The sequence below is a fragment of the Patescibacteria group bacterium genome, from assembly GCA_034520665.1.
Lineage (GTDB): Bacteria > Patescibacteriota > Patescibacteriia > JAXHNJ01 > JAXHNJ01 > JAXHNJ01.
Window position 1 is genome coordinate 229,394 of sequence record JAXHNJ010000001.1, and the last position, 57,671, is coordinate 287,064.

The window sequence follows — 57,671 nt, forward strand, 5'->3', positions numbered from 1 at the left end:
CACTTCGGTTTCCCAAATGCTCACTACGTTCGCACTTCGCATAAGCCGATACGTTAGGCGATGTTGTGCTGATTTTATCCAGTATATAACCTAAATAAAGAAACATGAATAAATTTATCCTAGTCATTATTATCATCATTATTGGAGTGGGTATTTGGTGGTGGCAACAATCTGCCAATACTGTCATTACGAATACTGGCTGGCTGACATATGAGAATAGAGATTACAATTTTGAACTGCAATATCCAAATGACTGGACCCCTCAAGAGTCGTCTTATGACGATATAAATACTGAAGAAAACAAATGGGAACCCAAATATTGGGAAGATTGGAAGGTGGTAAAAAAGATATCTTTCAACACTAGTGTTGAATTTTTTTATCTTGATGTTTATATCATGGATCAGAGTATTGAAAGTGTGCTAGACAAGGTAGGAAAAAATCATAGCAATTCGCCCTTTCAGCCTTCCTTAGAGGAAATAAAAATTAACGCCAATCAAGCTTATGTTACATCTGTTTGCGATTTGGGTTGTTGTTCTAAAGATGTTTATATTGCCAAAGATGAAAATACTACTATACAAATTGCTAGGGGAGCTGTTTGTAGCGTAGGATCAGAAGAAAATATACAAAAAGCTGAAAACAATACAAATACTTTTGAGCAAATTCTGACTACTTTTAAATTTGCGAAATAAAAATCAGCACAATATCGCCTAACAGCGTATATATGTTATTCCACTTCGCTCCACGGCGCATGATACGCAAACGTTAGATGAAATAATTAAATTCTTTTGGCTATCGCCAAAAATTATTGGAACAAATTTTTATTTTATTTTTTAAGATATGAACAAGAATCAAATTATAACATTATCAGGATATAGCATCATTCATGGAATTATAGATTTGTGCTGTGCGATAGTTGTTTTTAGTACATTGCTATATCATGGTTATGACGCAAGTGATGTTTTTATTTTTGTTGTGGCTTACAATATAATTGCTTTTGGATTACAAGCACCTTTTGGATTGTTAGTGGATAAGTATCAAGTTCCTAAAGAAAGCGCATTTATTGGTTGTACTTTGGTTTTGTCTTCTTTTTTCCTATTCAACATTCCAGCTTTAGTGATAATACTATCTGGACTAGGGAATGCTTTTTTTCATGTTGGCGGAGGAAGCATTAGTTTGAATTTCAATCCACAAAAAGCAACCGCTCCTGGAATTTTTGTTGCGCCGGGTGCGTTAGGACTGACAATTGGAATTTTGATTGGCAAAAGTGGCTCATTTATTTTTTGGCCTTTTGCATTACTACTTATTTCTTCATGTCTATTTATTATTTTTAGTAAAATTCCAGAGATTAATTATCAAAAAATATCAACTAAACCTAAAATAAATTATTTTGAATTGGTAATACTATTGCTCTTGCTATCCGTATCAATAAGAGCATTATATGGTCTGACCGCTGTTTTCGCCTGGAAAGCAAATATTGCCTTGCTGTTTTCTCTAACTATTGCAGTAGTCGCCGGAAAAGCTTTAGGTGGTTTTTTGGCTGATAAATTTGGTTGGATAAAAACTGCTATTTTTGCTCTAATAATTTCCGCTCCCTTGCTTTCTTTTTTTCAAGGATCACCAATACTTGCAATAATAGGTGCATTCTTATTTCAAATTACTATGCCGATAACTTTAACAGCATTATCAAATATGCTTCCAGGCAGATCAGCTACCGCTTTTGGTTTAACAGTTTTGGCCTTAATAATCGGTGCCATTCCCGTTTATTTGGGGGCTAAGTCATTTTTAAGTACTCAATGGATTGCATTAATAATAATCATAATTTCAGCAAGTTCGCTACTTATTAGTTTTAAATTTCTGTATAATTATTTTAAAGGTCAACTCAAAATAAATTTATAATTTAATCATAATAACTATGAAAAAATTAAAAACAGTTCTAACAACCTTTTTCGTCTTTAGTATTTTCTCATTAATGTCCACTCAAAAAGCCTTAGCAGACTTAGTGCCGATAAATTATGGAGATGATACACCTTACGGACCAAACGTTAATTCAAACCCAGAGCCAAACGTTAATTCAAGCCCAGAGCCAAAAACATTTATTGATTTAATTGAGCCGCAACACATTATTATTGGCGGAGCGGTATTGGCTGTAGTAATAATATCTTTTGTAGTACTTTTTAAAATGAGAAAAAAATGAGATTTGAATACTATTCTTTAGCTCTAATTTTCACTCTAGTAATTGAGTTATCTGTAGCTTATATTTTAGGATTTAGGAATAAAAAAAGCATTGTCACGATTATTTCTGCCAATCTTATAACACACCCTTTGCTTTGTTACTTTTTATGGATAAATTCATTTATTTTCATTATTCCTGTTAACTATTTCTCAATTGTTGTTTTAGAAATATTGGTTATATTATTAGAATCAGCATTACTATTCTTCGCATTGAAACAACAATATTTAGATATGCTAAAAGTATCATTTGTCATAAACACAACCTCTTTCCTTGTTGGATTATTATTATTTTAAAATAATTTTTAAATAATAGAAAAATAAAAATAAATTTGCCCAATAATAACTCGCTTACGCTCGTTGAATTTAATTACATTATATTAACAGCATGTATGAGGCTACGGCTTTTTACAAAAGTCACCACCCAAATTGCTCTCTGCGGTCGCAATTTCTCAAATCCCTGACGTTAGGTGAAATAGCCAGAAATCTTTAATTATTTTTAGAATTTCTTTGGCAATTTAATAGGTTGAACATAGCTTGTGATATAATATTATAAATCTTAAAATATAAATTTTTAATCAAAAAAATATGGAATCATTAGAAAAATTTAGTAAAATTGAAAAAGAAAAACCAGAATATACATCAAAAATAAAGTTGTCATTCTTTCGCCATGCGGAAAAAGAAAAGGATAAATCAAAATCTGATTTAAAAATTAGACTAACAGAAGAGGGTAGAAAAAATAGTAAAAAGAAAAGTGATACTCTAAATATCAGGCAATCAGTCGTCTTTGGTAGTCCCCGTGAAAGAGCACAGGAAACAGCTTCTTTTAGAATGTCTGGAAATCAGGAAGAAATAACAGGGGAAGAAACTTTTGAAGAATTAAAAGATAAATTAAATAAGGGATTAAAAGTTGGATCAAAAATTAGCGTAGATAAAAGATTAGATTCTGATTTGGACATGGAAAGTGATTTTGGTAAAATCTCTTTAGAAAATTTTAAAAAGGGTCAATATCTAAAATTTTTAGTTGAGGAAAGCGATAGTTTGGCTAAAGAAAAAGATGATACTAAAGGTTTTACTTATTTGAAAAGTGCTTCAAATGTAGCAAAAATAATTGAAAAATATTTAAGCATTTCTAAACGATGGGATAAACTGGTGCAGGACCCACAAAAAAACTATGATGATACCTTAGAAAGATATTTTGGCACCCACTTAAGTGTTGGCGAGTGTTTTTTGGCTAAAGCAATAGAAGAGACAGAAGGTGAAGAAAAAAGAGATGAGTTTGTCAAAGCTCTCAATAATCAGGGATTTGATTTTAATGAGGGTTTTGAAATAGAAATTTTAAACAGCGAAAACGAACCATCCGTTCATATATCTTTCAAAAAAGAACTTAGCGACAAAGAAGAAGGCAAAGAAGAAGTAAAAAACGTTTTTGAGTTTGATCAAAATCTATCCATAGATACTATAAAAAAAATAGCGGAAAGTAATCAATAAATTGCCAAAAAAATAATAAAGAAAAGAAATTTCTGTCTACGTCACATAACAGCGTGTATCTGGTTCGCCCCTCGGCTCGCAAATTTCCCAAATTTTCTCCGCTACGCTCCGAAAACTTCTCATAAGCCCGATGTTATACGAAATAACTAAATTCTCTTCTGCTATCGTCGAAAAATTATTGGAACAAATTTATTTTTATTTATGAATAATATTGAAAAAAAAATTCCTCTTGAAAATAAGGCTGAAACTATGAGAATACCTGAAATTAATATTAGAGAAGAAAAGGGCGCAACGCTTTTATCAATTTTATTACGAGGCTACAATCAAGATTTTGGTAGCCACGACCATGAATTATCTCAAAGAGTAGATGAATATTTTGAACAAAATCCTCTTGACGAAAAATCAATCAAATTATTAAAAGAAATTAAAGCTCTAGAAGACGACGGCGTTGATGGGGAAACATTATTCAACATTGTTTTAACACACGACGATGAAGACAGGGTTGAATCTTTGCTTGAATTTATTTCTAAACATAAAGAGTGCGTAAAAAAACCTGAGAAACTAAGAAATAATCTTCTGAAAGCAATCAATGATCTAGAAAATAAATTACCAGAAGCATTAAAACAAGATTTTGACAAAGCCACATCTGAAGATATCAAAATACGAGAGCAAAACATAGAAGATTCCAAACAAAGAATAAAAAAATTGATTGATTTTTTTAGGCCACAAACTAATACAACAAAAACTAAAGAAGTAGTCTTGCTCCCTACCGATTTTTTAATGTCTGAAAAATCGGGAGTCGCTTTTAATTTTGGGGATAATCTTTATATTTCTTCACATGTCGATAATCCGCATAATTTAGAGCATGAATTCTTGCATTGCATCATTAACCCGATCGTTGATAAACTAGATAAAAAATTATCAGATGAACAAAAACAAAAAATAAGCAATCTCGCGAGTGATAAACTAAAAGTTGAGCAAGGCTATGGGAAAGAATATTACAGTTTACTTTGCGAAGAATTCATCAGAACTTACAATGATGTTTTTCAACACGGGAAGCAACCGATAGTTTATAATGATTTTGTTCAAAAAATTGAAAGCTTAGATGAAGAACAATTTAATTCTTTACTTTCGAAAAAAGAGAGTCTAAAAAATCGTTGCGCCCAATTGCAGATAAACACATTTGAAGATTTTAAAAACAAAAGTCAAGAATATTTTGACGCTTTTGAAAAAAATGATTTACGAGAAATCATATTTAAATTCTACCAGGATTTCACAAAAGAAAAAGAAAAAAATCCAAATTTAGATTTTGAGGAGTTTGTTTTAAAGGAATTTAATAATAGAATATAAATAAAAATAAATTTGCCCGAATAATGCTCGCTGTCGCTCGCGAATTTAGTTACATCAGCTAACACGGCATATCTGGTTACGGCTTTTACAAAAGTCTCCACCCATACCTCTCGACAAGCTCGGGGCATCAGATATACGCAAACGTTAGGCAAAATTTTTCTTTAAGAAATATTTTATGATAAATATAAAAGAATGTAACGAGCCATTAATTGATATAAAAAAGTTGTGCCCAAATATCAAGATAGACCTGGGCGGGCGGCGAATAAGAAAAGAAAAAACGGCATATCTTCGAAAAACAGTGGCTGAAATGATTTTGCATGCCGAAAAGGAATTGCCCAGAGGTATGACGTTTATTATCGATGACGCATGGAGACCTCAGTATATCCAAGAGGAAATCACACAGTGGTTTATAAAACGTTTCTCTAAAAAATATCCCAGCTGGCCTAAAAATAAAATTGTAAAAGAAGTCGAAAAATATGTTGCTCCTTCAAATGGAAAATATGCCTCTGGGCACATGACAGGTGGTGCAGTAGATTTGAGGTTATTGAAAAATGGCAAAAAAGTTCCGATGAAAAGCTCAAAACTAATATATCAAGAAAATGCAAAATCATTTCAGCCTAAACTTCCACAATATATTCAAAAAAATAGAAATATAATGTTCACCGCTCTAAAAAAAGCTGGTTTGTCTAATTATCCGAAAGAATATTGGCATTGGTCGTATGGCGATATTTGGTGGGCAAAAAAAAACAAAAAGAAAATAGCTATCTATGGTGTGATAAAAAATATTTCTTAAAGTAAAACTCAAGCCACGCTGCGCTCTCGCTCCACTCCGTTACGCTCGGGTCGGACAACAGCGTATATCTGCCTCCGCTACGCTCCAGAAACTTCTGATAAGCCCGATGTTAGGCGAACCTTTGTTTGAATAAAATTTTTATGTCAATATTTTTCAATAATAATAAAGAACAAAAAGAGTATATTAAGGAAAAACTTATTAAAGTATATCCCAAATTCAAAACAGGAGGATATTTTTTTAGGCAATATTTAAAAAATTATATTAATAGCAATTCAATCATTTTAGATGCAGGTTGCGGAAGTGATGGAATAATATCAGAATTTCAGTTTATGCCGAAATTAATTATTGGCGTTGATATAAACAAAAGATTATTAGATAAAAATAAAATCGTAAATAAAAAAATAGTTTCTGATTTAGAACACATCCCGTTAGGCAATAATTCTGTAGATATTGTTATTTCTGAATTTGTCTTAGAGCATTTGCGTAATCCATCTACTGTTTTTAAAGAAATATCTAGAGTTCTGAAACCTAAAGGAATATTTATTTTTATTACCCCAAACATCATAAACCCTATCATGGCTTTAAGTAAAATCTTACCCCATTTTTTTCATACACTATTAAGAATTAAATTATTAAAAAAGGGAAAAGAAACGCATCCTACATATTACAGAGCAAATATTTACTTAAGGTTACTAAAATTAGGAGAAGAAACAGGATTTCATAATTATGAAATTATAAGAGCTGGTAACCCTGAATATTTTGGATTCTGCAAGCCACTCGTGCCAATGTCAATATTTTTTGAAAAACTAATTGACAATAATTTTTTAAATATTTTTAAAATGTACCTTGTTGGTTGTTTTATAAAAAAGTAAAATTTTATTCAATCAAAACTCAAGGGAACGCTGCGTTTTCATTTTAGCCTTTATTTGATAAAATAATAAGGAAGCCAAAATTAACCCTCGCCTAACAAGGGATAAAAAAAATTGCTCGGCTCGCAATTTTTCTAAATTTTCTCCGCTACACTCCAGAAATTTTTCATACACGCAAACATTATATGCCATTCAAAAAATCTTTTTCCTTTTTATAAGGAATTTTGACAGGCTTTTCAAAAAGGGGAATAAATTTGTTTTTTCTTTATTAGAAAGGGGTATATGTTGTTTTCTCCCCGCCAGAGGCGGGCAGGCACCCCTAACCCCCGCCCGCCTCGCTACGCGAAGCGTTGCGGGCAGGCCTCTGCCCAAAATTCAAAACAGAAAAAATCAAATTTTAAGAAAGAAAGCCCATCTAATACTAAGAGGAGGTATATGTTTATATACATTTGTTGACAGAATGTATACAAACATATATACTTTGTATACATTGTAATAAAGATGTAAACAAACCATGAAAAATGCTAAAATTGGCCAAAATATAGAACAAAAAAAGGGCTTTAAAGCTTTTACTCCCAATCCTTTTCCACCAAAGGAAGGTTTTAGTTTTGAGCCAAAAATCTTGAAAAAGAACAATGAAGCCACTAGATTACTCGGCAAGCTTGATGGTATTACTAAATTATTGTCTGATTCGGATTTTTTTCTTCTGATGTATTTGCGAAAAGATGCAGCTTCTTCAAGTCAAATCGAGGGAACTATGGCAACAATGATTGATGCCATTGAGGCGGAAGTAAAAATAAATACAAATATACCTGAAGATGTTGATGATATTTTGCATTATATCAAAGCTCTTAATTATGGGTTGAAGCGGGTAACAACGGATAATTTTCCTATGGCGCTTAGATTTATCCGTGAATTGCATAAACAGTTGATGCACAAAGCTCGGGCAAATCATTTTTCTGATCCCGGCGAATTTCGCAAAAGTCAAAATTGGATTGGTGGCACAAGGCCGGATAATGCCAGATTTGTTCCTCCGGCTGTTCATGATATGCATAATGCACTTAGCGATTTAGAAAAATTTATACATTCAGATGACTCTGTTCCGACTATAATCAAAGCCGGATTAATTCACGCTCAATTCGAAACAATTCACCCATTTTTAGATGGAAACGGAAGAACAGGAAGAATGTTAATCACTTTTTATTTGTGGAAAGAAGGTTATTTAGAAAAACCAATTTTGTTTTTATCGTCTTTTTTTAAAAAACACCAAAAACTGTATTACGAAAAACTATTCGGTTATCACCATGGCAAGGTAAACGATTGGATTGATTTTTTCCTGGATGGCGTTATTGAAATAGCCCATGAAGCTATTGATATAGTAGACAAAATTACTATTCTGAGACAAAAAGATTTGATGAAAATTCAGAAACTTGGAAAGCGCGCCTCCGAAAGTGCGACAATTGTCTTGTCTGAACTTTACGAACAACCAATTGTAAATGTTAAAGTTATCCAAAATTGGACGGGTTTTACCCGCGCCGGTGCGCAAACAGTTATTGATAGATTTATTAAAATGGGAATTTTATCACCAAAAGACAAAGACAAAAAATATGGACAATCCTATATTTATAAAGATTACGTTGAACTTTTTAACAACAGAAATTAAAACAAAAAACAAATTTATGATTATTGAATAAAAAGCCTGTCAAAATGAAATTTAATTAAAAATGATAGGCTTTCAAAAGGAATAAATTTATATATTATATTTAATTTAAAATCTATATTATGAAAAAGAAAACAACAATTACAGTTTTAATAATTGTCATATTAGGATTTATTTTTTTCTTGTTTGGTAAAAAATTAGATCCCAGGGGCGTACCCCAAAATCTTAACCAGGAAGAAAAAAAAGATTGGCTTGCAGAAAAACTCTATGAGTCTATGTATACCAGAAAACCTATTGATATTGGTTACGAGGAACCTTCACAAGAAGATATTCAAAGCAAAAAACAAAAAACCGATTTAACTAAAAAATATCCATCAAAAATAAATGCCTTGTTTGAGTTAGGAACAAATACAGCTACTTTGTTTTATTTTAGTGATGAATTAAAAGATTTAGGAGTTAATACATATTTTGTTCAAGCAGAAACTAGAATTGAAAATGGGGAATTAAAAATTTTTCAGCCTTGTTATTCTAAAAAATGTATCCTCTCTCAAGAGGAAGCCGAGCGTGTTGTTATAGACAGAATGTTGATGGCCAAGCAAGAAGGTTTTAGTGTGGGCTTTGTGCCTGACTTGCCTGATGCTTTTGAGGTTGGAAGAGAAAATTATAATATTGATGAATTAAATCCCCGATTCAAAGAGATGATTCTAAAATGGGCGGAAATTGCCGAAGAATATGGTGTTGAATATTTCGTTCCGATTAATGAGTATGAGACTCTCTTATATACTAATGGATATACTATTGAGAAAGTTTACCAATATACAAATAATTTCTATGATGATTTAATTCCAAAAATTAGAAAAATTTATAATGGTAAAATAATTATTAAAAGCGGCGCTTTAGATAGTTGGAGTAATCAAAAAGGCATATCTAGAAAAAAGGCAGATTTATTTGGCTTGGGAAATTGGCATGCTGGTACAGCAGATGAAATCAAAGAAAGTACTCAAAAAATGGTAGAAGTGGCTGATGAAATTTCTGTAAGAGATAATCTTCCTTGGCTTGTTACTGAATATTATGTGGCAACGCAAGAAGATGTTGAAGAATCTTTTGGTCAAGAAGGAATTGTTCTTCCAATGAAAGAGGCTTATGAAGCGGGTCTATCTGAACTCAAAAAATCTGAAGAAAATATTGGTTTCACTTTTACCGGCTATATTGGCAGGGGCAAAATAAGAGGTACTGAAGCCGTCTCGGTTTTGAAGAATTATTTTAATAAATAGTTAAAAGAAATAATTAAAATCTTTTTCTTTTAAGCAAATATCTCTAATTAAATAAAAAGCCTGTCAAAATGAAATTGAATGAAAAATGATAGGCTTTCAAAAAGGATTAAATTTGATTTTTTCTTTATTAGAAAGGGGTATCCGCCTTTGCTAATCTCCTTCGTTAAAACTTTGGTGGTCAAGAAGCTACGGCGGACAAGTAAGGTGTTTTCTCCCCCGCTAACAGGCGGAACAGGCGCTTTACTCCGAAAACGAATTACTTATAAAATTTTAATTTTTAATAAAATATTATGAAAAAACAACTAACAATTATTGGAATCGGAATTGTCGTAATAATAATGGCATTTTTTACTTGGCATTATTTTTCTCAAACAAACAATATTCCAAATCAATCGCATGTTATTCAAGATACAAAAAGTAATATTTCTGGAAATTACCTCGGAAGTTATTATAAAGAAAATTATGTCTGGGGCGGAGCTATGAATTTAGCTTGGAACGATTTGAATGAAAATATATTGCATGAAAAGTTACAATTGAATACTGATGATAAAGTTGCCTTGGAAATGGTATCAAAATTAAATGACGCTCCCTTTTCTAAAAGTGATTTAGATGAAGAAAGTTATTATGTAAAAAGTGGCTATGGACAAAGCACGGTTGATGAAATTAATCGTGAATCAAGAAAGAAATTTCCATCAAAAAGTTTTGGTGATTTAAAAATGAGCTTAGATCCAACGGATATTATTTCCTATGCCTACTTTTTGAAAGAAGTAGAATATAAAACAAAATTTGAAAAGGACGATCTTTCATTTAACGGACAAAAAGTAGCAGGGTTTATTGCAGATAACGAAGCCCAAAAAGAAAATATAAAAATTATTAAGTATGATGACGATGATAAGTTTATTATCAGATTACAATTAAAAGACAAAAACGATGAACTGATTTTAGCCAAAGGATATGATATGAAAAATCCACAAGCGATTGTCGATGAAATAAATCAAAATAATAAAGGTTATCTTGCAACTATTGGAGGATCTGATCGTTTTAAAGCTCCAAAATTACACCTTGATTATCATAGAGATTATATTGAATTAATTGAAAAGTATTTAGCCAATAAAGAATTTGAAGAATATTATATCGCTCAAATGTTTGAAAACATTAAATTTGATATGGATGAAAAAGGAGCAAAAGTTGAGAATGAGGGCGTGATAGCAATGCTACCTACATCAGCTGGACCAAGTAAAAAACCAAAAATTAAAAACTTTATTTTAGATAAACCATATTGGGTGGTAATGAAAAGAGCTGATTCTCAAAATCCATACTTTATTTTGGGAGTAAATAATGTAGAGTTAATGGAAACAAAATAAGGAGTTTTGGATTTTAGGCATTCCTGCCTACAGGCAAAACAGACGTGGAGTTTATCCACGCATTTGATGTGGAGTTTTAAAAAACTTCTCCAAAACCTGATATTATGGTAATATTATGGGGTGATTTTGTTTAGAAAAATTTATTAATATCAATTAATCTTTTTATTTTAATATGAAAACTAAACTGAAAATTGGAATAATCGCCTTATCAATTATAGTTATTGTTTCAGGTGGATGGGTTATTCTAAATAATACACAAGAAGAATATACAACAGTAAATTATAATAGTAATACACAAGAAGAATCTACCAGAGGAAAATATGATGACAACATATATTACTGTGTGAATGATGATGATTGTAAGATGTGGTGGGGGCCTGACCATTGTGGTTGCGGTAACAAGTATTACGAATATCCTGAAGAAATAAGAAATAGGCGCCCCAGTTTAGTTTGTGAGGGAGATCCTAGTTATGAATGTAAATGCATAGAAAACAAATGCCAGTAAGTATTATAACGCAAAATTGCTTGCCTCATACTGCCGCTTTTTTTTCATTCCACTCCACGGACGTCATATAATAAGAGAGATATACAGTTCGCCCCTCGACAAGCTCAGGGTCGTCGGGGCGTATAACACAGCGTATGCGGTTCGGGACTCGGCTCGCCCCTCACCCATATTTTGCTCTAAAATGCATAATATAATTTATCTAATTATTTAATATTACGCGGACCTGGACAAAAATAATAAAACTATATGAAGCGTAAAATCAAAGGAGGAATTTTAGCCATAATTGGCTATGCACTTTCACCAATATCATGGTGGAATGATTTATTTGTAAATATTCCCCTGGCCTATGTTTTTGCTTTACCGTTTGGATATTTTTCAAAAGAACTATTTTTACCGGCCATGATATTGGGTTACTGGGTAACTAATGTAATTGGATTGATGATGTTGCATCATGGAGTTAAAGATGTTTTTTCAAAAGAAAAAGAAAAATATACAAAAAAAGATCTGGTAAAAGATATCATTATTTCAATTTTGTACACGGGAATAGTTGTAGTATTTGTATTAATGGGCTGGCTAAAACACCCTACAGAATATTTTAACTAAGTTTAAGTTTTGCCTTATATTCTCGGTCGCTTGGCTTTAATTTACTATATAAGCTCTTCATATAACAGCCATTAAGCCCCATCTCAAAAATATTTATTTAAAAAAAAGCCATTGGCTTTTTTTTTAATTCTTGACAAATCACCAAAAAAGTGATTAGTTATAAGGAAAGTTCTTTAACAAAAAACCAAAAACGAAAGGAAGAAAAATGAAACTGGAGACAAGACCGGCCATTGACGGAATTATGGATTCGTTTATTGAGATTCTTCGGCTAGCAGCGCCTAAGGATTTAAAAATTGTGGCTATTACCTTGCGGGTTTTTGACTCTGAATACAATAATTTAGCGCTTTTTGGCAAAACTGGTTTAAAGCATCCACAAAAAAGAAGAAGGGTAGTGCCTCTGAAAGGAACAGTATCCGGTCATCTTTATCAAGTTGGCGGATGCGAGTGTGTCAGTGTCGAAGATAAAGACTGGTTTAACCATCATGACCGTCAGTTAGCCAAAGAAGAAGGCTATGGCTATATGTTAGCTATGGAGCTTTCCCATTTAGGGCGCAGTATTGGCACAGTCCAGGTTTACACGGTTAATAATCCGAGGTCATACCCAGAAGAAAAGATAGGCCAGTTAATGAATTTGGTGAAAGAGATATCTTCCAAGTTTGTTATTAGCTATTTTGAAGATGAACTATTGATAAAAATCCAGGAAGAATTAACCGGGACCAATCCACGAGGCAGTTTTTATCACATCTGCGCTATTATGGCTGAGCTTTTTAACAGTCAGGGTGTGGTCATTTACTACCGTTCGGGAAAAAACGAGGTTAAGCTTATTGCTGGTTATGCCGGAAAAAACATTCCTGAACATGGCATTGGAGAAAGATTTAGAATTAGTACCGATGCTAATGATAATCTAGGGTACCTTAATGAGGTATTGAAAAGTAAGAAGACAATGGTTTTTCAGGGTACTGATGAAAGACTGAAAACAATAAATGAAATTATGTATTTTCAGCATACCCAGTCAATCTTAGTGGCTCCAATTATTGTAGAATCTTTTATTCAAGGTTTTATGGTGATCAACCAGAGCCTAAATCGACCGCCTTTTGATGAAAAAGAAATGAAACTGATCGATCGCATCGCTCTGAAAGTATCACAATCGTTGAGTATGATCAGGCTGCAAAAAGAAAACGCGGCCTGTCAGGCGGCTAATGTTAGCTCGTCATTACTGGCTGAAATAAGGCATAATCTGCTTAACCCTTTAATTCCGATTTTCAATCAGACTAAGAGTCTACTTGATTCAGAAAGATTACCGGACGATTTAAGGCAATGCGCCGAGGGTATTTTACAGGAGGCCAAAAATTTGGATAAACGACTACGAGACTTGGAAGATCTATATTGTAATGACAACCGAGTGGCTATGAGTTGGATTAATTTAGTTTCCTTGCTAGAGAAAAAAGTAGAATCATGGAGAACCATATGTGAAGAAAGGGGCTTTCAATTATTTTTTGACAAAAGGGTAAAAAATATCCTTCGCAACGCTAATAGTCAATTACTGGAAATTGCTCTGGAGAATCTTTTTAATAATGCTATTGAAGCCACTTCTCAAAAAGGCAGCCGGATAGAGGTTACCATAAGAAGATCAAAAAGGTATAATCCGGTAATTACCATGACTAACCCGGGTGAAATTCCGGTTGATAAGATGCCGAAAATTTTTCAGCGTGGCTTTAGCACAAAAGATGAAGGCAGTGGCCAGGGTCTGACTATTGCTAAAAAATACGTAGCTATGCACGGCGGAGAAATTGCTTGTGAATCTAGCCATGGCAAAACCACTTTCCTAATAGTTCTTTTTGGTCATCAGCAAAAAAATTAAAAGGAGGAATAAGCTCTATTAATGGCCGCCTTGTTATTTTAGACAAGGCGGTTTTTTTATTTAATAATATTGTAGAAGTCGGTCGCAACTGACGGCTATACCTTGTGACTGAAATCTAAATAAGGCTGAAATTTGTCTTGACTAGTCCTTCTTTTCCTTCAATTTTGCGCCAAATTAAAAAGAGTAAATAGATTCTTCTTTATAGTCTAAGTTAGACGAGGAAACTGGCTTGCCAGCCGAAACTCCGAGCAAAGCGAGAGGGCTTGACATAAATAAAATTAAATATAATAATATATAGAGCCGTCTAATAATTATAGCGCCGTCTATGACTAAGAGAAAAAAAATACTGCTTATATTCTGCGGAGGCACTACTTTGTTTGGTAATAAGGTCTCTGTTCAATCGGTGCGTAAAAAAGCCGATGTTTCCGGCTGGATGAAAAATATTGATGAACTAAAGATGATGGCTGATATTGAACCGTTTTTTGTTTTTGGCGGTGAAGCAGCTGAGGTAGGAGAAAAACAATGGCAAAAAATTGCCCAGACGGTAATAAAAAATTATAAAAAATACGATGGTTTTGTTATTACCCACGGCCTTGAAACACTGCCCTATACGGCCGCTGCTTTATCTTTTATGCTGCAGAAACTGGGCAAGCCGGTTATTTTAACTGGCTCACCCATTCCTTCGGGGCAAGAATCTTCAGCTGAAGTTTTGGAATCTATATTCAAAAATTTTCAGGGCTTGGGTATAAAAGCCAATTTAATTAATGCCTGCCAGGTGGCTATCTCTGATCTAGCTGGTGTTTTAGTCGTTTTTGGCAGCCGTATCTTATCAGGCACTGCTGTGGAAGGCCTTTCTTCTTATACTAGAAAAGAAGAAAAAGAAAATAAAGAAATTATGGGAAAAATTGACTTAGGTTTAACTATTTATAAAGAAGTTAAAAAAAGATCTTCACAAAAACCTTTGCTTAAACCAGAAATTGACCCAAAAGTTTCAGTATTTGATTTTCATCCCGGTATTGAGTCAGGGCTCTTAAAGGAAAATATTAAAAAAGAGGTCCACGGCCTTATAATTAAAACTCATTCAACTAATTTTTTTCCGGATTCTATTTTTAAATATTTAAAAAAAGCCAAGCAAAAAAAGATGCCGGTAGTTATTTATTCTACTAGCGGCTTTAAGCCAGTTAAAAAATCCGCTTTTATTTTTGTCGATAATATGAATCTGATTACCACCGTGGTTAAGCTGATGTGGGCTCTGGGACAAACGACAAGTATGGGCCAGATAAAAAAAATTATGGCCAAAAACTATAACGGTGAGATAAATAAGTAATCAATGATATGAAAGTATATTTTTTCAGCCCCAAAACCAGTCAAAATAAATTATCCAAGAACCAGGACATAATTATTAAAACTTTGCGCCGAGCTGGGGTTGATTTATACACAAATCTAAAAGAGAGAAGCCTGCCTTCAGATCTGGCCGCAGTACAAAAATTGGGCGGCATGGTTTTAGATGAAATGCAAGCCTTAATTATCGGCGGCAGCCAGAAATCTCCGGATATTGGCTATTTATTGGCTATGTCCATATCTCAGAAAAAACCGGCTCTTTATCTTTATGAAAAAGGCTCAGGTTCGCAGGATGTTTTAAAATACTTATCCAAAAAAAATATTCCTAAAACATTGCAGATAAAAAATTACCAAAAAAAGAATTTGGAAAAAATAATTGTTGATTTCCTTAATTCCCTGAAAGGCAAGAAAGTCAAAGAAATGCCCCGTATTAAGTTTACTCTGCGTATTACTCCTTCAATTGAAAAATATCTGCATTACAAAACCCATAACACCAAAAAATCAAAAGCCGACTTTCTCCGCGAATATGTAGAAAAAATGATGGAGATAGATGACGATTTTCAGGATTTTTTGAGAAAAGGGGAGTAGGGGAAGAGATTTTTTTATTGGTAAAAAAAATGGTAAACTATAAACAGTATCGGATTAATATAATGGTTTAATAAAACTTCGTATAATAAACAAATTTGAGGTGATTATACGAAATCAATTCGTATAATAACGAGTTGTGCGAAATTGTTCTAATTTTTTCTCAAATATATGAATAATGTTTTTTTAGTTTTCGGGTACGGAGTTCCCAAGAACATTCTAAAAGACGAAAATTATAATTTTTATTTAAAAATGGTCTTTAATAAGACTTATAGTTTTGTGATAAAAAATAAGATTGATAAGCCGATAATCATTACTTGTGGTGGTGAAACAGATATGTTAAGGCCGTACAAACGCACTGAAGCCGATGAAATGATAAAATTCTTTAGTGTATTTATCAAAGAACGACCATTTTTAAAATCAATGACCAAAAATTGGCTTTTTATTCCAGAAAATAAATCTCTTTCGACTTTGGAAAATTTATTAAACAGCAATAAGATAATCCAAAAAAGAAAAGTTAAAAAAGCCAATTTTTTCATCTTCTGCGAACAAACACGCGAGAATCGTATCAAGGTTCTGGCTAAAAAAATACTTGATAAAAATTATAATTTTCTAGTGGTACCTATAGATTTTGATGTGTCAGTAAACAGATACCTGTCAATAGGGTATTTAGCAAAAAAAGAAAGTGCGGAGTTGAAACATTCGTTGTGGGCATTACAAAGTCCCGAAAACCTAAAAAAACATCATAAAGTTTTTGAGGAGAAATTTGAGTACTTCCGAAAAGTAGGACATAAGGCAAATGTTAACGCGGTGAAAGAGTGGTGGGATCAAAAACTTAAGGAATTAAAAAATTAGAACAACATCGCACAACACCAAATATCTGGCTTGAAAATTTTTCAGTTATTAGAAAAAACAAGGAGTGAAAAATTTCCGCGCCCAAATTTCGCACTTTTCCGTTTAGTGGTAATTTAGAGTATAATTAATTTAACAATATAATCAGAATATCAAAGTTTTTAGCACATAAACCAAAGCGCGAAACTTCAGATATTCGGATACGTTATCTGTAATTAATTTGGAATTTGCTATTCGCTTCACAAAAGGGCAAAATTATTAAATCTGTTAAAATCCTTTATTATTATGGACAAAGAATTAAAAAATCAGTTAATCAAAATCGCCAAAGAAAAAATTCCGGATATAGATGTTTCTCATGATTTTGAACATGCTTTGAGAGTTTTATCTAATGCTGAAAGAATAGCTAAAGAAGAAAGCGGCGATTTTGATATTATTGTTCCCGCCGCCTTATTTCATGATTTGATTGTTTATCCAAAAAATCATCCAGATAAACATAAGTCGCAAGAAGAAAGTGCTGAGGCGGCGGAAAAAATATTGAATACTTTTGGCAATTTTCCCAAAGACAAAATAGAAAAAGTAAAAATCTGCATCTTGGAATGTTCTTTCAGTAAAGGCATTGTTCCTGATTTGTTAGAATCAAAAATTTTGCAAGATGCCGATGGTTTAGAAGCAACCGGCGCAATCTCAATAATGAGAACTTATTCATCAACAGGGCAAATGAAAAGACCTTTTTATAATTCTGATGATCCGTTTTGTGAAAATCGTGAACCTAACGCTTCAGAATTTGCCCTTGATTTATTTTATGAGAGATTGCTCAAAGTTGCTGAAAAAATGCACACAAAAACAGCAAAGAAAATTGCCAAAAGAAGAACTGATTTTTTAATGGATTTTCTAAAAGAATTTAAGTTAGAATTAGAGGGAAAATAATTTTTGCCCAACTGGATATTACGCAAATTCCAAATTAACTCTGCGGTGCTCACTTCGTTCCGCTCCTCGCCGCGCTGCGCTCTCCTCCTTTCAGTCGTCGGGACAGATAACAAGGGATATACGGTTCCCTCCAGAGGCGGGCAGGCAGCCCTCGGCTCGGGCTTCATCCAAATTTTTCTTCCACTTCGTTACAGAAAAACTTCGTATATCCCTGACGTTATACGCCATTGGGCTACGACTGTAAAAAACGCAATCTATTTAATATCTAAACAAATTATATAATTATGACTTTTTTAAACACACAAAAAATCTCGGAAGAATATAAAAAATCAAATTGTTTGTGGGGTTTGGAACCAAACAAGTACGTGACTCAAATCCATAAAATCATAAAATCTGGAAAAGTTTTAGATGTTGGTGTTGGTGAGGGCAGAAATGCGTTATTTCTCGCCAAACAGGGATTTGAGATAAGTGGAATTGATGTTTCGAAAGAAGCCATATGTAAATTTCTAAAATTTGCCAAAACCGAAAATTTGAATGTAAGTGGCATAGTGTCTGATATTGTTAATTTCGATTTCAAACAAAATTATGAGGTTATTATTTCTATTGCCACTTTGCATCTTATTTCAAAGAACAAGGTTGTAGATATAATCAAAAAAATAAAAGAACATACAAAACCTAATGGAATAAATCTGCTCACTGTATTTACTAAAAAAGATATTGGATTTAAAGAATATCCAAATCTTTATTTTTTTGATGAGGATGAATTGAAAGAATTATATAAAGATTGGCAAATTTTAGAATATAAAAATTATGTAAAGGAGGAAACCCATAGCAAACCCCACAAACATCATATTTGTGTTTTGATTGCTAAAAAGTAGCCGCCCTCCGCCCAACGCTAAAAGGGACGCTGCGCTTTCGCTTCACTGTGTTACGCTCACCCTCGCACAACACAGCGTATGCGGTTCGGGGCTCGGCTCGCCCCTCTCCCATATTTTTGCTTCCGTTGGTCGCAAAAACATCACATATACTGAAACGTTAGGCGTAATAATAAAAAGTTTCTCAATAACATTATTAACACTCTAAAACTATGGAAAAAAAAGTAAAAATTAAAAAAATGAGGTATCTGTGGTGTCCTAATTGTAATCACTATATGAGACTTAAAATGAAAGAAAGAAACATCTTCGCATTACTTTTTGGAGGTTTACTTGGTAGTATATGGTCAGTCACGCATGTGCCAGAATCAGAGAAAATTTGTGGTAAATGTGGAAATAAAGAAAATCTAAAATTTGTGTATTTACGTACAGAAGTCGGTTTTAAAAGTGAGGAATTTGCCTATTATCTACCATCAGGCGAAAAAATAGTTTTTAATAAATAGTTGGGGAATTTTTATTACATCGCCTAACTCGGCATATCTGGTTACCCTAGCCGTTCGCGAACAGCTGGATCCACCCATATCTCCCTTCGGGAGACATCAAATATACGCAAACCTTATAGGAAATAGAATTTTTACTAAAAAAATTGGGAACTAACTACAAGATTTATTAAAATTACCTTTTTTATAATTTTATGATCAACATTAATGATAGAGTATATGGTAGAAATATAATTCAAGAGTCAGTTTTAATTGAACTTATTAATACCAGCCCCATTCAAAGATTAAAGGGGATAAATCAAGCAGGTGCTTCCCAATATGCAATAGAAGGCAAAACGGTAACGAGATATGAACATTCTTTGGGTGTAATGATATTATTAAAAAAATTAGGTGCATCGATTGAAGAACAAATCGCAGGATTACTTCACGATATTTCTCATACTGCTTTTTCGCATGTAATTGATTTTGTATTTAGAGATACCAATTATAATCATGAGTTTCATGAAAAATTTCATGAACAAATAATACTTCAATCAGAAATACCCACTATTTTAAAAAAATTTAATTTCGACATAGATAGAATTTTAGATGAACATAATTTCTCCTTATTAGAAAAATTCTTACCTGATCTCTGTGCAGATAGGATAGATTATACATTAAGAGGTATGGTGGCGAGTGAAGGTTTTAGTGATAAAATAAATAATTATATTTCATGTTTCATGGTTCAAAACAATGAAATTATTATTCATGGAGAGCTAATCGCAAAAAGTTTTTCAGAGGATTATCTTAGAATGGATGAAGAAAAATGTTCTCATCCTCTTGAAGTTGCATTATTTCAAATTTTAGCTGATGCAATAAAAATTGCTTTGGATAAAAAAATACTTAATGAAAAAGGCTTATTTGAAGATGATTTATCTGTGTATACAAAACTAAAAGAATCAGGCAACCAATTGATTTTAAATAAATTAGAAATGCTCAATCCCAAATTAAAGATTATTGATGACCCTAATGACTTTCATTTTCATTCTAGAAATAAATTAAGATATATTAATCCTAAATTTCTTGATTCAAACGGCTCAATTCATCGTGTGGCAGAGAGGTTTAAAGATTTTTCAGATAAACTTGTAAAACACGAAGAAAAGATTAAAAAAGGTATTTTTGTTAGGATTATTTCTTATTAACGCTCCCAACCTTTAAAATTGACTCACTTTATTAGATATAAATAAACGTAAAAATTCTACTCAAGGGGACGCTGCGTTTTCGTTGCTAACGCTCCTCACTCTCGTATAACAAGGGATATGCGGTTCCCTCCAGAGGTGGGCAGGCAGCCCTCGTCTCGGGCTTCACCCAAATTTTTCTGATATAATTCAAATGCCAACGAAACCATAACTTTATATTTAACCAAATTTTTAACTTATTAATATGTGCGGAATAGGAGCAATTTATGGAAAGAACATAAAAGAAAAAGAGTTTTCCATAAAGCGAAGTCTACAATTAATAGAACATCGAGGATATAGTTTATATGAAACTAAGATTTTAGATAATTGTGTTCTCGGCTGTAACAGATTAGAAATTGTGGATAGACCAAAAGCCATACAACCTCAGACAAATGAAGATGAATCTGTTTTTGTTGTATTCAATGGAGAGATTTTCAATTATAAAGAATTAATGAAAGAACTTTCTGATAAAGGGCACAAATTCAAAACAAATTCAGACACAGAAGTTTTAGTTCATCTTTGGGAAGAATATGGCGAGGAAATGGTTAAAAAATTAGATTCTGAAATGTTTGCCTTTTTTATTTATGATAAAAACAAAAATTCTTTTTTTGTAGCAAGAGACCCTTACGGAATAAAACCCTTGTATTATGCTCTTGATAATTTAGGAAATTATCATTTTGCCTCTGAAATTAAGCAACTATCTCAATTTAAAGAAATTGATGAGATTTCTTTTTTTCCACAAGGAAATTTTATGTTAAACGGCAAATTAAAACAATATCATAAAATTCCAAAGGTAACTGAAAAACTGAAAGCTCCTTTACAAGAAATAATTGAAAATGTAAGAATCTTATTTGATGAAGCAGTCAAAAAAAGAGTTGATACAGATTTGCCTGTTGGAGTCTTTTTTAGCGGAGGAATAGATAGTTCAGCTGTATTAGCGACAGCAGTAAAATATCATAAAGATGTTACTGCAATAATTGTTGGTCATCCTCACGCCCCAGATGTTTTAATTGCAAAAAAATACTGCGAAGAAAACAAGATAAAATATATTTATTTTAATCCTCCAACGGAAAAAGAACTTTTTAAAATCATTCCCGAAATTGTTTACATAACTGAAAGTTTTGAGCCTAATATGATTAGGCAGTCGGCAGTTTCTTACTATATTTCTAAAATCGCAAAAGAAAATGCATTCAAGGTTATTTTATGCGGAGAAGGTCCAGATGAAATTTTTGCCGGTTATCCTGAATTTAGAAACTGCAAAACTGAAAAAGAAATCTCAAATAAAATAAACGACTTTATTCTAAATCTTCCAAGAACACAATTTCAGAGAGTAGATAGAACCTCAATGAATTTTACTCTTGAAGTTAGAGTCCCATTTTTTGATACAAAATTTGCAGATTATTCAATTAAAATTCCGAGTAAATACAAAATAAAATCTAAGAGAAAAGAAAAAATTACAAAATGGATTTTAAGGGAAGCAATGAAAGACAGATTACCTGATTACATTGTAAATAGACCCAAAGTCGTTTTAAGCGAGGGAGCTGGATTTAAAGGAAATCAGTTAATCGGAGGGTTATTCTACGATATTGTTAAAAATAATATTACTGAAGAAGAATTTAAGAGGATAAAAAAAGATTATACCGATTGGAACATCACTAATAAAGAAGTTGCTCATTATTTCAAAATTTATGCAAAACATTTATTCACGAAGGCAATATTCAATAAAAAAAGACCCTTAGTAAACGCAATAGATTCTATAAAAAATGAAAAATCAGAATTTTTAACTGAAAAAATTCTGGACACAATTCATTCAAAGGGATTTTTCAAAGATTCCCCTTACAAAGAAGATGAACTAAAAAAAGTTATTCTTGACTCTGTAAGAAACAGCAAAGAAATTAAGATAGTTGGGTATTGGGGAATTGAAAAAGAAAAACTAGATAAATCCGAAGAAACAGCTTTCAATTTTCTAAAGGATTTAGAAAAAAAAATTAAGAAATCTTACAAAAAAGTAAAAATAACCTTAATTTTGACTGATATCCATGGAGAATTAAATTCAATTGACAGCAAAATAATAAACAGCTATTTTTCAAAGGTTATTTCTCTATCCAAAAAATACAAATTTCAAACTATATTTCTAAGTGACCTCTGGAAAAGAAACAATTTGGATTTAACAAAAGTAAAAAGTGAATTAGAAAAAAAGCCAAAAATCTGGTGGCAAAAATTTTCAACAAAAAATCAATTATTAGAGTCTTCTAAAAAACACCATAAAGGAAAAGATATTGAAATCGGGGCAAAAATGTATGCTCTTGCTTCAAAGTATGATTCTGAGTTTGTAGAAAAAGAATTTAATGATTCTATATTTTTCACTTATAATTCTAAATCTTGGCAAAATACCTTGCCTGACATGCCTACAATTTATTTATATGGATTAGGAAAAAATAAGAGTATAAAACCTTGGCATTTGAAATATTCTTTTTAGAAAAAAACAAAAAAAGTGCACGTCTTTCTAATATCTAGCTCTCCATATAAAAAAATAGCTAACAAGATATTAAAAGAATTAAAAGATGATGGAAATGGATGACGATTTTCAGGATTTTTTGAGAAAAGGGGAGTGAGGTAATTTATTTTTTTATATCTTGACAGGTTATTTCAGTTATGATACAATTATGTCATATATATGAAATACAAGTCAAAAACTAATTTGCTTGAAGAGTTAAAATCTTTACCTTATTTTACTAAAGAACGTATTTATCAATTAGGTAAAAACGATAAGATTTATAATTTAAAAAATAGCACTTTAGATACCTATATAAGCCGATATTTAAAAAATAGAGAAATTATTGCCTTAAAAAGAGGTATGTATATATCTAATAATTTTTACCATAAAAATAGTGATGATCTTTCTTATATATACTTTTTAGCAAATATTATCAGAAAACCTTCATACATTAGTTCGTGGACGGCTCTAGAGTATTATGGTTTATCTACAGAAGTAATAAATAGTACTATTTCAGTAACAACAAAGGTAACTAGAAATTATGAAACTAAAATTGGAAATTTTACCTATAAATCTATAAAAAATGATTTATTTACCAATTTTTCCTTAATAAATAAAAAATTTAATTTTTATATTGCCCCACCCTCAAAAGCACTTTTTGACATGCTATATTTTAAAACACGTCAATATAAAGACGTAAAATATCATGATATAGATCTATTGATTAAAGAGTTACGTGTTGATATTAAGTCAATGGATAAAAAAGAGGTAAAAAAATTTAATTTAATGATAAAAGATTACTATGATTATGGATAATCAAATTATTTTATTAATTAAAAAAAAGCTACGAGAAATACCTGTTACTAGTGGACCGGTAGCTTTAATAAAAAGAAATTCCGCTAAGGAGCAATTACAATATTATGTTTTAAACTTTATTTATAATAATTCTAAATATAATAAGTGGATTATGTATGGTGGATCAGCTCTTCGTATTTGTCACAAATTAAATAGAATGTCAGTAGACTTAGATTTTGAAGTTAATCATAAAATTACTAATAAATTTTTAGGTGATTTTGAAAGTAAGATAGTTTCTTATTTTAAAAATGATTATAATGTTGATTCAGGAATACTTACTACTAGTATTAATAATAAAAGAGGTATTACATTAAAGTTTAAAATTGGAGATAAGATTGGATTGAATTTTGCTTCAAAGATTGTAAAAGTTAAGATTGACTTGAATTATTTTAAAGTTCCTGAAACTGTCGTGGTAGAAAATCATCCTATTAATGAAGATCAATTTTCTTTTATTATCAGAACATACAACATGTCTGCCTTAATGTCCAGTAAAATAGCGGCTATTTTTTTACGTGGTAAACGTGGAGTGGGAAAAGAAATTTATAAAGAAAAAGGCAGGGACATTTATGATTTATTGTGGTATATGTCAAAAAAAACTATTCCCGATTTGGATTATTTAAATGCCAAGAAAATTAATTTTAATAATCCAAAAGATCTTTTTGATAAGTTAACTGTTAAGATATTAAATAATAAAAAAACAGATAAAAATCTTAAACAAGATTTACCGCCTCTTTTTTTAGATCAAGCATATATAAATAACTGGATTAATAATTGGCGAGATAGCTACTTATATTTATTAAAAGAATATAAATTTTCAAGTGTGAAAGATTTAAAAAAAATAGAAGTAATTCAAGATTTTTCTACGGGTATATATTCATTTGTATATTTTTATAACAGTAAGGAAAGTACTCTAATAAGAATAATATTTAATATTAGTGAATATTGGATTGATTTTAAAGAGGGAAATTTATCCATTGAAATTAGTAAAAATGTTAAAGACCATTTTGATTTTAAAACTAGAGTAATTACTAATCGCCCCTCATCTAAAAAGAAATTGATGCAATATGCTGAATTATTTCTTCGAAAAACTGAAAAATATTTCAAAAAGTCTAACAATATAATTATGAACAACACTATTTCTACTAAGGTTATTCGCATGACATCTGATAATTTAAAATTAGAAAAAGAAATTCTGTTAAATAAAGAGACTCTTATTAAATGTGAATTAGAAGACTTATTGCCGTAAAATCTTTAGAAATAGAAATTAATAATTTGTTAAAATAACATGAAAGCTTTAATCTTGCCTGGTAATAACAATACTTTAATCACCAACAATTGGTATCTTTTTGTTAAAGAAAAATTAGAAAAACTGGGTCTAGAAATCACAGCCAAAAATATGCCGGATCCGAAATAGCCCACCGAAAAATTTGGTTGCTCTTTATAAAAAAGAGACTTGAGGGAGACGAAAATTCCATTTTAATTGACCACTCCACTGGAGCGGTAGCCACTTTGCGTTATCTTGAAAAAAATAAATGCCGTTTGGTAATATTAGTATCTTGTTATTATACTGATCTTGATGATAAAATGAAAAAAAAGTGGTTATTTTGATGATCCTTGGTTATGGAAGAAAATAAAAAATAATGCTGGGAAAATAGTTATTTTTACCTCAAGGGATGACCCTTATATTCCTATTGACCAACCGCGTTTAATTAAAGAAAAAGTTGAGGCCGAGTATCGTGAATACAAAGATGAAAAACTTTTTGGTATGAATAGGAAAAAAGAATTTCCTGAAATTATAACGGTTGTTAAAAAAATGATAGAAAATCATAAAGAAAAATAAATGACTATTTTCAGGATTTTTTGAGAAAAGGGGAGTAGGAGAAGAGGTTTTTTTATTGGTAAAAAAAATGGTAAACTATAAACAGTTTCGGATTATATAATGGTTTAATAAAAATTCGCATAATAAACAAATTTGAGGTGATTATACGAAATTAATTCGTATAATAACGAGTTGTCAGAAATTTTTAAAAAATTATAAATTCTTATGAAATATACAATAACAGTCGGTGTTTTTGGGATAATTACAAACGAACAAGATAAGGTTTTGCTTTGTCATCGCAATGACTATGATTTATGGAATCTACCAGGTGGCGGACTTGAAAAAGGCGAAACTCCTTGGGAGTGTATTGTCCGTGAGTCTAAAGAAGAAACGGGTTTAGATGTGAAAGTTTCTCGTCTTATGGGTATTTACAGCAAACCTCATAAAGATGAAGTAGTTTTTATGTTCGTTTGTAATGTTATCGATGGTAAACTAACACTGAATGAAGAAGCGAGAGATTTAAGATATTTTGCTCTTAACGAAATCCCAAAAAACACCGTTCCAAAACAGGTCGAGAGATTAAAACATTATTTCGAGGATAAAGAGAAAATATATTTAAAAGAGCAAAGAGGAAAATCAGCTATTGATATGGTTAAAGAGGGGAATTTATAATTTTTTTAAAACTGCTCCGCTATCGCTCCGTTCGGCTCGTCTAACAGAAGTATATGCGGTTCGCTCGTTGCCCTTCGCTCTCCCAAATTTTTGCTTCGCAAAAACTTCTCTTAATCCCGATGTTATATGACATATTTTTCTAAAAATTTTTCTTTATTGATATAATTTAAGGTAGAAATTTTGATTTAATTTTATTTAAGAGGGAGATTCAATAAGGTGTTTTCATTTGCTCCGCTAACACTTAAAGCAAGTGAAAACGAGTCAATAAATTTTATGATGAACACACCAGAAAATTTTTCCAAACCACCACAACAAGAGCTGCTTCCTAATATAGAGGCTGAAAAAAAACCTCATTATATTATTATGATAACCAGACATGCTGAACGCCTGCCATCTGGTGAATTAAGCCCCGAGGGTATTGCCCATGCAAAAGTTAAGGGCGAGAAGTTAAAAGATGTTGAAGTGCTAAAATCATACGCGAGCGACCATCCGAGCGCGAGGACATATGAAACAGCGGAAAATATCGGCAGTGAAGCGGATATTAAATCGCCATTGACTGGTGAACGCTATAAGACAAAAAAAGTTAAAGGTATCCAATATGATGTTCTTGACCCGGTAATTTTGAAAGATGCTAAACTGTCGATTGATGAAAATACTTTAAAAGAAATTGACAGAGATCACCCTGAATTGACACAATCAATAAATTTAGCGTTAGCAGAAGGCGCGCCAACTAAAATTAATTCACAAGGGGAAACAATGGTGGATATTGAAAAATTACCAAAAAATATTCAGCAACAAATCGCGCCAATCAGACAAAAAAACCAAAAACTTGCCTTTGAAAAAATACTTAATAATCCCGAAGCTGTACAAAGCATGATGGCCGGTTTATCGCATCAAATTTTTGAAAAAGAATTAATATTAGATAGATACGCAAGAGTCAGAAAGAAAAAAGAGCAACCACCCAAAAAAGATGTGGTTATAAATATTAACACCCATGGATTATTTATTGAGTCTCTACTGAAAAATACGGGGATATTCGTCAAACCAAACGGCGAGGATGTTTCTGGTATTGACAATATGGACAGCGATGAACTTGGGGACTACATCCAGCCAGCTGAATCAATCTATTTGGATATCGGTACCGATCCGCATAATATTCCTGAACGTATACCTGTAATTTTTGAAAGCGAGCGAGACGTCAAGGGTAAGGTTTATATAGATAGCGCAAAATTAGAGCAGTATAGTAAACATTATAAAGCAGAAGTAAAATAATATCATGACTAAAATTTTAAAAAGCGATCAAATTATCAATGGCATGATAAATACCAAATGGTATTTTTTGACAAAGCGACCAGATATACCACCTTTGCCTGTTTGGTATAAAATGAAATATAGCGCTTTAAGAAAAGAGAATAAAAAAATTTACGGTACTGGCATCCCGTGGGCTTGCTTTTGGTATAACAATAATACTGAGTTGTATTTGCATGGGGATGAGTATAAAACCGCAATCCAAAATGCCACGAAAATATTATATTCGAAACAAAAATTAAACAAGCATTTATTAATGCTAAAACAATCCTGCCACGATGCTAAAAAGGCGGCGGCTATTTTTAACAGGTGCCACTGGGAAAGTTATGATAATGTTAAAATTTACAATCTGTACAAAACAGTTGTTGATAAATATGTTTTATTGTATATTTACGGCTTTATAACTTGGTGTACGCTGGTATTGCAAAATGACGCATATAAAATTGTTACCGATCATAAAAAAGAATTAGAGAATATTACTCTTACTCCGGATCAAGCGCTTGGCATCCTAATTGTTCCCGATGATACTACTATATATCAAGAAAAGGAGGAAAAATTAGCTAAATTATCAAAAAAATATAGGCGCACGGTAGCCGGATATAAGAGTGAAAAATATTTATCAGATAATCACCATCAACTAAACAAAGAAATAAAAAAATTTATCAAACAGTACTGCTGGGTTGGCTTTAATTATGTCGGTCCGGCGCTGGATTATAAAACTGTAGTAAAAGAGTTATTACAAGCACACGATAATACCAAACAAAAAACACCAACTAAAAAAGAAATTCACAAAATTTGTAAATTTAACGAAAGAGAAAAGCACATTTTTTACGCCCTTGAAATGATTTCTTATACCAAAGATTTAAGAAATACGACTGATGATTATATCCATTATTGTTTCAGCATTTTTTACGATGAAATCTCAAAACGAACCGGACTAACAAAAACAGACATTCAATTTTTATGGGATAATGAACTGGAAAAATTATTAAAGAGTGATAACAATATTAGTCGGCCATATATTCAAAAGAAAAGGAAATTTTGCGCGGCCTTTGCTTTACTAAAATCCTTAAAGATGAAAGAATATTATATCGGCCACGAAGCCAGCAAGAAAAGGGAATTCGTCTTTAAAAATAGTAATCAAATATTAGAAAAAATATCGCAAAATATTATTAAAGGTACAATAGCGTCGACTGGTGTGGTGACCGGAAAAGTAAAAATTATTAATAATATTAAAGAGGTTAAGAAGGTTAAGAAAGGCGATATTTTAGTTACAGGTATGACCAGCCCTAAATATATGTCCGCGATTTACAATTCAAACGCAATTATCACTGATGACGGAGGATTGACTTGTCACGCGGCAATTATCGCAAGAGAACTTAAAAAACCATGCATTATTGGAACCAAAACCGCTACCCGAGTATTAAAGGACGGTGATTTAGTCGAAGTTGATGCTAATAATGGAATAGTTAAAATTATCCAACGAAAATAATAAGGTGTCTTGGCTCAAAAAATTCATCCCTAATTCCTTTTTATTTTTCAAAACGAAAAAAATAAATTTTCTTTTGAAGATAAAAAATCTCTCTGCAAATGAATAATAAGGATAAAAAAATGACTTCTCCATTTCACTCCGTTTCGCTCCGCAAAACATCAGATATAGGCAAACCTTGTGCCAGGCCTCATTTCTTGCCAAGAGGATTTTTTTCTTAAATTGAACATAATAAGATATTATATTAAAATGAATATAAGATCTAATAGAGTAAACCTAGATTTTCAAAATATTATATTATAATAATTAATCAGATAAAATTATGAACATTGAACAAAATCCAGAAAGAATTCAGAAAAAAATGGAGGAAGCAAACGAGGGTGAGAAAAACGAGAGCGAAACCCAAGCTCTTTCGCCTGTTTTAAAGGAAATTAAAGACATGCCTTTAAATTTTAGTGATGAAGAATTCAGAGAAGCGGCTCTTGAGGGCAAAAATGACACAGAAACTTCCCAAGAAGCTTTTGTAAGAACAGTTAAATCTCTTATTGAAGGTAAAGAACCGACAGCTAATACTTGGGGCAGTATGCTTAGAATTTTAGACAGGCCGGCTATGAAAGAGCATCCAAAGCTAGATTTATTTAGAAATGCTATCCATGAATTAGCTGAAAAATACGGAAAGAAGCTAAATTAGAAAAGAAAATATAAATTAATCTGGATGACGATTTTCAGGATTTTTTGAGAAAAGGGGAGTAGGAGAAGAGGTTTTTTTATTGGTAAAAAAAATGGTAAACTATAAACAGTATCGGATTAATATAATGGTTTAATAAAACTTCGTATAATAAACAAATTTGAGGTGATTATACGAAATCAATTCGTATAATTACGAGTTATCGGAAATAATTTTTTATAACTTAAACCAACTATTATGAATAATCAACAAGATTTGACAATTTTATTAGAAGAGACTTTTCTCAACATTAGAGTTGCAATATTATTAGAAACACCTAGCGGATTTGTTTTTGAGAAATCAAAAGACGGATATATATTTTTATTGGGCGGAAGAGTTAAATTAAATGAAACAACCCAAGAGGCAGCCTCAAGAGAAATGTTTGAAGAATTAAAATTGGAAAATATAGACATTGAGATGATTTCGGTTATCGAGAATTTTTTTTCAACAGCTGATAATAAAAATATCCACGAAATTAACTTTGTTTATAAAGCAACTCTTCCGCAGTCCATTGATTTAAGTATTTTTACATCGGACAATGGCAATAACGGTTATTGTTATATTAAAATGGATAAATTTGACAAGCATGATATCAGACCAAAGATTATTAAGGAATTTCTCAAAAACAAAAAATCATTTGTACATCTAATAACCCGCGAATAAAAATTACATCCGATAACAAAGGATATGAGGTTCAAGAAATTCGGCACAAAATATTACCCAAAGGATGCCAAATTTCTTTCTCTCAAATTTACAAAAATTCAAAATTAATATTCAAAGGTATTTTTGTAAACATCGCATATCCAGAAACGTTATAATAAATTTTGAAATAAGCCAAAAAGCCAATGAAGCAAAAAGCCCCATTCGATAAATTAATAAACTTTAATTATTTTTATAAATAATATGGAAAAGAAAATTCAGATATTTATTATTCATGGTGGAATGACTTTCAAAAACAAGACAGACTATTTGCATTATTTAAAAACCAGAAAAATTTTAATTGAGAAAAAAATCCGTTGGACTGATGAATTTTTAAAAAAGAATTTAGATAATAATTTTGAAATTATCAAACCACGTATGCCTTTGCAAGATAATGCCAAATATGAAGAATGGAAAATTCATTTTGAAAGACATATTCCTTGTTTGAAGAATAACATTATATTAATCGGTTCATGCTTAGGAGGAATTTTTCTCGCAAAATACCTGTCTGAAAATAAATTTCCTAAGAAAATTCTTTCAATTTACTTAATAGCGACTCCCTTTGATGGTTCAAACAGAAAATATATCTCAGGAAAGTTTAATTTAAAATCGGACTTGTCTTTATTGGAGAAAAATTCCAAAAATCTATATCTAATGTTTTCTAAAGACGATGATGTTGTTCCAGTTTCTCATGCTGAAAAATTCAGAAAAAAACTAAAAAATGCAAATATAGTAATTTACGAAAGTAAAAATGGCCATTTCAATGTATCTGAATTTCCTGAAATAATAAAAATGATTAAAACAGATGTTAAAAAGAAGTAGGTCTTCTTGCTGTTTCTCTATGACGGCTTATTTCAAAACTCTGAAATTTTTCTTTGGAACGTTGCACTAAATTTCAGCCCTTCGGGGAATATAACAAGGATTTAGAAGTTTCGTTCGGTTTCACCTCACTACAACCAAATTTTGCTTCCTCTATTGGTAAAAATAAGGAAGTCGGCAAAACTTCTCATACACGCGAACGTTGGCTGACATTCATTTTTATCAATATGCAAACACGTGAAGAAACAAAATCTTTTCTCGAAAAAAAATATCCAGAAATTATGAATTCTACTGGTAAAAATTGGGATGTAAAAGATGATAAACTAAAAGAGCGGGTATTAGAAAGGTTGACTGATTATTTTCACCCGATAATTGTCAAAAACTTAAAGTCCATTGAAAATACTTTAGGAAGAGTGAATCAGCGTCGCGAGAATTTTACATTCTTATTTATAGGCGCACTTTTAGGTGTCGTAGGTGGCTTAGTTGCAAATATATTGCATGATTTACTAATAAGATTTTCACTAAAATATTATATTATTATCGCTTCAATTATTTTTTTAGCGGTACTTTTGTCTAGTCTTTTATATATTAACTATAAAAAATAACATGTCTATACAAAATAACAAAATATTGAATGAATTTCTGGAATATATTAAAAAAAAGTGAACGGCAGCTAACAGCGTGTATGAGGTTCAAGAAAAAGTGCGTTAATAATTTGAAAGAAAACGCTACGAGGGACGCTGCGCTTTCGCTCCACTCCGCTTCGCTCCGCAAAACATCAGATATAGGCAAACCTTGCGCCAGGCCTCATTTCTTACCAAGAGGATTTTCAGGATTTTTTGAGAAAAGGGGAGTAGGAGAAAAGGTTTTTTTATGGGTAAAAAAAATGGTAAACTATAAACAGTGTCGGATTATATAATGGTTTAATAAAACTTCGTATAATAAACAAATTTGAGGTGATTATACGAAATCAATTCGTATAATAACTAGTTGTACGAAATTGTTCTAATTTTCTAGTGGTACCTATAGATTTTGATGTGTCAGTAAACAGATACCTGTCAATAGGGTATTTAGCAAAAAAAGAAAGTGCGGAGTTGAAACATTCGTTGTGGGCATTACAAAGTCCCGAAAACCTAAAAAAACATCATAAAGTTTTTGAGGAGAAATTTGAGTACTTCCGAAAAGTAGGACATAAGGCAAATGTTAACGCGGTGAAAGAGTGGTGGGATCAAAAACTTAAGGAATTAAAAAATTAGAACAACATCGCACAACACCAAATATCTGGCTTGAAAATTTTTCAGTTATTAGAAAAAACAAGGAGTGAAAAATTTCCGCGCCTAAATTTCGCACTTTTCCGTTTAGTGGTAATTTAGAGTATAATTAATTTAACAATATAATCAGAATATCAAAGTTTTTAGCACATAAACCAAAGCGCGAAACTTCAGATATTCGGATACGTTATACGCAATTCAGAATTTTATTTTCAAACAATCACAATGATAAAAATAATATATGCAACAATTGAAGATTATGATGACTTTCTTGATGTATTCAAGGAGATTGAAGAATATCATAGAGTAAATGCTTCTTGGAAATTTCAAAAACCTAAACCTGAATTATTTCCAAGAGATTATTTTCATAAAGTAATTGAAGATGAAAATGGTATATTTTTTTTAGCCAAGGATAATACTAAAATTGTTGGTTATTTAACAGCTTTTGAAGAAAAATCTCCTGATAGGTCCATGTTAAAACTGAGAAAATATATACAGATAGATGATTTATCTGTAAGAAGCGATTATAGAAAAAAAGGTATCGGTACTTTACTAATGGATAAACTTGAAGAATTGGCTAAAAAAAATAAAATCTATGAAGTGGAGCTTAATGTATGGTGTTTTAACAAAGGTGCAATAAAGTTTTATGAAAATAAAGGATATGAATCATTTACTCAGAAAATGAGGAAAGTTTTAAAATAAAATTTTGAACTTCTCGCTATCGCTCCGTTCGGCTCGCTTAACAGAAGTATATGCGGTTTGCTCGTTGCCCTTTGCTTTCCCAAATTCTTCACCACGTTTGAAATTTACCTTAAGCCCGATATTAGATCTAATTTACAAAACAATTTTTAAATTATATGGAAAAAAATCTAGAACAATCACAATCTACTAAAAAAATGGAAAAGCCGGAAGATTGGCTGCCAGGGGGGACTGAGCAAGAACAATATCTCAAAGAACATAAGGAATGGCGGGGTTTAGAAAAACGATTAGGGCAACCGAGGATATTAAATAATGTTTATTTCCCGGAAATTTTAGCTTGGATTCAAGAAGAATTTAAAGATAATCCTGATGCTTTTTCTTATTTCGAGGCAGGCTGTGGCCACGGAAATGATTTTCGAACCATAAGAAAAGAGCTTAAGGCTAGAGGCCGCTATCTCGGCGTTGATATGAGTAAGGCAGAAATCATTCACGGGATGAAATTTTATAAAGACGCGGAGGAAGCAAGAAAATTATTTGCTCAAGGTGATCTTCGTAATTTAAGACATGTTAATATTTGGGATAGGGGAAAAAGAGATTTTTCTCAACCTGTGGAAATTAAAGATGGCGAATTTGATCTTATCTATATGGAGGCGGTGTTACACGGACTTGGTTATAGTAAAAAAACCTTTCAAGAGAAAAAGGAATCAGCCCAACAGATGCTTAATGAATTATATCGTATTTGTAAAGCTGGAGGAAAATTTTTTGGACGAGCCTCCATATTTGGCTCCACCATTACAAAAGAAAAACAATTTGAACTTCTGCGCAAGACAAATAATTGGCGCTTCATTCCTGAAGCTGAAGAATTTAAAGAAATACTTAAAAAAGCAGGGTTTACAAATATTAAAGGGGCATTGACTCCACATGAAAAAGCAAAAGAGGATCCAAATAAAAAAGATATTCTGCGATTTTCTTTTTTAGCTGAAAAATAATTTTTTCAGATTAAAAAATGTATTTTGCAAACAGTACATAACAAGGTATATCTGGTTTCGCTTCTCCTAAGGTTGTCCCTTGATATAAATTTAATACTTCAGATATACGCGAACGTTAATTGCAATTTAGTTTAGGACTTTCTGACATAAAATTTATATAATACATAACCCATTTTTTTCTTATGAAGTTTAGAAAATTTAAGAAGAGTGATATTAGACAGATTGCAAAAATTAAGAATTCTGTTTTTAGTAGTTTCAATAAATCAGAATATTTTGAAAAAGGAACCGTTTCAAAATATTTAAATTACACCAATTCAAAAAAGTCAGACAAAGAACTCCTTGAAGCATTTAAGATAACTAAGGATTCTATTTTTTATGTTGCTGAAGAAAATGATAAAATTTTCGGATATATCAAAGGAAGAAAAAATAGAATCGGGAATTTGTTTGTTCTTGGTCAAAACCATAAAAAAGGGATTGGTAGAAAATTAGTTAATTTATTTGAAAAAGAAGCAGAAAAACAGAACTCTAAAGAAATTAAGATTCACTCTTCAATTTATGCAGTTCCTTTCTATCAAAAAAGGGGTTATAAGAAAACTACTGGAATTAGAAATCTTCATGGCTTGAAGATTCAACCAATGAAAAAAGTCCTAAACTAGACTTCTTCGAAATTTTTTCAGAATTCCTCGACCCCGCTGCGCTCTCGCCTATGGCTCGGGGTAATTAACAGGATTTTAACGGAAAAATACTCGGCTCGCATTTTCCCAAATCGCCTACGGCAAAACTTCTCTAAATCCTGAAGTTGTGCAAGACCCCATTTCTTGCCAAGAGGATTTTCAGGATTTTTTGAGAAAAGGGGAGTAGGGGAAGAGGTTTTTTATTGGTAAAAAAAATGGTAAACTATAGACAGTATCGGATTATATAATGGTTTAATAAAACTTCGTATAATAACGAGTTAAGTGAAATTGAGAATTTGTCCTATGAGATTTAAATGGGCACGATTTTTTCCGAAAACTTTATATCACTACATACTTTTATTAATTTATGATGGACATAATCAAAATAAGCGAAGATTTCGCAAAAAAAGAATATGCAAAGCATGATGAACTTCACCAATGGAATCATGTTGAAGATGTGATGAATGTGGCTTTGAAATTATCCGAGTTTCATCCAGAAGCAAATTTAGAAATTTTAAAACTTGCTGTTATCTTTCATGATATTAGTTATGAACAATATGAAACTCATGTTGAAGAGTCCATGAAAGTAGCAGAAAAATTTCTAAAAGAGCAGGATTATCCGGAAGATAGAATCAAGAAAGTTTTGCAAGTGATGATTTCTCATTCTGGCCCTCACAGAAGAAAACTCGGTGAAGCAAAAATGATTGAGGGAAAAATCATTTATGATTCTGATAAATTCCATCTTGCAAAAACTAGAGAGGGATTTGAAAAATATTTTGATAGATTTTATCTGGATGAAACTCGTGATATGATTAAAAAAACGTGCCCTGAATTCTTTAAATAAATGTAAACTTGACGGACAAATTCTCAACTTGCTCACTATCGTTCGCACCACGCTGCGCTCTCACTTCGTTCGACCCTCATTTAACAAGGGATAAAAGGAAAATTGCTCGGCTCGCAATTTTCCCAAATTTTCTCCACTACGTTCTGAAAACTTCTTTTATCCCTGATGTTATATGAAATAAATTTTGGCGCGCTAGAAAAAAACCTTAATAAACAAATTCCCCCTAAGTATTATTAACATGAAAAAATCTAAACTTCTCTGGTATATTTTAACAATAGTCCCAATCGCATTATTAATTCTTGGATATATTTTTCCCTCATCATTCTTTGGAAGTCAAGAGGCAATTAGAGATTTTGTTTCTCAATTTGGAATTTTTGCCCCTCTTGCCTTCATTGTGCTTCAAATCCTGCAAGTTGTAGTAACGCCCCTTAGTCATTATACTGTTTCAATAGCGGGCGGATTTATTTTTGGAACATGGCAAGGTTTTATTTATAATTGGATTGGTAGAGTAATTGGAACAGCAATCGCTTTTTATCTTGCTCGAATTTTTGGAAGAAAAATTATTAAGCATCTTGTTAAAAAAGAAACTATCCAAAAATACGATTATATATTTGAAAAAGGAAAACTCTTACTGTTCTTAGCATATTTCTTGCCATTGTTCCCAGATGATGAACTTTCATATCTTGCAGGACTTTCAGCAATTAGTCCAAGAATCTTTTTACCTTTAATGGCGATTGGGCATATTAGTGGAAGTTTAAGTTTAGCTTACATCGGCAACGGGATACAATCTTTCAAAGAGCCGATGTTTATAATACTCTCATTAATAACTTTAATTGGGGGAATTTGGTTTGCATGGCATTATCAAAAAGTTAAAAATAATGCTAATACCAAAGTGTAAGATGCGCGCCAAAATTTATTTCACAAAACGGGCGGGCAAGGAGTTAGAAGAACAAGCTAGAAAAAATCTTAAAAGAGAATTAGCAATGTTGTCGTAAAAATTTTTCTTAACATCAACTAATACTGTGTATCTGGTTCCACAAATGAGAAATAATTGATTATTTTTTACATTCTTGGTTGCCCTTTTACAATTTTATAAAAGAGAAAGGCCGAGTCCCGCAAATCTGCGAAACCCGGCCGAATGGATGGGGGCGGGGCTTTCAATACCAGCCCGCGTCTCCTGCTTCCTTAATTTGCTGCGCCTTGGTCTTTACTTCCTGAAGAGCCTTAAGCACCTTTGGGTCGTCCTTGTACTTCTCATCGAGTTGGTTGAGGAGATACAGGATTTCCCCTGCTGCCGTGGATGCTCCTACTCCGCTAATCATATTCATTGCGCACCTCCAATGTTCACGACATATTATCCTAGCAGATTATGCCCTGCCTGTCAAGCTAACAAATCTTTAAAAATTGTAAAAATCCCTAAAGTTAGGGTATAATAATAAAGAATTTCTCATTTGTTCCACCTAAATTCTCATTTCGTATTGTGCTGGCGCTCTGCGCAATTTTATCACCTACATACACTCGTGACTTCGCATACGCATGTCTGTTAGATGAAATAATAAAAAAATTCTTAACTATTGATAAATAATAAAATTTAACAATAATATTAACACTAGCAATACAAACTTATGAAAAATTTTGAAAAAAACATTGGCCAAGGAGAAAGTTTATTAGAATTAGCCGCAAAAAAACTTAATTTAGATCCAAAAAACACCTCGTTAAATGAAGTAGAGGCAGTTATGCTTGGATTGCCAAAAGAAAGTTCCGTTTATGAGGTTGAAAAAGCAAAAGAGGATCCAAATAAAAAAGATATTCTGCGATTTTCTTTTTTAGCTGAAAAATAATTTTTTCAGATTAAAAAATGTATTTTGCAAACAGTACATAACAAGGTATATCTGGTTTCGCTTCTCCTAAGGTTGTCCCTTGATATAAATTTAATACTTCAGATATACGCGAACGTTAATTGCAATTTAGTTTAGGACTTTCTGACATAAAATTTATATAATACATAACCCATTTTTTTCTTATGAAGTTTAGAAAATTTAAGAAGAGTGATATTAGACAGATTGCAAAAATTAAGAATTCTGTTTTTAGTAGTTTCAATAAATCAGAATATTTTGAAAAAGGAACCGTTTCAAAATATTTAAATTACACCAATCCAAAAAAGTCAGACAAAGAACTCCTTGAAGCATTTAAGATAACTAAGGATTCTATTTTTTATGTTGCTGAAGAAAATGATAAAATTTTCGGATATATCAAAGGAAGAAAAAATAGAATCGGGAATTTGTTTGTTCTTGGTCAAAACCATAAAAAAGGGATTGGTAGAAAATTAGTTGATTTATTTGAAAAAGAAGCAGAAAAACAGAACTCTAAAGAAATTAAGATTAACTCTTCAATTTATGCAGTTCCTTTCTATCAAAAAAGGGGTTATAAGAAAACTACTGGAATTAGAAATCTTCATGGCTTGAAGATTCAACCAATGAAAAAAGTCCTAAACTAAACTTCTTCGAAATTTTTTCAGAATTCCTCGACCCCGCTGCCTGCCCGCCATAGTCTACGGCATCAGGCCTTGGCTCGCCCGCCTGAGTTGCTCAGGCAAGTCGGGCGGCAGGCGGGCGCTCTCGCCTATGGCTCGGGGTAATTAACAGGATTTTAACGGAAAAATACTCGGCTCGCATTTTCCCAAATCGCCTACGGCAAAACTTCTCTAAATCCTGAAGTTGTGCCAAACCCCATTTTTTGCCAAGAGGATTTTCAGGATTTTTTGAAACAAGGGAAGTAGGAGAAGAGGTTTTTTTATTGGTAAAAAAAATGGTAAACTATAGACAGTGTTGGATTAATATAATGGTTTAATAAAAATTCGCATAATAAACAAATTTGAGGTGATTATACGAAATCAATTCGTATAATAACGAGTTATCGGAAATAAAAATAGTAAAATTTTTATGGGTAATAAAAAAATCTTCACAATCAGCTCTGATTTTGAATTAATTAAAAAACCAAAATGGTTAGATGGCTTTCGTATTAAGCACGATAAACCTTTTCCATATCACGTAACTTTAAAAACATGTACATACTTTGATATTGATAATTTTAAAAATTTAAAAAAAGACTTAAGTGGTATTGTTAAAAAATATAGCGAGATCAAGGTTATATTTAACAAACTTTTTATAAGTCGCTCTTCAAAGGGCGAATGTATTATGATAAAAGCAGATAATAATAAAAAGCTAAATGAACTCCAGAAGGAAATTGTGAAAAAGTTTTCAAAATATGGGAATTATATAGCGAAAAAATACGAAAAATTCGAGAAAAGTTTTATTCCCCATATTACTATCGCGCGACATCTTTCATCAGAACAATTGATAATTGCAAAAAAGGATTTAGGGAAAAAACTATTTTGTGAAGCTGTAGTCAAAGGGCTTTCTTTAATGATAGTGGAAAATAATACTGATGAAGAATGGTTAAACCACAACAATAAAAGTTATTACAAGTTACAGAACAAATAGAATTTTACTATTTTTACCTTCCGATAACAGCGTGTATGCGGTTCGGACTTTCCCTGAAAACCCTCTCCCATATTTTTGCTCCCGTTGGTCGCAAAAACATCGCATACGCTGGAACGTTAAGTGAAATTGCGGAGGGGCGCCTAATACGATACTTTTTATAAGTGAGTGAATTTACAATACTATTATGACAACAAAACTTCGCGAACCAGATGAAGAAAATTATGTCTTTACCGAGGGTATTGATTATTCAAAAACAGAAAAAAAATTTATCTGGGGAACTGGTGATAAAGACACTCTGGAGCTTCTGAATGATATTAAAATTCGAGGCAAGTGGCTAAACCTTGCCGCTGGTGATGGACGTTACAATTTGAATTTGTTGGAAAAAGTTAATTCAGTTGTTGCTTCAGATATTGATGAAGGTGCGCTTGGCAAATTGAAACAAAACACACCTAACGAACTAAGAGAAAAACTACAAACAGAAATTTTTGATATAACTAAACCATTTCCATTTGAAGATGAATCATTTGACGGTGTGTTTTGCACTGGGACATTACATCTTTTTCCAACTGAAATTTTGCAGCAAATTATTTTAGAGATTGATAGAATTCTAAAATCCAATGGCAAACTGATTATAGACTTTGCAACTGACATCAAACGTATTCTGCCAGATGGCAAACTTTATATCAGAAAATCTGAACCTCAATACACTGCCGAAGAAGCCGCAAAATTTCTCAGAGAATTATTGCACAATTATCAAATTCAAATTGTAGAATCAGAAGTTCCAGAGGAAGAAATTAAGACGCGAGGTTTTGTTTATAGATTTAGTTGTAAATTCATTTTACTAACAGCAGATAAATAATGACGGCGACCCCCACAACTCTCGCCAGCCCTTCGGGACGTTGCACTAAATTTTTGCCCTTCGGGACATATAACAAGGGATATGAGGTTACGAAGTTTTGCAGACTTCTTTACTCAAATTCGCCTACGGCGAACTTCTCATAAGCCCGATGTTAAATGAAATTTTGCCTTGAAATGTGAAGTGAAAAATATTCGTGCTATTAAAAAAAGATAGTTCGTAATTTCAAAATTTATTTTATTTATCGGCAAAACTTCACTTAACACTGTGTATCTGGTTCCGTAAAAGAGAAAAATTAAATAATTCTCTATTTTTAAAAGCCTTTTTTCAATTTTTTTACAAAGAAAAAACCAGTTGTTAGGGACAACTGGAAAACCCTTATTTTGTTTAGAGGACTGCGTAGTACGGCATTCCGCCAGGCAGGGCTGACCACATGGCACGCGGCATAAGGCATTTGGCCTTGCCGATCGCGGTGCCGAGTTGAAAGAGCTGGTCCATGCGTTGGTGCAGATCTGTCCACTGATTGCCATGCTTGTCGTTACAGGCATTCAAAAAGGACGTGCCGCCACCACCGGACATCTTGAACTCGTCGGGTAATTCATCCAGTATTTCCTCAATCTCGGCCTTATGGCTTTCCAGTCTGTCGGTATGAAAACCAACATTCTGGGTTATACCCTCGGCTTTGACATAATTGTTGGTTTCCTCATCTTCTTTGAACAGACAGTCTATGAAGATTGCATTTACGCGTTCGGGATCAATCATCTTCGTTCCTCCTTTGTTAAGGTTATCAGCAAAATTACTGATTATTAAGTATGGCAGATTTCTTATTTCATGTCAAGCTTGGCGACCAAAAAATTGAAAAAAGGGCTTTAATAGCTTTAATATAAGGTAAATTATTATTTTTTCTCTTTTACTTCACCCAAATTGTTCGTTCCTCGCAAATTCTCATAATCCTAACGTTATGTGAAATAGCCAGAAATTTCTTAATTATTTTTTAAGATTTTTTTGGCAATTTATTTCACGTCGAACATAACTTGTGGTATAATTTAGTCAGTTTAATTAATTAACCAATAAAACTATGTCAGAAAAATTCGAAGGCAATTTGCCACCTCAAGAGCAAAAAGAAGGTTATTCAGCAGATTTCGTAGCCAAGGTAAAAGAAGTATTTCCAGATTGGGATCGCATGAATCAAGCGCTGGAATCTGGTAGTGAGTGGGTCGGTCGTTATCTTGATGATTCGCGCGGTTTTTCAATGAAGCCAGATGAAATTGTCCAAGCTCTTGAAGGCGGCGATCAAGAAAAAGTTCTTGAGGCGGCAAGGAAAGCCAAAAAGATTGATGAGCTTTATAAAGAATGGTCTGAATCACGGGAAAAATAAATTGCCAAAAAATAATAATAAGGAATAGAAATTTCTGTCAACATCACATAACAGCGTGTATCTGGTTCGGCAAATTTGACACAATTAGATTCAAAAGGAATGTCAAATCTACCTCTCCCAAATTTCGCAAAAAAATACTATTTTTAAAGGAATTTTTGCGAAACTTCAGATACACGCAAACGTTATACGCAATTCAAAAAATATTTTTTTTATAAGGAATTTTGACAGGCTTTTTAAAAAGGGGAATAAATTTGTTTTTTTATTAATTAGAAAGGGGTAAATGGTGTTTTCTCCGCTATCGCTCCGAAAACGATTTATTATTGGAAAAAGACAAAAAGTTTTATATACTTAAATTAGTTTTAACTTATTAAAGGATTAAAATATGAGTGAAGAATTACTACAAAGAGGACTAACTAAAAAAGGAATTACATTCATAGATTATGAATTTTTTCCGTTACACTCAACGACCTTAAAACAATATAAAAAGTTAAAAATAATTCCTAATAAAGATTATGATAAATATGAAATTAGAAAACCTGACGGGCTTTTAGTAGACAGAGGAAATAAATCAAAGCCGAAAGTTGTTACAGTTTTGGAATACAAAAAACCTTCTGAATTTCAAACAGATAAACAAAAAAGAGAAGCGATTGAACAATGCAATGATTTGTGTCAAGAGCTTGAAGCAAAAATAGGAATTATTACAGACGGAATTGTTACTTATTGGATAAATCCAAACCACGCAGATAAAAATAACAAATACAAAGATAGAACAACTGGGAAGAAGCGAAGTTTTTCTTATATCTTAAATGATGATAAGCAAAGATTACAAAAGAAGTTTTTCATTAAAGAGAACGATAAAAAAGATATTTCAAAATTGAATAATGAAACAAGAGAAACTTACAGATTAGTTAAAAGAATTTTAGAAGAAACAAATAATAAAAATTCTGTTTTGAAAGCAACAGAAAAAACAGACCCAACCCCTCTCGCGAGAAGTGTTTGGCAAAGTATTTACATAAGCACAAAAGATAATCCAACAGCTTGTCTTTATAATGTTGTTGAGATTTTTATCTTTAAGTTTCTGAGTGATTTAGGAGTTTTAAAAGGAGTTAATAGTTTTGATTATTTATTGAAACTTTACAAAACAGAAGATAGTAAAACAGTTTTAAAACACTATGCTAAAACTTGCAGAGAAGAAATAAGAAATTTATTTGAAGCGGGAGATGACGGGACAACAATAATTAATGGAACTATTTTTGTAAATAAAGACGGAAGCCCTGTTTTATCACAAGCGACTTTATTTAAAGACACTATTGAAAAATATGCAAAGTTTGGAGATTTAAAAAATATTGACAAGGGATTTAAAACAAAATTGTTCGAAACATTTTTGAAGCAGAGTAAGGACAAAAGTAAGTTAGGACAATTTTTTACACCGAGAAAAGTTGTTAAGGGAATTGTTGAAATGGCTGATGTGGATAAAGCGGAATTTATATGCGACCCATTTTGCGGTGTTGGTGGTTTTCTTTTAGAGCCATTTCAAATATCTCAAAATTTGAAAAATAAATTTATTCCAAAGAATAATGAAATAAATCCGCCTGTAAAACTTTTAGGATATGATACAGGAAGAGAAGATAACGACGAACAAAAGAGGACTATTATTTTAGCAAAGGCGAATATGCTTATTTATTTGTCTGATTTAGTCGAAAAAAATTCTACATTAAACGAGGAATTTTCAAAAATAATAAATAATACTTTCCACTTTTTATCGGATAGTAATCTTGGAACACTAAAAGAAACTGAAAGATTTGAAAGAAATGAGGATAAGCCTGATTTAATTATTACCAATCCTCCATATATCACAAGCGGAGTAACTACAATAAGAAAACAGATTGAGGAAGATGGTTTAACTGATTATTATAAAAATAGTGGAAAGGGAATGGAAGGTTTATGCTTAAAATGGATAATAAAAAATTTGAAAAGAAAAGGACAAGCATTTATTGTTTTGCCAGATAGTATTTTTAATGTTTTTGCCAATAAAGTTTTAAGAGATGAAATAAAAAAGAATTGTTATATTAATTGTATTATATCTTTACCCGCAAAAACTTTCTTTAATACTCCAAAGAAAACTTATGTTTTAGGAATTACAAAAAAAGATTGTGATGAAGATGAATGTGAAAATCTTAAACAGGATTTTCCTGTATTCACTTATTTAGTTTCTAATATCGGGGAAACATTAGATATTAACCGATTCGAAATTCCTGAAAATGATTTGGATAATGCGAAGAATTTGTTTAATCAATTTAAAGGAAGTCCAAATAATTTTCAAACAGATGACTCACGATGTAAATTACAACCTATTGAAAAATTTGAAAATGAGAAATATTGGATAATTGATAAATGGTGGAGTAAAAAAGAAAAAATAGAAATTGAAATTGAAGAAGAAGATGAAAGTTTAACTATTGATGAATTTAAAGATCAAATTGAAAAAACAAAGGAAAAATTAGGAGAATTAGAATGGGTGGCAGATAAAACAAAAGAGAGAAAATATAAAACCAAAATGATGTATGTAACGGATGATAAGATAAATAAAAATAGGAAAGAAGAAGGAATTTTTGAAGCAGAAAAAGGAAATGCAAAATACACAAAAAAATATATGCACGACCATAAAGGTGAGTTTCCTGTTTATTCTTCTCAAACTTCTAATTTAGGCGAGATAGGAAGCATAGACACCTATGATTATGAAGAAGAATGTTTTACTTGGACAACCGATGGAACTTATGTTGGAACTGTTTTTTATAGAAATGGTAAGTTTTCAATAACCACTCATTGCGGAATTTTAAGAGTTAAACCAGAATACAAAGATAAAGTTGATTTTGAATATTTGAATTTTATCTTAAATCAAACACTCCCTAATTATAAATTAGGTGAAGGTTCTAATAAAAGATTAGGGACTGAAAGAATGAAGGAAATTCAAATAGAAATCCCAATAAACAAAAACGGAGAATTTGACTTAGATAAACAAAAAGAAATTGCTGAAAAGTATAAGAAAATAGAAGAAATCAAGGAAAAACTTAAAGACAATTATGAAAAGATGATAAATTCAAAAGTTCAGATTATTGAAGCAGAAGAATAAACTTTTGAATAAGGAGTTTTGAAAAATGGAATTCACCCCTAACCCCCGCCCGCCTCGCTACGCGAAGCGTTGCGGGCAGGCCTCTGCCCAAAATTCAAAACGGGAAAAATCAAATTTATAAGAATTAAAGAAAGTCTATCATGAAGAATAAGAACGAAAAATATTTTTTGAACTCACTCCGCTTTGCTCCGCAAAACATCAAATATAGGCAAACCTTGTGCCAGACCTCATTTCTTGTCAAGAGGATTTCCAGGACTTTTTAAGAAAATGAAATTAATTTATTAAAATATGATCCTAAAAATATTATACAATAATAGGGCTAAAGAAGGTTTTAAAGAAGGTTGGGGATTTTCTTGCTTGATTGAATCTATTAAGGAAAATAAGAAAATCTTGTTTGACACTGGGGCTGACTTTGAAACTCTTAGTTTTAACGCTCAAAAACTAGGGGTAAATTTTAAAAATATTGACAAGGTAGTTATTTCCCATGACCATGATGACCACACCGGCGGCTTGGCAGGAGTTTTAAAGGAAAATAATAAGGTAAAAGTTATCTGGCCGAAAAATGAAAATAGTTTTAGAATTATTAGCGGTATTTTTTCAACCGGCTCTTTGAAAGCAGCCATAGACTTAAAAGAGCAGTCTTTGTTTTTGGCAACAAAGAAAGGTTTAGTCATTATAGTCGGTTGTTCTCATCCCGGAGTGGATAAAATTCTTCAAAGAGTAAAAGAGGTTAGGTCTTTAAAAAATAATAAAAAGATTTACGCTATTATTGGTGGTTTTCACGGCTTTAATAAATTAGATGAATTAGAAGGAATTGAAGTTATTGGCGCTTGCCATTGTACGTCACATAAACAAGAAATTAAGAAGAAATTTCCTGATCAGTTTAAAAAAATAAGAGCCGGTGATATAATAAAATTATAAAAATAAATAATATATTTATGCCCGGCCAGTGGCTCAAGATTTGCCTTTTAAGAAAATGGAAAGAAAAGGGCCAGCTTTATAAAAATATTTTACCCAATGGAGAAAAAATAAAATGCCTCAATTAAGTACCTTTACCTGGATAGCTATATTTGCCATTGGCTCAGCCGTGGTCAATGCTTTAGGTATTTACGCTATCTATAAAAATAAAAGATGGGCTGAGAAAACTAAGGCTTATTTAATGTGTTTTGCCGCCGGAGTTTTGATTTCTGTGCCTTTAATGCTGGCCTTTCCCGAGGCTGTGAATAAGAATTTCTACGCTGGCTTTGCCGCTTTGGCTGGTTTTTTGTTTATGTTTTTTAGCAATAAAGTAATTAAGGACCGGACCAAGCAGAAAACTTTGGCTTTTGGCATCACAGCCGCTGAAGGCATTGGTATTCACTCTTTTGTTGACGGGGTTATTTATACGGTCACTTTTTCGGTCAGTATTTTAGTCGGTTTTGTCTCAGGCTTGGGCTTGGTTATTCATGAATTTGCTGAAGGGGTAATTATTTTTTCCGTGCTTATAAAAGGGGGAGTGGCTAAAAAAAAGGCTGCTTTTTATGCTTTGTTAATATCGGCGCTAACTACCCCCTTAGGGGCCTTTGTTGCTTATCCTATTGTTAGTCGGTTAAATGACTCAATTTTAGGCCTTACTTTAGGCTTTATGGTCGGGGTTTTAATTTATATATCGGCGGCTCATCTTTTGCCAGAAGCCAGAGAGCATGAGAAAGTACACTCTTTTTGGGCCTTTTTAGTTGGTGTGGTTTTGGCTTTGTTTATTGTTTTTACAAAAATGGTTTAAAATTTAATAAAAAGCATTTGATTTAAAGGGCCAAATGACCTAATATAAGTCTATTAGAGTTTTTAGAAATTAAATTATTTTTTATGCCAATATTACACAAAAAAAGAATAGGATTAGGGTTCACTATGTTAATTATAGTTTTTCTATTTATCTTACTTAGTCAGAGCTTATCTTTAATCAGTGACTGGCTTTGGTTTTCCTCGGAAGGCTTTTTCACGGTTTTTTCTACTATTATTAAAACCAAAGTCTGGTTGGGGATTGCCAGCGGGCTGATTTTCTTTAGTCTTTTGAGTTTGAATTTTTATATTGCTTATCGTTTAAGCCGGGATTCTTCTTATGTATCAAGGATTAATTTTTTTAGTAAATTTGACTTGAGTAAACTCGGTTTGCGTATTTTACTGGGCCTCTCTTTAATTATCAGTACATTTGTCGGTCTGGTAGTTTCTGCTAGCTGGCTAAGTGTTTTAAAATATTTTCAAGGGGTTAGCTTTAATATAACCGATCCGATTTTTAGCCGTGATATTTCTTTTTATTTCTTTTCCTTGCCTTTTATTAAAATTATTTTAGGTTTTTTGTTTTGGCTGGTTATTCTTTCCTTGATTGGCGCCGCCCTGCAATACATCAGCCGGGGCCTTTTGAATATAAGCCAAAAAAGTTTTACCGTGACTAAAAAAGCCAAGGCTCATTTAAGTTTTTTAATATTTTTAATTTTTTCTTTGATAGCCGCTCGTATTTATTATGTTAGTATGACAGACCTTCTATATAAGTCGGCCGAGCTTTTTACGGGTGGTAGTTATACAGATATCACGGCCAGACTGCCCTTGCTTTGGGTTTTGTTCGGTTTGTCTTTATTTTGTGGACTAGTGGTTTTGTTAAATATATTTTTCCGCTGGCGCCGGTTTACCACTACAGTTATAGTTTTATTTTTAGCGGTTGGTATTTTAGGGGGGATGATTTATCCGCCTTTGGTCCAGCGGCTGGTGGTTTTACCTAATGAAATAGCTAAGGAAGAGCCTTATATAAAAAGAAATATTGAGGCCACCCAAAAAGCTTTTGCTTTGGATCGGGTGGTGGAAAGAGATTTATCCGGCGACAGCCAACTGACTTATGATGATATTAAAAATAATGAAATGGTAATTAAAAATATTCGCCTTTGGGAAAGAGAGCCCTTGCTTGATACTCTGGGCCAGGTTCAGGAGATCAGAACTTATTATGACTTTGTTTCAGTGGATAATGATCGCTACACAATTGACGGTGAATATCGCCAGACTATGATTTCTCCGAGAGAGCTCAACTCAAACAGCGTCCCTTCAGATACATTTATTAATCAGCGCTTAGCCTATACTCATGGCTATGGGGCTGCTTTAACTCCAGTCAATGAAGTAACCGAAGAAGGATTGCCCCAGTTGTTTGTAAAAGATATTCCGCCGCAATCAAGCGTTGATTCTCTAAAAATAAAAAGGCCAGAAGTTTATTTTGGTGAGTTGACCAATAGCTATGTGTTTGCTAATACTGAAGCTCAGGAATTTGACTATCCCAGCGGCGAGGAAAATGTTTATGCTGATTATCAGGGTGCCGGCGGAGTGAGAGTGGATTCATTTTGGAAAAAAGCTCTTTTTGCCGCTAATTTTCGTTCGCTAAAAATTCTTTTATCAGATGATATTAATCAGGAAAGCCGAGTGCTTTACCATCGTAATATCAAAGAAAGAGTAAAAAAAGTAGCTCCTTTTTTAATGCTTGATTCAGACCCTTATATTGTAATTGATGATGAGGGCCGCTTAAAATGGATTTATGACACTTATACTCATTCAGATAATTATCCTTACGCTCAGATGATGAATGTTCGCCAAGAAGGAAGTAGTGATTTTCCGACTTATAATAGTTTTAATTATATTCGTAACGCGGTGAAAGTAGTCATTGACGCCTACGACGGCTCGATGAAGTTTTATATTGCTGACGCCAAGGATCCTTTAATAAAAACCTATGAAAAAATATTTCCGCGTTTATTTAAATCCATGGATCAAATGCCCGAAGGCTTAAAAGCCCATCTGCGCTATCCTGAAGATATTTTCAAGTTTCAAACCGAGCTTTATTCCGTTTATCATATGGAAGAGCCCCAAATATTTTATAATAAGGAAGATAAGTGGGAAATTCCGCGTCTGGGCCAAAGCAGTCCGGACGACCCGATGATGCGTCATATTATCACTAAATTACCGGAAGAAGAAAAAGAAGAATTTATCTTAATGTTGCCCTTTACTCCCAAAAACAAAGACAATATGTCTTCCTGGATGGTCGCTCGCTCAGACGGTGATCATTATGGTGAATTGGTAGTTTACCGTTTTCCCAAGCAAAAGTTAGTTTTTGGGCCTTCGCAAATTGTTAACCGTATCAATCAGGATACTGAGATTTCCCAGCAGATATCGCTTTGGGACCAGCGAGGATCCGAAGTGATTCAGGGTAACCTTTTAGTTATTCCCATTGAAGAGTCTATTCTTTATGTTCGTCCGCTTTATATTAGAGCGGCCGGCGGCCAGATTCCCGAGCTTAAGCAAGTGATTGTGGCTTATGAAAAAAAGATTGTCATGAACCAGAATTTATCCACGGCTCTAAAAGAAATTTTTACCGGGGAAGCAGAGAGTGAGCCGGCTGTTTCCGAAAGTACCGCGGAAACTGAAGAAACCACTACTTCAAATGAAGAATTAATTAACCAGGCTAATCAATACTACAGGGCCGCCTTGGAAGCCCAGAAACAGGGCGACTGGACAGCTTATGGCCAGCAGATTGAAAAGCTGGGCCAGGTTTTGTCCGAATTGGAATAACAAAATAATTTTAACTTGACTTAATTTTAAACTTGTATTAAGATATTAATACGGTGGCTTCCTCAAAAAAAGATTATTTCTTTTGAGGGAGTTTTTATTTTTGTGATAAATTAATAAATTATATTATGATAAATAAGAAAAACAGACCGCCTATGTATAGTTACTGCGATTATCGTTGTGAAAAATGCTGGTATTCTTGGTATAAAAAATATTGTCCCATTTATAAAAAAGACAAAAAAAGGGTTATTAAACATAAATTAGGAGGGGAGGATCCTTATGATCTAAAAAACATTTTTAAGGATATAAAAGAAGATTTTAAAAAATCTAAAAATTTATTATACAAAAATGCTAAGAAATGGGAAATTAATTTAAATAAAAAAGATACTGTTAAGCAAATTCCAAAACCGAATTCGAATCATTTAAAATTATATTATAAAACAAAGAAATATTTTAATTTGGTTCATAATTATTTTGAAGAATGGGAAGATAAAATTATTAAGCCAAAATTAGCAGAGGAAATCGGGAATATATCTTGTTACCATTCTTTAATAGCAGTAAAATTATTTCGGACTTTGAATAGTTTATGGGAATCTAGGTTTGAGAATGAAGGAGAAAATGAAATTAGTTTAAAAGATGCTTATTATTCCGGAGAGATTGTGTTGAGAGGGATAAATATTTCCATTAATTCCTGGAAGGAGATTTATAAGGTAATTAAAGATGATAGAATTATTGAATTTCTAGGTAGATTAAAGGCAATTGAAAAAGAAATAAAAGATAAATTTAAAATTAAAAGGATTTTAAGTTGTGAAGAAATGTATTTATCTTTGGAAAAATATTTTAATCATTAATTTGAAACTTATGAAAAAATCAAAAAAAATTGAAAAAGATAAAGCAAATCACCATGATGGATATTTTGATGATTGTTCCATTTGCCAGGCCATGAAAAAAGCAGGGATAAAAATGAGAGATATTTCTGATGATGATTTTTATGCTACTGAAGTAAAACCTGAAAATTTAAAGGAAATTAAAAAAGCTTTTAAAAAAGCTCAAGATAAAGGGGCTATAGTAGGGGGTGAGTGGTTTGAAGAAAAATAATAAAATAAAAATTAATTGGTTGACTCGACTGTCGTTAAAATTTTGGCCAATGATGTGGATGAAGAGATTGGTACGCAAAGAAGGAATTAACTCAGAGTATTTTGAAAAAGCTCATAACCTTTTTTCAAAAGTTGAACGCATTGACTTTTTTCCTCTTTCTTCCGGTTTAAGAGGTTTTATAATTGTTATGAATCAAAGGACAGCCCTTTACTTTTATCAGGAAGATGATCATTTTATTTATGACGGCTATGAAGTAGGCCCTTATGAAAAAGGGAAAGTCACGATTTTTGATAAAATTAAGTAGTTATATAATTCTTATTTTATATTAAAAATCTGCTTATATTTTTATTGACTTATTTTTTAATTTATTTTATGCTAATATCAGTATTAATTCAGTAAATTAGCAATATGGCTAAATTAATGAATTGGCCTTATTTTAGTCAAAAATTAGACCAAAAAAAGATAAAAATATTCTCTCCCTTTGATTTAAAACGGTTATTTGGCGTGTCTGAAACCTCAATCAGATTTTTTTTGCATCGCTACACAAAAAAAGGCTATATAAAAAAATTAAAAAGGGGTTTGTATTGTTTGTCTAATCAACCGCCTAATGATTATTACTTAGCTAATAAACTATATGAACCTTCTTATATTTCTTTTGAGCAGGCTTTAAGCTATTATCATATAATACCAGAAACTGTTTATACCATTACGTCAGCCACAAGTAAAGCAACAAGGGAATTTGAATGTTTAGGTAAAAGTTTTTATTATCATCGAGTAAAAAAATCATTATTTTTTGGTTATAAACAGAAAATATTTTCTAACCAGATAATTTTAATGGCAAGAGCCGAAAAAGCTTTTGTGGACTATTTATATTTTGTTTCACTCAAAAAGAAAAAAATGCTGGATCGTTTTGACAAAAATAAAATTAATAAAGATAAAGTAATGAAGTTAGCTAGAGTTTATAAAAATAAAAAAATCAAAGAATTAATTATTAAATATTTATGATAGATTATTCTAGTCTTCAGAATTTAGCCACCGAATACAAAACTACTAATCAAAATGCAGCTAGAGAATATTGCCAGCATATTTTTTTGTCGAATCTTTATAAATTAAACTTAAGTGGGGTAGAGAATTTATTATTTAAAGGTGGCACAGCCTTGAAAATAGTCTATCAAAGTCCTAGATTTTCTGAAGATCTTGATTTCTCCTCATTTAGTTTGGATAAAAAAAATATTGAAGAAATATTTATTAATGTATTAGCGGAAATTGAGAAAAGCGGTTTTCAAACAAAATTAACTGAAGCTAAAAAAACTAGCGGTGGATATTTAGGCAAGGCGTTTTTTTTATTTCTGGATTTTAATTTGGAAATAATGATTCAAGTACATTTTAAAAAGGAAGAAAAAATTAATGGTGATTTTCATCTAATTACCAGCGATTATTTACCAGCCTATAATTTATTAGTTTTACCCGAGAATATTTTGGTTAATGAAAAAATAAAAGCAACCATTACACGCGGAAAACCCAGAGATTTTTATGACGTTTATTTTATCTTAAGAAAAAATTTATTAATTCCTGAAAATAAAGAAAACCTTAAAAAGGTCTTGAACAGTTTAGAAAATTCCAAAATTAATTTTAAACAAGAATTAGGAATTTTTTTACCCAAGGATCAGCAGCAGATTATTGGTAATTTTGAAAATGTTTTAAAAGCTGAAATAAAAAGACATTTGTAAATTTTATTTTTCTAATATTTTAAAAACTAGATAATATTTAGTGGAATTAAAGCGTTTGAAGATAGGCAAGGTTTTTTTAGGAGGGGCAAAGGTTTTAGGTAAGGCTTGGAAATGACTTCTCGTCATTTTGAGGTATTTTTGTTATAATATATTTATGAAAAAATACTTATTATTGTCAGTTTTAATACTTTCATTTTTAATACCAGGTGGGGCTGGCCAGGCTCAGGAAAAGTCCTGGTTTTTTAATAAATGGGATGTCGGCATTCAAGTTAATCAGGACGCCAGTATTATGGTTCAGGAGGGTTTAACTTATAATTTTACCGGTGATTTTTCCTATATAAAAAGAAGATTACCTAAAACCAAAGGCATAAAATATGATAATATCAGTGTTTTAGAAACTGATGGCAGCCGTTTATCTGAAGACAAAGTAGAGATTGAAGAAACCTCTTCGGAGGTAATTGTTACGGTACATTTTAATTTATCAAACACTACTCACACCTGGATTTTTGAATACACAGCTTATGGCGCGATTGGTTTTTTTGAAGATTATGATGAGCTTTACTGGAATGTAGTGGCTTTTGATCGGGAAGTGGAAATTAAAAAATCTCAAGCCACAGTTTATTTACCCCAGGAAATTGATCCTGATAATATTAAACAAAAAATTTATGTTGGGCGGTCTGATTCTAAGGAGGAAACACTGGATTACACGGCTGGTAGTAGGGAAATTAATTTTTTTGCCACTGATATTGCTCCTTATGAAAATTTTACTATAGTTTTGGGCTGGCCTAAAAATATAGTAAAATATCCCGGTTATCTTAATATTACTTCCGAGCCAGAAAGCTCTAATATTTATATAGACGGCCAGGCCTTGGCCAATAAAACGCCAGCTAATTTATTAATTGGCTATGATATTAATGCCGGTGAAAAGGATATTGCCGTAAAAAAATTCGGTCATACCACAGCTAGCCAAAAAGTGAATATTGAAAAAGGAAAGGATAAAAAATTAGATTTTAATTTGGAAGCTAAAGCCTGGTATTTTTATGGCAAAAAAGCCTTTTATTTTTTAATGTATTTATATTTTGCTTCACCGGTTTTTGTCGGCCTTTACCTTTATCTTAAATGGAAAAAACATGGTAAAGATCCCAAAAGCAAAGGCACGGTCATAGCCCAGTATGAGCCGCCGGACCATACCAGGCCGGCTGAGATGGGCACTTTAATTGATGAAAAAGCGGATTTGCATGATATTACCGCTACTATCATTGACCTGGCCTTTCAGGGCTATATTCGTATTCACGAGGAAGAGGACAAATCACTATTTGGTAAAAAAACTGATTATACTTTTGAAAAAAGAAAAGACTTTTTTGGCGATCAGACTCTTAAAGAATATGAACGCATGATTTTATCAAATTTATTTGGCTCAAAAAAAGAAGTTAAGTTGTCTGATTTAAAAAACAAATTTTATAAAATGCTCAAAAAAATAAAATCTTCTCTTTATAAAGATGTCACGGCTTTGGGCTATTTTGAGAGAAATCCGGAAACAGTACGGCATAAATATCTGGTGGTTGGGGTGGTTTTTGTGGCCGCCGGCTGGATTTTATTTTTAGTGCCGGCAATTTGGGGTATACTGATAATTATTTTTGGCTTGGTTATGCCTAAGAAAACTAAAAAAGGCGTCCAGGCCAAGTGGCACGCTGATGGTTTTAAAAAGTATTTACACACAGCTGAAAGATTTCGCTTGGGCCAATTAACCCCAGAGACTTTTGAAAAATATTTATCCTACGCCATGGTCTTTAAAGTAGAAAAGCAGTGGGCCCAGCGCTTTAAAGATATCTATAATCAGCCGCCGGATTGGTATGTTGGCCGTGGTGGAATAGAAGCTTTTGCGGTCACTAGTTTTGCCGCTAACCTTTCGGACAGTTTTAATTCAGTGGTGGCCAGTAATTTATCTTCTTCACCTTCTTCATCCTCTGGTTTTTCCGGCGGTTCGGCTGGCGGCGGCGGCGGTGGCGGCGGTGCCAGTGCTGGTTAGTTTTTTACAAATAAAAAAATCCCCGGCCCAAATAAACGAGGATTTACACGGTATTCTGCATATAGTAACAAATGGGGACTTTGATGTTCTTGATTTTAGGGGCCCCTAAAATATAGCAAGTGTGTACAGAATTTTGGTGTAATCTCGAATATTCGAGCCAGGTGATAGAAAAATGAACTATTTGTTATTTAGATATAATAAAACATTGAATTTTATTTGTCAAATATATTATAAATTTTAACTAAAATTAGCTAAAAAAAATTATGGAAATGACAACTGGAAAATTTTTAATGATTGTTGTGGCTGCTCTTATTTTAGGAGTAGTTTACTTAGGGGTTAAACAAAAGATGTTTTAACTTGGTTATTTTTTATTAAAAAAAAGTCTCCTCTCAAAAGACCCCTTATAAATAGGTTAAACTTTACATTAGCCCGCGTCGATGTATGCCTTTGGCCATAAATCCAGGATGTAAAGTTTTAAAGCCCATTTTAGAGATTTTGTGAGGAGACGTAAACTTAAAGAACTTGAATTTTGAATACTATCATCGGTTTAAATTCTTGTCAAGTTTAAGTGGCACTTAATAATTTTTACTAATTAAGATTATACTAATATTAGCTTAAAAAAATGTCATTTTATTCATATTTAGCCTTTTTTGTCTGGTTTTTTATTTTAGTGGTTTTAAGTTTTCTTAATTCCTGGGTTTGGGCTAAAGTATTGCCAGGGTTGAAATTCCGTTATTTTATAGCGCCGGGAGTGATGGTGCATGAGTTATCCCATGCCGTGATGTGCTTATTTATGTTAGCGCCGGTGAGAAAAATCAGTTTTTTCTCCCGCCAGGGCGGTTATGTCGAGCATGGACGCTCTCGTTTTGGTTTTTTAGGTAATACCTTAATTTCCATAGCCCCAATTTTTGGTATTAGCCTCGGTCTTTGGCTGATTATTTATTTATTTAATTTTTCTCTGGATATTAACTCAATCGATTTTGGCCTTGGGTTTAGTGATAATTTATGGGTACTTTTTAAAAGTGCCTGGCAGTTAATTAAAACAAACTGGTCAAGCTGGCCTTTCTGGATCTTTATTTATCTGGTTATTTCTTTAACCAGCAGCCTGGCGCCGTCCAAAAAAGATTTTCAAAACGCCTTTTGGGGCCTGGTTTTTATTTCTATTTTAGCTTATTTAGTTTTTTATCTCGGCCTTGGTAGCCATTATCTAGTGGATTTAATCGGCCAGTATTTAGGCTATGTCATTTCACTGGGAGTATTTTGGGGCTTAATTTCTTTAATCATTGGTTTGCCGGTTTATCTGATAAAAAAGGTATTATAATTTAATAAATTAATTATAATATGTTATAATATAGGTATGAATAAAAAAATAGCTATTATCTCTATTAGCGTTTTAATTATCTTGGTCGGCCTGATTATGGGCGGACTTTTTATTTTTCGGGGCAAAAATATACCGGTTTTAGGCCGAGTAGTGACTATTCCTTTGGTGGAAAAAGCCTCGGCTCAAGTGATGGATCAGATGATTAATAAAATGAAGTCTATTGAATCCGGCTATCTAGCCTGGCAAATGGGGCTGAATATGAAAGCGGCTGAAGAGGACGACTCGTCGGCTGATAACGAAAATATTGGTCTTAAGCTGGGTTCAACTCCTTCAGATGTTGTATTAAATCTTAACCTTGGCTTTGACTTTCAGGGTGGGCAGGAAGTCCTAGCCCAAAAAGGACGCTTTGATTTAAAGGGCGGCTTAAACTATAATGGCATGGATTATAAGCTTGGCTTTGAAAGTATTTATCGGCCGGATAAAATTTATTTTCAGGCTACCCAGATTCCAGCCATTCCATTTTTTGATTTATCCAGTTTAGCTAATCAGTGGTATTATGAAGATTATGAGGATTTATCGGATGATGTGCCTTATGTAGATAATATTGATGAAGTCAATCAAGTGGTTAACGATTTTAAGGATTCACTGGATAAACATAATTTTATTGAAGTTAAAAAAAGAATGGCTGATGAAAAAATTGATGATGTACCTTGTTTTCATTATTTAGTTAATATTGACCCGGAAAAGCTAAAACTTTTTATAACCGAATCGGAAGATTTACTGAATAATCTTAACGAAAATGTAAACTCACAGGCATTATTTGATGAAATGGATGAAACTATTAATAAATATACAGACATGATTAATCAAAAGGGGATTGAGGTTTGGATTGGCCAAAATGATATGATGATGAGAAAAATAGCCGTTGATATAAGATATCAGGAGAAAGAAGCTTTAGCCAGTTATCAATATGCGGACATAAATATGAGTTTAACTTTGTCTAATGTTAACCAGCCAATTTCAGTTACTATACCCGAAGGAGCCAAACCCTTGGAAGAGTTAGAAAAGGCAGTTAATGACATGACTGGTATTTTTAATTCTAATACTTCATTGCCCAGTACTAGCCTTAATTTAAACTCAAACACAAATTCTTCTTATAATTTTAACTCTAATATTTCTCTTAATGAAAATTTGAATAATAATTTAAACCAAAATACAAATACGAATATTAATATTAATACTAATTTAAATCTTAACCAGGACAGTGATAACGACGGCCTGACCGATATGGAGGAAATTATTTACGGCACTGACTCAAATGATCCGGACACTGACGGTGACGGCTATCAGGACGGAGCCGAAGTTGATTTAGGCTATGATCCCAACGGAGCCGGAAAACTGGATACAGATGCGGATGGGCTTTTGGACAATGAAGAGGAAATTTACGGTACTGATAAAAATAATAAAGACACAGATGGTGACGGCTATCTAGACGGAGAAGAGGTTTTGAATGGTTTTAACCCCAAAGGCGAGGGTAAGCTTTTAACTATTAATTAATAATAAGATTATGTATCTAATTTTAAGATTAATTATCAATGCTTTAATTATTTTGGGTATTGCTTACTATTTCCCTGGAATTAGTGTTAGCGGTTTTTATTCAGCTTTAATTATTGCTTTAGTTTTGGGTCTAGTTAATGCTTTAATTCGTCCGATTATTTTAGTCTTAACCCTGCCGGTTAATGTTTTGACCTTGGGTCTTTTTACTTTAATTATTAACGCTTTGCTTTTCTGGTTTGTCTCGACTATTGTTAAAGGCTTTGAAGTTGACGGTTTTGGCCCGGCTTTTTGGGGAGCGCTGGTCTTGAGTCTTGTTTCCTGGCTGACCAGCAGTTTTATTAAATCAATCAAATAGTTAGATAGTTTAATATATGAGTATCACGAAAATTATTTTTGAGTTAGCTGGCGGGCTGGCTCTTTTTTTGTATGGCATATTTTTGCTGAGCGAGGGTTTTCAGAAAATTGCTGGTGACCGTTTACAGAAAATTCTGGAAAAATTTACCAATCGGCCGATTAAAGGCATTGCTTCCGGAGCGGCCGTGACCGCTATTATTCAAAGCTCCAGTATTACTACGGTCATCTTGCTTGGCTTTATTAATGCCGGCTTAATAAATTTATCTTCAGCGGCCGGAGTGATTATGGGCGCTAATATTGGCACTACTATTACCGCTCAGATAATATCTTTTGATTTAGAGACCTTATCTCTACCCATTATTGCCATTGGTTTTTTATTTTGGTTTATTAGCCGTAATTTGAAGCTTAAATTTTGGGGCCAGGTTTTGCTGGGTTTGGGGCTTTTATTTCTTGGTATGAGTTTAATGTCACACGGAGTCGGG

57 protein-coding genes (1 of these 57 cut by a window edge) are annotated in these 57,671 nt (G+C 32.4%); 56 read left to right on the top strand and 1 reads right to left on the bottom strand.

The features are described from left to right. The first annotated feature begins 104 nt into the window (after positions 1 to 104). From U5L76_01205 to U5L76_01405, 41 genes are all read left to right on the top strand, one after another. Positions 105 to 689 carry a hypothetical protein gene (locus U5L76_01205; GenBank protein ID MDZ7798215.1) on the top strand — a complete coding sequence of 195 codons (585 nt, stop codon included), beginning with the start codon at positions 105 to 107 and terminating at the stop codon, positions 687 to 689. Positions 690 to 837: 148 nt separating this feature from the next. After that, positions 838 to 1,896, top strand: a complete 1,059-nt coding sequence (locus U5L76_01210; protein MDZ7798216.1) for a hypothetical protein — start codon at positions 838 to 840, stop codon at positions 1,894 to 1,896. Between the two features lie 16 nt (positions 1,897 to 1,912). Next, positions 1,913 to 2,194 carry a hypothetical protein gene (locus U5L76_01215; protein ID MDZ7798217.1) on the top strand — a complete coding sequence of 94 codons (282 nt, stop codon included), beginning with the start codon at positions 1,913 to 1,915 and terminating at the stop codon, positions 2,192 to 2,194. A 623-nt stretch (positions 2,195 to 2,817) separates the two neighbouring features. After that, positions 2,818 to 3,720: a histidine phosphatase family protein gene (locus tag U5L76_01220; protein MDZ7798218.1), complete on the top strand. Its 903-nt coding sequence runs from the start codon at positions 2,818 to 2,820 to the stop codon at positions 3,718 to 3,720. A 201-nt stretch (positions 3,721 to 3,921) separates the two neighbouring features. Then, complete coding sequence (locus tag U5L76_01225) at positions 3,922 to 5,070, top strand: hypothetical protein (GenBank protein ID MDZ7798219.1); 1,149 nt, start codon at positions 3,922 to 3,924, stop codon at positions 5,068 to 5,070. Positions 5,071 to 5,245: 175 nt separating this feature from the next. Further along, positions 5,246 to 5,863 carry a M15 family metallopeptidase gene (locus U5L76_01230; protein ID MDZ7798220.1) on the top strand — a complete coding sequence of 206 codons (618 nt, stop codon included), beginning with the start codon at positions 5,246 to 5,248 and terminating at the stop codon, positions 5,861 to 5,863. Positions 5,864 to 6,003: 140 nt separating this feature from the next. Beyond that, positions 6,004 to 6,735 (top strand): class I SAM-dependent methyltransferase, encoded by a 732-nt coding sequence (locus U5L76_01235; GenBank protein MDZ7798221.1) that lies wholly within the window; start codon positions 6,004 to 6,006, stop codon positions 6,733 to 6,735. Positions 6,736 to 7,246: 511 nt separating this feature from the next. Then, positions 7,247 to 8,395: a Fic family protein gene (locus U5L76_01240; GenBank protein MDZ7798222.1), complete on the top strand. Its 1,149-nt coding sequence runs from the start codon at positions 7,247 to 7,249 to the stop codon at positions 8,393 to 8,395. Between the two features lie 119 nt (positions 8,396 to 8,514). Then, positions 8,515 to 9,666, top strand: coding sequence for a hypothetical protein (locus tag U5L76_01245; protein ID MDZ7798223.1), 1,152 nt, complete (start codon positions 8,515 to 8,517; stop codon positions 9,664 to 9,666). Positions 9,667 to 9,956: 290 nt separating this feature from the next. Then, positions 9,957 to 11,030 carry a hypothetical protein gene (locus U5L76_01250; protein MDZ7798224.1) on the top strand — a complete coding sequence of 358 codons (1,074 nt, stop codon included), beginning with the start codon at positions 9,957 to 9,959 and terminating at the stop codon, positions 11,028 to 11,030. 172 nt (positions 11,031 to 11,202) lie between these two features. After that, a complete protein-coding gene (locus U5L76_01255) occupies positions 11,203 to 11,535 on the top strand; it encodes a hypothetical protein (protein ID MDZ7798225.1) in 333 nt (110 codons plus the stop codon). A 246-nt stretch (positions 11,536 to 11,781) separates the two neighbouring features. Then, positions 11,782 to 12,138 (top strand): hypothetical protein, encoded by a 357-nt coding sequence (locus U5L76_01260; protein MDZ7798226.1) that lies wholly within the window; start codon positions 11,782 to 11,784, stop codon positions 12,136 to 12,138. A 205-nt stretch (positions 12,139 to 12,343) separates the two neighbouring features. Further along, a complete protein-coding gene (locus U5L76_01265; protein MDZ7798227.1) occupies positions 12,344 to 13,999 on the top strand; it encodes a GAF domain-containing sensor histidine kinase in 1,656 nt (551 codons plus the stop codon). Positions 14,000 to 14,324: 325 nt separating this feature from the next. Then, positions 14,325 to 15,326 carry an asparaginase domain-containing protein gene (locus U5L76_01270; protein ID MDZ7798228.1) on the top strand — a complete coding sequence of 334 codons (1,002 nt, stop codon included), beginning with the start codon at positions 14,325 to 14,327 and terminating at the stop codon, positions 15,324 to 15,326. Positions 15,327 to 15,334: 8 nt separating this feature from the next. Beyond that, the gene (locus tag U5L76_01275; protein MDZ7798229.1) at positions 15,335 to 15,928 is read left to right on the top strand and encodes a hypothetical protein; all 594 of its coding nucleotides are present in this window, start codon (positions 15,335 to 15,337) and stop codon (positions 15,926 to 15,928) included. A gap of 168 nt (positions 15,929 to 16,096) precedes the next feature. Beyond that, complete coding sequence (locus U5L76_01280) at positions 16,097 to 16,780, top strand: hypothetical protein (protein MDZ7798230.1); 684 nt, start codon at positions 16,097 to 16,099, stop codon at positions 16,778 to 16,780. A 282-nt stretch (positions 16,781 to 17,062) separates the two neighbouring features. Next, on the top strand, positions 17,063 to 17,704 hold the full coding sequence (locus U5L76_01285; protein ID MDZ7798231.1) for an HD domain-containing protein: 642 nt from the start codon (positions 17,063 to 17,065) through the stop codon (positions 17,702 to 17,704). A 284-nt stretch (positions 17,705 to 17,988) separates the two neighbouring features. Continuing rightward, positions 17,989 to 18,582, top strand: coding sequence for a methyltransferase domain-containing protein (locus U5L76_01290; GenBank protein ID MDZ7798232.1), 594 nt, complete (start codon positions 17,989 to 17,991; stop codon positions 18,580 to 18,582). A gap of 272 nt (positions 18,583 to 18,854) precedes the next feature. Continuing rightward, positions 18,855 to 19,079 (top strand): hypothetical protein, encoded by a 225-nt coding sequence (locus tag U5L76_01295; GenBank protein MDZ7798233.1) that lies wholly within the window; start codon positions 18,855 to 18,857, stop codon positions 19,077 to 19,079. A 191-nt stretch (positions 19,080 to 19,270) separates the two neighbouring features. Beyond that, positions 19,271 to 20,257 (top strand): HD domain-containing protein, encoded by a 987-nt coding sequence (locus U5L76_01300; protein MDZ7798234.1) that lies wholly within the window; start codon positions 19,271 to 19,273, stop codon positions 20,255 to 20,257. A 241-nt stretch (positions 20,258 to 20,498) separates the two neighbouring features. Next, the gene (gene asnB / locus U5L76_01305) at positions 20,499 to 22,772 is read left to right on the top strand and encodes an asparagine synthase (glutamine-hydrolyzing) (GenBank protein ID MDZ7798235.1); all 2,274 of its coding nucleotides are present in this window, start codon (positions 20,499 to 20,501) and stop codon (positions 22,770 to 22,772) included. A gap of 198 nt (positions 22,773 to 22,970) precedes the next feature. Further along, entirely contained in the window at positions 22,971 to 23,606 is a 636-nt protein-coding gene (locus U5L76_01310) for a hypothetical protein (protein ID MDZ7798236.1), read from the top strand. Further along, a complete protein-coding gene (locus U5L76_01315) occupies positions 23,593 to 24,891 on the top strand; it encodes a nucleotidyl transferase AbiEii/AbiGii toxin family protein (protein MDZ7798237.1) in 1,299 nt (432 codons plus the stop codon). Before U5L76_01310 ends, U5L76_01315 begins: the two co-directional genes overlap by 14 nt. A 39-nt stretch (positions 24,892 to 24,930) precedes the next feature. Then, on the top strand, positions 24,931 to 25,059 hold the full coding sequence (locus U5L76_01320) for a hypothetical protein (protein MDZ7798238.1): 129 nt from the start codon (positions 24,931 to 24,933) through the stop codon (positions 25,057 to 25,059). Positions 25,060 to 25,076: 17 nt separating this feature from the next. Next, positions 25,077 to 25,253, top strand: coding sequence for a hypothetical protein (locus U5L76_01325; GenBank protein MDZ7798239.1), 177 nt, complete (start codon positions 25,077 to 25,079; stop codon positions 25,251 to 25,253). Positions 25,254 to 25,689: 436 nt separating this feature from the next. Next, the gene (locus U5L76_01330; protein MDZ7798240.1) at positions 25,690 to 26,136 is read left to right on the top strand and encodes an NUDIX domain-containing protein; all 447 of its coding nucleotides are present in this window, start codon (positions 25,690 to 25,692) and stop codon (positions 26,134 to 26,136) included. Positions 26,137 to 26,412: 276 nt separating this feature from the next. Then, positions 26,413 to 27,408, top strand: coding sequence for a hypothetical protein (locus U5L76_01335; protein ID MDZ7798241.1), 996 nt, complete (start codon positions 26,413 to 26,415; stop codon positions 27,406 to 27,408). Between the two features lie 4 nt (positions 27,409 to 27,412). Next, a complete protein-coding gene (locus U5L76_01340; GenBank protein MDZ7798242.1) occupies positions 27,413 to 28,936 on the top strand; it encodes a PEP-utilizing enzyme in 1,524 nt (507 codons plus the stop codon). Positions 28,937 to 29,255: 319 nt separating this feature from the next. Further along, positions 29,256 to 29,624: a hypothetical protein gene (locus U5L76_01345; GenBank protein ID MDZ7798243.1), complete on the top strand. Its 369-nt coding sequence runs from the start codon at positions 29,256 to 29,258 to the stop codon at positions 29,622 to 29,624. A 234-nt stretch (positions 29,625 to 29,858) separates the two neighbouring features. After that, positions 29,859 to 30,323, top strand: a complete 465-nt coding sequence (locus U5L76_01350) for an NUDIX domain-containing protein (protein MDZ7798244.1) — start codon at positions 29,859 to 29,861, stop codon at positions 30,321 to 30,323. A 240-nt stretch (positions 30,324 to 30,563) separates the two neighbouring features. Continuing rightward, entirely contained in the window at positions 30,564 to 31,181 is a 618-nt protein-coding gene (locus U5L76_01355; protein MDZ7798245.1) for an alpha/beta hydrolase, read from the top strand. A gap of 53 nt (positions 31,182 to 31,234) precedes the next feature. Then, on the top strand, positions 31,235 to 31,783 hold the full coding sequence (locus U5L76_01360; GenBank protein MDZ7798246.1) for a hypothetical protein: 549 nt from the start codon (positions 31,235 to 31,237) through the stop codon (positions 31,781 to 31,783). A gap of 891 nt (positions 31,784 to 32,674) precedes the next feature. Then, complete coding sequence (locus U5L76_01365) at positions 32,675 to 33,151, top strand: GNAT family N-acetyltransferase (protein MDZ7798247.1); 477 nt, start codon at positions 32,675 to 32,677, stop codon at positions 33,149 to 33,151. A gap of 155 nt (positions 33,152 to 33,306) precedes the next feature. After that, on the top strand, positions 33,307 to 34,137 hold the full coding sequence (locus U5L76_01370; protein MDZ7798248.1) for a class I SAM-dependent methyltransferase: 831 nt from the start codon (positions 33,307 to 33,309) through the stop codon (positions 34,135 to 34,137). Between the two features lie 182 nt (positions 34,138 to 34,319). Continuing rightward, on the top strand, positions 34,320 to 34,793 hold the full coding sequence (locus U5L76_01375) for a GNAT family N-acetyltransferase (GenBank protein MDZ7798249.1): 474 nt from the start codon (positions 34,320 to 34,322) through the stop codon (positions 34,791 to 34,793). A 385-nt stretch (positions 34,794 to 35,178) separates the two neighbouring features. Continuing rightward, positions 35,179 to 35,655, top strand: a complete 477-nt coding sequence (locus U5L76_01380) for an HD domain-containing protein (GenBank protein MDZ7798250.1) — start codon at positions 35,179 to 35,181, stop codon at positions 35,653 to 35,655. Positions 35,656 to 35,893: 238 nt separating this feature from the next. Continuing rightward, on the top strand, positions 35,894 to 36,553 hold the full coding sequence (locus tag U5L76_01385) for a TVP38/TMEM64 family protein (GenBank protein MDZ7798251.1): 660 nt from the start codon (positions 35,894 to 35,896) through the stop codon (positions 36,551 to 36,553). A gap of 727 nt (positions 36,554 to 37,280) precedes the next feature. Continuing rightward, positions 37,281 to 37,496, top strand: a complete 216-nt coding sequence (locus U5L76_01390) for a hypothetical protein (protein MDZ7798252.1) — start codon at positions 37,281 to 37,283, stop codon at positions 37,494 to 37,496. Between the two features lie 182 nt (positions 37,497 to 37,678). Then, positions 37,679 to 38,152, top strand: coding sequence for a GNAT family N-acetyltransferase (locus U5L76_01395; GenBank protein MDZ7798253.1), 474 nt, complete (start codon positions 37,679 to 37,681; stop codon positions 38,150 to 38,152). Between the two features lie 445 nt (positions 38,153 to 38,597). Beyond that, positions 38,598 to 39,158, top strand: coding sequence for a 2'-5' RNA ligase family protein (locus tag U5L76_01400; GenBank protein MDZ7798254.1), 561 nt, complete (start codon positions 38,598 to 38,600; stop codon positions 39,156 to 39,158). Positions 39,159 to 39,342: 184 nt separating this feature from the next. Beyond that, the gene (locus tag U5L76_01405) at positions 39,343 to 40,017 is read left to right on the top strand and encodes a class I SAM-dependent methyltransferase (protein MDZ7798255.1); all 675 of its coding nucleotides are present in this window, start codon (positions 39,343 to 39,345) and stop codon (positions 40,015 to 40,017) included. Between the two features lie 384 nt (positions 40,018 to 40,401). Here U5L76_01405 and U5L76_01410 read toward each other — a convergent pair whose 3' ends face one another. Further along, a complete protein-coding gene (locus U5L76_01410) occupies positions 40,402 to 40,776 on the bottom strand; it encodes a hypothetical protein (GenBank protein MDZ7798256.1) in 375 nt (124 codons plus the stop codon). 316 nt (positions 40,777 to 41,092) lie between these two features. Here U5L76_01410 and U5L76_01415 point away from each other — a divergent pair, with 316 nt between their 5' ends. The 15 genes from U5L76_01415 to U5L76_01485 form a co-directional block, all read left to right on the top strand. Continuing rightward, complete coding sequence (locus U5L76_01415; protein ID MDZ7798257.1) at positions 41,093 to 41,392, top strand: hypothetical protein; 300 nt, start codon at positions 41,093 to 41,095, stop codon at positions 41,390 to 41,392. A 382-nt stretch (positions 41,393 to 41,774) separates the two neighbouring features. After that, positions 41,775 to 44,522, top strand: coding sequence for an N-6 DNA methylase (locus tag U5L76_01420; GenBank protein ID MDZ7798258.1), 2,748 nt, complete (start codon positions 41,775 to 41,777; stop codon positions 44,520 to 44,522). A 288-nt stretch (positions 44,523 to 44,810) separates the two neighbouring features. Next, on the top strand, positions 44,811 to 45,443 hold the full coding sequence (locus U5L76_01425) for an MBL fold metallo-hydrolase (protein ID MDZ7798259.1): 633 nt from the start codon (positions 44,811 to 44,813) through the stop codon (positions 45,441 to 45,443). Between the two features lie 112 nt (positions 45,444 to 45,555). Next, positions 45,556 to 46,284, top strand: a complete 729-nt coding sequence (locus tag U5L76_01430) for a ZIP family metal transporter (protein MDZ7798260.1) — start codon at positions 45,556 to 45,558, stop codon at positions 46,282 to 46,284. Positions 46,285 to 46,367: 83 nt separating this feature from the next. Then, complete coding sequence (locus tag U5L76_01435; GenBank protein MDZ7798261.1) at positions 46,368 to 49,103, top strand: UPF0182 family protein; 2,736 nt, start codon at positions 46,368 to 46,370, stop codon at positions 49,101 to 49,103. A gap of 125 nt (positions 49,104 to 49,228) precedes the next feature. Then, positions 49,229 to 49,951, top strand: a complete 723-nt coding sequence (locus tag U5L76_01440) for a hypothetical protein (GenBank protein ID MDZ7798262.1) — start codon at positions 49,229 to 49,231, stop codon at positions 49,949 to 49,951. A 10-nt stretch (positions 49,952 to 49,961) separates the two neighbouring features. Continuing rightward, complete coding sequence (locus U5L76_01445) at positions 49,962 to 50,198, top strand: hypothetical protein (protein MDZ7798263.1); 237 nt, start codon at positions 49,962 to 49,964, stop codon at positions 50,196 to 50,198. A 49-nt stretch (positions 50,199 to 50,247) separates the two neighbouring features. Further along, the gene (locus U5L76_01450) at positions 50,248 to 50,502 is read left to right on the top strand and encodes a hypothetical protein (protein ID MDZ7798264.1); all 255 of its coding nucleotides are present in this window, start codon (positions 50,248 to 50,250) and stop codon (positions 50,500 to 50,502) included. Positions 50,503 to 50,606: 104 nt separating this feature from the next. Next, on the top strand, positions 50,607 to 51,203 hold the full coding sequence (locus U5L76_01455; protein ID MDZ7798265.1) for a type IV toxin-antitoxin system AbiEi family antitoxin domain-containing protein: 597 nt from the start codon (positions 50,607 to 50,609) through the stop codon (positions 51,201 to 51,203). Then, a complete protein-coding gene (locus tag U5L76_01460) occupies positions 51,200 to 51,928 on the top strand; it encodes a nucleotidyl transferase AbiEii/AbiGii toxin family protein (GenBank protein ID MDZ7798266.1) in 729 nt (242 codons plus the stop codon). The genes U5L76_01455 and U5L76_01460 overlap by 4 nt, the downstream gene beginning before the upstream one ends. A 154-nt stretch (positions 51,929 to 52,082) precedes the next feature. Beyond that, positions 52,083 to 53,957, top strand: a complete 1,875-nt coding sequence (locus tag U5L76_01465; GenBank protein MDZ7798267.1) for a DUF2207 domain-containing protein — start codon at positions 52,083 to 52,085, stop codon at positions 53,955 to 53,957. A gap of 622 nt (positions 53,958 to 54,579) precedes the next feature. Continuing rightward, the gene (locus tag U5L76_01470; GenBank protein MDZ7798268.1) at positions 54,580 to 55,278 is read left to right on the top strand and encodes a hypothetical protein; all 699 of its coding nucleotides are present in this window, start codon (positions 54,580 to 54,582) and stop codon (positions 55,276 to 55,278) included. 36 nt (positions 55,279 to 55,314) lie between these two features. Beyond that, the gene (locus U5L76_01475; protein MDZ7798269.1) at positions 55,315 to 56,835 is read left to right on the top strand and encodes a hypothetical protein; all 1,521 of its coding nucleotides are present in this window, start codon (positions 55,315 to 55,317) and stop codon (positions 56,833 to 56,835) included. 10 nt (positions 56,836 to 56,845) lie between these two features. Beyond that, positions 56,846 to 57,190 carry a phage holin family protein gene (locus U5L76_01480; protein ID MDZ7798270.1) on the top strand — a complete coding sequence of 115 codons (345 nt, stop codon included), beginning with the start codon at positions 56,846 to 56,848 and terminating at the stop codon, positions 57,188 to 57,190. Between the two features lie 16 nt (positions 57,191 to 57,206). Continuing rightward, positions 57,207 to 57,671, top strand: partial view of a Na/Pi cotransporter family protein gene (locus tag U5L76_01485; protein MDZ7798271.1) — the 5' portion only. 1,143 nt of this gene lie beyond the right edge of the window; only the first 465 of its 1,608 coding nucleotides appear in the window; the start codon lies at positions 57,207 to 57,209; the stop codon falls past the right edge of the window.

Excerpts from the sequence above, each read along its gene's own strand:
- U5L76_01205 (MDZ7798215.1), top strand. The coding sequence starts at position 105 with ATGAATAAATTTATCCTAGTCATTATTATCATCATTATTGGAGTGGGT.
- U5L76_01210 (MDZ7798216.1), top strand. The coding sequence starts at position 838 with ATGAACAAGAATCAAATTATAACATTATCAGGATATAGCATCATTCAT.
- U5L76_01215 (MDZ7798217.1), top strand. The coding sequence starts at position 1,913 with ATGAAAAAATTAAAAACAGTTCTAACAACCTTTTTCGTCTTTAGTATT.
- U5L76_01220 (MDZ7798218.1), top strand. The coding sequence starts at position 2,818 with ATGGAATCATTAGAAAAATTTAGTAAAATTGAAAAAGAAAAACCAGAA.
- U5L76_01225 (MDZ7798219.1), top strand. The coding sequence starts at position 3,922 with ATGAATAATATTGAAAAAAAAATTCCTCTTGAAAATAAGGCTGAAACT.
- U5L76_01230 (MDZ7798220.1), top strand. The coding sequence starts at position 5,246 with ATGATAAATATAAAAGAATGTAACGAGCCATTAATTGATATAAAAAAG.
- U5L76_01235 (MDZ7798221.1), top strand. The coding sequence starts at position 6,004 with ATGTCAATATTTTTCAATAATAATAAAGAACAAAAAGAGTATATTAAG.
- U5L76_01240 (MDZ7798222.1), top strand. The coding sequence starts at position 7,247 with ATGAAAAATGCTAAAATTGGCCAAAATATAGAACAAAAAAAGGGCTTT.
- U5L76_01245 (MDZ7798223.1), top strand. The coding sequence starts at position 8,515 with ATGAAAAAGAAAACAACAATTACAGTTTTAATAATTGTCATATTAGGA.
- U5L76_01250 (MDZ7798224.1), top strand. The coding sequence starts at position 9,957 with ATGAAAAAACAACTAACAATTATTGGAATCGGAATTGTCGTAATAATA.
- U5L76_01255 (MDZ7798225.1), top strand. The coding sequence starts at position 11,203 with ATGAAAACTAAACTGAAAATTGGAATAATCGCCTTATCAATTATAGTT.
- U5L76_01260 (MDZ7798226.1), top strand. The coding sequence starts at position 11,782 with ATGAAGCGTAAAATCAAAGGAGGAATTTTAGCCATAATTGGCTATGCA.
- U5L76_01265 (MDZ7798227.1), top strand. The coding sequence starts at position 12,344 with ATGAAACTGGAGACAAGACCGGCCATTGACGGAATTATGGATTCGTTT.
- U5L76_01270 (MDZ7798228.1), top strand. The coding sequence starts at position 14,325 with ATGACTAAGAGAAAAAAAATACTGCTTATATTCTGCGGAGGCACTACT.
- U5L76_01275 (MDZ7798229.1), top strand. The coding sequence starts at position 15,335 with ATGAAAGTATATTTTTTCAGCCCCAAAACCAGTCAAAATAAATTATCC.
- U5L76_01280 (MDZ7798230.1), top strand. The coding sequence starts at position 16,097 with ATGAATAATGTTTTTTTAGTTTTCGGGTACGGAGTTCCCAAGAACATT.
- U5L76_01285 (MDZ7798231.1), top strand. The coding sequence starts at position 17,063 with ATGGACAAAGAATTAAAAAATCAGTTAATCAAAATCGCCAAAGAAAAA.
- U5L76_01290 (MDZ7798232.1), top strand. The coding sequence starts at position 17,989 with ATGACTTTTTTAAACACACAAAAAATCTCGGAAGAATATAAAAAATCA.
- U5L76_01295 (MDZ7798233.1), top strand. The coding sequence starts at position 18,855 with ATGAGACTTAAAATGAAAGAAAGAAACATCTTCGCATTACTTTTTGGA.
- U5L76_01300 (MDZ7798234.1), top strand. The coding sequence starts at position 19,271 with ATGATCAACATTAATGATAGAGTATATGGTAGAAATATAATTCAAGAG.
- asnB (MDZ7798235.1), top strand. The coding sequence starts at position 20,499 with ATGTGCGGAATAGGAGCAATTTATGGAAAGAACATAAAAGAAAAAGAG.
- U5L76_01310 (MDZ7798236.1), top strand. The coding sequence starts at position 22,971 with ATGAAATACAAGTCAAAAACTAATTTGCTTGAAGAGTTAAAATCTTTA.
- U5L76_01315 (MDZ7798237.1), top strand. The coding sequence starts at position 23,593 with ATGATTATGGATAATCAAATTATTTTATTAATTAAAAAAAAGCTACGA.
- U5L76_01320 (MDZ7798238.1), top strand. The coding sequence starts at position 24,931 with ATGAAAGCTTTAATCTTGCCTGGTAATAACAATACTTTAATCACCAAC.
- U5L76_01330 (MDZ7798240.1), top strand. The coding sequence starts at position 25,690 with ATGAAATATACAATAACAGTCGGTGTTTTTGGGATAATTACAAACGAA.
- U5L76_01335 (MDZ7798241.1), top strand. The coding sequence starts at position 26,413 with ATGAACACACCAGAAAATTTTTCCAAACCACCACAACAAGAGCTGCTT.
- U5L76_01340 (MDZ7798242.1), top strand. The coding sequence starts at position 27,413 with ATGACTAAAATTTTAAAAAGCGATCAAATTATCAATGGCATGATAAAT.
- U5L76_01345 (MDZ7798243.1), top strand. The coding sequence starts at position 29,256 with ATGAACATTGAACAAAATCCAGAAAGAATTCAGAAAAAAATGGAGGAA.
- U5L76_01350 (MDZ7798244.1), top strand. The coding sequence starts at position 29,859 with ATGAATAATCAACAAGATTTGACAATTTTATTAGAAGAGACTTTTCTC.
- U5L76_01355 (MDZ7798245.1), top strand. The coding sequence starts at position 30,564 with ATGGAAAAGAAAATTCAGATATTTATTATTCATGGTGGAATGACTTTC.
- U5L76_01365 (MDZ7798247.1), top strand. The coding sequence starts at position 32,675 with ATGATAAAAATAATATATGCAACAATTGAAGATTATGATGACTTTCTT.
- U5L76_01370 (MDZ7798248.1), top strand. The coding sequence starts at position 33,307 with ATGGAAAAAAATCTAGAACAATCACAATCTACTAAAAAAATGGAAAAG.
- U5L76_01375 (MDZ7798249.1), top strand. The coding sequence starts at position 34,320 with ATGAAGTTTAGAAAATTTAAGAAGAGTGATATTAGACAGATTGCAAAA.
- U5L76_01380 (MDZ7798250.1), top strand. The coding sequence starts at position 35,179 with ATGATGGACATAATCAAAATAAGCGAAGATTTCGCAAAAAAAGAATAT.
- U5L76_01385 (MDZ7798251.1), top strand. The coding sequence starts at position 35,894 with ATGAAAAAATCTAAACTTCTCTGGTATATTTTAACAATAGTCCCAATC.
- U5L76_01390 (MDZ7798252.1), top strand. The coding sequence starts at position 37,281 with ATGAAAAATTTTGAAAAAAACATTGGCCAAGGAGAAAGTTTATTAGAA.
- U5L76_01395 (MDZ7798253.1), top strand. The coding sequence starts at position 37,679 with ATGAAGTTTAGAAAATTTAAGAAGAGTGATATTAGACAGATTGCAAAA.
- U5L76_01400 (MDZ7798254.1), top strand. The coding sequence starts at position 38,598 with ATGGGTAATAAAAAAATCTTCACAATCAGCTCTGATTTTGAATTAATT.
- U5L76_01405 (MDZ7798255.1), top strand. The coding sequence starts at position 39,343 with ATGACAACAAAACTTCGCGAACCAGATGAAGAAAATTATGTCTTTACC.
- U5L76_01410 (MDZ7798256.1), bottom strand. The coding sequence starts at position 40,776 with ATGATTGATCCCGAACGCGTAAATGCAATCTTCATAGACTGTCTGTTC.
- U5L76_01415 (MDZ7798257.1), top strand. The coding sequence starts at position 41,093 with ATGTCAGAAAAATTCGAAGGCAATTTGCCACCTCAAGAGCAAAAAGAA.
- U5L76_01420 (MDZ7798258.1), top strand. The coding sequence starts at position 41,775 with ATGAGTGAAGAATTACTACAAAGAGGACTAACTAAAAAAGGAATTACA.
- U5L76_01425 (MDZ7798259.1), top strand. The coding sequence starts at position 44,811 with ATGATCCTAAAAATATTATACAATAATAGGGCTAAAGAAGGTTTTAAA.
- U5L76_01430 (MDZ7798260.1), top strand. The coding sequence starts at position 45,556 with ATGCCTCAATTAAGTACCTTTACCTGGATAGCTATATTTGCCATTGGC.
- U5L76_01435 (MDZ7798261.1), top strand. The coding sequence starts at position 46,368 with ATGCCAATATTACACAAAAAAAGAATAGGATTAGGGTTCACTATGTTA.
- U5L76_01440 (MDZ7798262.1), top strand. The coding sequence starts at position 49,229 with ATGATAAATAAGAAAAACAGACCGCCTATGTATAGTTACTGCGATTAT.
- U5L76_01445 (MDZ7798263.1), top strand. The coding sequence starts at position 49,962 with ATGAAAAAATCAAAAAAAATTGAAAAAGATAAAGCAAATCACCATGAT.
- U5L76_01450 (MDZ7798264.1), top strand. The coding sequence starts at position 50,248 with ATGATGTGGATGAAGAGATTGGTACGCAAAGAAGGAATTAACTCAGAG.
- U5L76_01455 (MDZ7798265.1), top strand. The coding sequence starts at position 50,607 with ATGGCTAAATTAATGAATTGGCCTTATTTTAGTCAAAAATTAGACCAA.
- U5L76_01460 (MDZ7798266.1), top strand. The coding sequence starts at position 51,200 with ATGATAGATTATTCTAGTCTTCAGAATTTAGCCACCGAATACAAAACT.
- U5L76_01465 (MDZ7798267.1), top strand. The coding sequence starts at position 52,083 with ATGAAAAAATACTTATTATTGTCAGTTTTAATACTTTCATTTTTAATA.
- U5L76_01470 (MDZ7798268.1), top strand. The coding sequence starts at position 54,580 with ATGTCATTTTATTCATATTTAGCCTTTTTTGTCTGGTTTTTTATTTTA.
- U5L76_01475 (MDZ7798269.1), top strand. The coding sequence starts at position 55,315 with ATGAATAAAAAAATAGCTATTATCTCTATTAGCGTTTTAATTATCTTG.
- U5L76_01480 (MDZ7798270.1), top strand. The coding sequence starts at position 56,846 with ATGTATCTAATTTTAAGATTAATTATCAATGCTTTAATTATTTTGGGT.